50 protein-coding genes (2 of these 50 only partly in view) are annotated in these 56893 nt (G+C 73.1%); 25 read left to right on the forward strand and 25 right to left on the reverse strand.

Annotated features, from left to right (window positions below):
• On the reverse strand, positions 1–797 hold the 5' portion of the coding sequence (locus tag ACZ46W_RS22420) for a serine/threonine-protein kinase (RefSeq protein ID WP_468340134.1). The gene continues 1480 nt to the left of window position 1, outside the view; 797 of the gene's 2277 nt are visible here — the first part of the coding sequence; its start codon is at positions 795–797; its stop codon lies off the left edge, out of view.
• A gap of 224 nt (positions 798–1021) precedes the next feature.
• The gene (locus ACZ46W_RS22425; RefSeq protein WP_468340136.1) at positions 1022–2200 is read right to left on the reverse strand and encodes an acyl-CoA dehydrogenase family protein; all 1179 of its coding nucleotides are present in this window, start codon (positions 2198–2200) and stop codon (positions 1022–1024) included.
• Between the two features lie 139 nt (positions 2201–2339).
• On the opposite strand from ACZ46W_RS22425, the gene ACZ46W_RS22430 reads away from it, so the two are divergent.
• The gene (locus tag ACZ46W_RS22430; protein WP_468340138.1) at positions 2340–2531 is read left to right on the forward strand and encodes a hypothetical protein; all 192 of its coding nucleotides are present in this window, start codon (positions 2340–2342) and stop codon (positions 2529–2531) included.
• 223 nt (positions 2532–2754) lie between these two features.
• On the opposite strand, the gene ACZ46W_RS22435 is transcribed toward ACZ46W_RS22430, so the two are convergent.
• Genes ACZ46W_RS22435 through ACZ46W_RS22450 form a run of 4 tightly spaced genes read right to left on the reverse strand, consistent with a single transcriptional unit; the run spans position 2755 to position 4393 of the window.
• The gene (locus tag ACZ46W_RS22435; protein WP_468340140.1) at positions 2755–3171 is read right to left on the reverse strand and encodes a CBS domain-containing protein; all 417 of its coding nucleotides are present in this window, start codon (positions 3169–3171) and stop codon (positions 2755–2757) included.
• A 14-nt stretch (positions 3172–3185) separates the two neighbouring features.
• Positions 3186–3431: a DUF6480 family protein gene (locus ACZ46W_RS22440; protein WP_468340141.1), complete on the reverse strand. Its 246-nt coding sequence runs from the start codon at positions 3429–3431 to the stop codon at positions 3186–3188.
• A 28-nt stretch (positions 3432–3459) separates the two neighbouring features.
• Positions 3460–3753 (reverse strand): CDGSH iron-sulfur domain-containing protein, encoded by a 294-nt coding sequence (locus ACZ46W_RS22445; protein WP_468340143.1) that lies wholly within the window; start codon positions 3751–3753, stop codon positions 3460–3462.
• Positions 3737–4393 carry a HemK2/MTQ2 family protein methyltransferase gene (locus tag ACZ46W_RS22450; RefSeq protein ID WP_468340145.1) on the reverse strand — a complete coding sequence of 219 codons (657 nt, stop codon included), beginning with the start codon at positions 4391–4393 and terminating at the stop codon, positions 3737–3739. Before ACZ46W_RS22450 ends, ACZ46W_RS22445 begins: the two co-directional genes overlap by 17 nt.
• A 73-nt stretch (positions 4394–4466) precedes the next feature.
• Here ACZ46W_RS22450 and ACZ46W_RS22455 point away from each other — a divergent pair, with 73 nt between their 5' ends.
• Together ACZ46W_RS22455 and ACZ46W_RS22460 are read left to right on the forward strand one after the other, a co-directional pair.
• Complete coding sequence (locus ACZ46W_RS22455) at positions 4467–6038, forward strand: FAD-dependent oxidoreductase (RefSeq protein WP_468340147.1); 1572 nt, start codon at positions 4467–4469, stop codon at positions 6036–6038.
• A complete protein-coding gene (locus ACZ46W_RS22460) occupies positions 6035–7135 on the forward strand; it encodes an iron-containing redox enzyme family protein (RefSeq protein WP_468340149.1) in 1101 nt (366 codons plus the stop codon). Before ACZ46W_RS22455 ends, ACZ46W_RS22460 begins: the two co-directional genes overlap by 4 nt.
• Before the next feature lie 61 nt (positions 7136–7196).
• Here the strand turns inward: ACZ46W_RS22460 and ACZ46W_RS22465 are convergent, their stop codons facing one another.
• The 8 genes from ACZ46W_RS22465 to ACZ46W_RS22500 form a co-directional block, all read right to left on the reverse strand.
• Positions 7197–7397: a hypothetical protein gene (locus ACZ46W_RS22465; protein ID WP_189551108.1), complete on the reverse strand. Its 201-nt coding sequence runs from the start codon at positions 7395–7397 to the stop codon at positions 7197–7199.
• Between the two features lie 197 nt (positions 7398–7594).
• Complete coding sequence (locus tag ACZ46W_RS22470) at positions 7595–10864, reverse strand: ATP-binding protein (RefSeq protein ID WP_468340151.1); 3270 nt, start codon at positions 10862–10864, stop codon at positions 7595–7597.
• Positions 10865–10985: 121 nt separating this feature from the next.
• Positions 10986–12164, reverse strand: a complete 1179-nt coding sequence (locus tag ACZ46W_RS22475) for a serine hydrolase domain-containing protein (protein ID WP_468340153.1) — start codon at positions 12162–12164, stop codon at positions 10986–10988.
• A gap of 120 nt (positions 12165–12284) precedes the next feature.
• A complete protein-coding gene (locus ACZ46W_RS22480; protein WP_468340155.1) occupies positions 12285–13196 on the reverse strand; it encodes an arginase family protein in 912 nt (303 codons plus the stop codon).
• A gap of 66 nt (positions 13197–13262) precedes the next feature.
• Positions 13263–14117: a pectate lyase gene (locus ACZ46W_RS22485; protein WP_468340157.1), complete on the reverse strand. Its 855-nt coding sequence runs from the start codon at positions 14115–14117 to the stop codon at positions 13263–13265.
• A 492-nt stretch (positions 14118–14609) separates the two neighbouring features.
• Positions 14610–15146, reverse strand: a complete 537-nt coding sequence (locus ACZ46W_RS22490; protein ID WP_468340159.1) for a SigE family RNA polymerase sigma factor — start codon at positions 15144–15146, stop codon at positions 14610–14612.
• A gap of 146 nt (positions 15147–15292) precedes the next feature.
• The gene (locus ACZ46W_RS22495; protein WP_468340161.1) at positions 15293–16174 is read right to left on the reverse strand and encodes an SMP-30/gluconolactonase/LRE family protein; all 882 of its coding nucleotides are present in this window, start codon (positions 16172–16174) and stop codon (positions 15293–15295) included.
• 50 nt (positions 16175–16224) lie between these two features.
• A complete protein-coding gene (locus tag ACZ46W_RS22500; RefSeq protein WP_468340163.1) occupies positions 16225–16998 on the reverse strand; it encodes an IclR family transcriptional regulator in 774 nt (257 codons plus the stop codon).
• A 227-nt stretch (positions 16999–17225) separates the two neighbouring features.
• On the opposite strand from ACZ46W_RS22500, the gene ACZ46W_RS22505 reads away from it, so the two are divergent.
• The 7 genes from ACZ46W_RS22505 (at position 17226) to ACZ46W_RS22535 (ending at position 25901) form a co-directional block, all read left to right on the forward strand.
• Positions 17226–18380: a mandelate racemase/muconate lactonizing enzyme family protein gene (locus ACZ46W_RS22505; RefSeq protein ID WP_468340165.1), complete on the forward strand. Its 1155-nt coding sequence runs from the start codon at positions 17226–17228 to the stop codon at positions 18378–18380.
• Positions 18377–19402 (forward strand): zinc-dependent alcohol dehydrogenase, encoded by a 1026-nt coding sequence (locus ACZ46W_RS22510; protein WP_468340167.1) that lies wholly within the window; start codon positions 18377–18379, stop codon positions 19400–19402. Before ACZ46W_RS22505 ends, ACZ46W_RS22510 begins: the two co-directional genes overlap by 4 nt.
• A gap of 372 nt (positions 19403–19774) precedes the next feature.
• Positions 19775–20755: a hypothetical protein gene (locus ACZ46W_RS22515; RefSeq protein WP_468340168.1), complete on the forward strand. Its 981-nt coding sequence runs from the start codon at positions 19775–19777 to the stop codon at positions 20753–20755.
• Between the two features lie 2 nt (positions 20756–20757).
• Entirely contained in the window at positions 20758–21870 is a 1113-nt protein-coding gene (gene chvE / locus ACZ46W_RS22520; RefSeq protein ID WP_468341133.1) for a multiple monosaccharide ABC transporter substrate-binding protein, read from the forward strand.
• Positions 21871–21920: 50 nt separating this feature from the next.
• Positions 21921–23456 (forward strand): multiple monosaccharide ABC transporter ATP-binding protein, encoded by a 1536-nt coding sequence (gene mmsA, locus ACZ46W_RS22525; RefSeq protein ID WP_468341135.1) that lies wholly within the window; start codon positions 21921–21923, stop codon positions 23454–23456.
• A gap of 9 nt (positions 23457–23465) precedes the next feature.
• Positions 23466–24695: a multiple monosaccharide ABC transporter permease gene (gene mmsB, locus ACZ46W_RS22530; protein WP_468340170.1), complete on the forward strand. Its 1230-nt coding sequence runs from the start codon at positions 23466–23468 to the stop codon at positions 24693–24695.
• Positions 24696–24749: 54 nt separating this feature from the next.
• Positions 24750–25901, forward strand: a complete 1152-nt coding sequence (locus ACZ46W_RS22535; protein WP_468340172.1) for an aldose epimerase family protein — start codon at positions 24750–24752, stop codon at positions 25899–25901.
• 6 nt (positions 25902–25907) lie between these two features.
• Here the strand turns inward: ACZ46W_RS22535 and ACZ46W_RS22540 are convergent, their stop codons facing one another.
• Together ACZ46W_RS22540 and sigJ are read right to left on the reverse strand one after the other, a co-directional pair.
• Positions 25908–27989 (reverse strand): SpoIIE family protein phosphatase, encoded by a 2082-nt coding sequence (locus ACZ46W_RS22540; RefSeq protein WP_468341138.1) that lies wholly within the window; start codon positions 27987–27989, stop codon positions 25908–25910.
• A gap of 257 nt (positions 27990–28246) precedes the next feature.
• Entirely contained in the window at positions 28247–29182 is a 936-nt protein-coding gene (gene sigJ / locus ACZ46W_RS22545) for an RNA polymerase sigma factor SigJ (protein ID WP_468340174.1), read from the reverse strand.
• A gap of 208 nt (positions 29183–29390) precedes the next feature.
• Between sigJ and ACZ46W_RS22550 the strand changes: the two genes are divergently transcribed.
• Together ACZ46W_RS22550 and ACZ46W_RS22555 are read left to right on the forward strand one after the other, a co-directional pair.
• On the forward strand, positions 29391–29831 hold the full coding sequence (locus ACZ46W_RS22550) for a YybH family protein (RefSeq protein WP_468340176.1): 441 nt from the start codon (positions 29391–29393) through the stop codon (positions 29829–29831).
• Between the two features lie 33 nt (positions 29832–29864).
• Positions 29865–30353, forward strand: coding sequence for an allene oxide cyclase barrel-like domain-containing protein (locus ACZ46W_RS22555; protein WP_468340178.1), 489 nt, complete (start codon positions 29865–29867; stop codon positions 30351–30353).
• A gap of 93 nt (positions 30354–30446) precedes the next feature.
• On the opposite strand, the gene ACZ46W_RS22560 is transcribed toward ACZ46W_RS22555, so the two are convergent.
• The gene (locus tag ACZ46W_RS22560) at positions 30447–32987 is read right to left on the reverse strand and encodes an alpha-L-arabinofuranosidase C-terminal domain-containing protein (protein WP_468340180.1); all 2541 of its coding nucleotides are present in this window, start codon (positions 32985–32987) and stop codon (positions 30447–30449) included.
• Positions 32988–33174: 187 nt separating this feature from the next.
• On the opposite strand from ACZ46W_RS22560, the gene ACZ46W_RS22565 reads away from it, so the two are divergent.
• Both ACZ46W_RS22565 and ACZ46W_RS22570 read left to right on the forward strand, forming a co-directional pair.
• Positions 33175–35232 (forward strand): SpoIIE family protein phosphatase, encoded by a 2058-nt coding sequence (locus ACZ46W_RS22565; RefSeq protein WP_468340182.1) that lies wholly within the window; start codon positions 33175–33177, stop codon positions 35230–35232.
• Positions 35233–35246: 14 nt separating this feature from the next.
• Complete coding sequence (locus ACZ46W_RS22570; protein WP_468340184.1) at positions 35247–36269, forward strand: PHP domain-containing protein; 1023 nt, start codon at positions 35247–35249, stop codon at positions 36267–36269.
• 6 nt (positions 36270–36275) lie between these two features.
• Here ACZ46W_RS22570 and ACZ46W_RS22575 read toward each other — a convergent pair whose 3' ends face one another.
• Both ACZ46W_RS22575 and ACZ46W_RS22580 read right to left on the reverse strand, forming a co-directional pair.
• Positions 36276–36917 carry an LAETG motif-containing sortase-dependent surface protein gene (locus ACZ46W_RS22575; protein ID WP_468340186.1) on the reverse strand — a complete coding sequence of 214 codons (642 nt, stop codon included), beginning with the start codon at positions 36915–36917 and terminating at the stop codon, positions 36276–36278.
• A gap of 458 nt (positions 36918–37375) precedes the next feature.
• A complete protein-coding gene (locus ACZ46W_RS22580; RefSeq protein ID WP_468340188.1) occupies positions 37376–38422 on the reverse strand; it encodes a hypothetical protein in 1047 nt (348 codons plus the stop codon).
• A gap of 202 nt (positions 38423–38624) precedes the next feature.
• Here ACZ46W_RS22580 and ACZ46W_RS22585 point away from each other — a divergent pair, with 202 nt between their 5' ends.
• Together ACZ46W_RS22585 and ACZ46W_RS22590 are read left to right on the forward strand one after the other, a co-directional pair.
• Entirely contained in the window at positions 38625–39455 is an 831-nt protein-coding gene (locus ACZ46W_RS22585) for an MmyB family transcriptional regulator (protein WP_468340190.1), read from the forward strand.
• Between the two features lie 92 nt (positions 39456–39547).
• Positions 39548–40534, forward strand: a complete 987-nt coding sequence (locus ACZ46W_RS22590; RefSeq protein WP_468341141.1) for a glutathione S-transferase family protein — start codon at positions 39548–39550, stop codon at positions 40532–40534.
• 6 nt (positions 40535–40540) lie between these two features.
• On the opposite strand, the gene ACZ46W_RS22595 is transcribed toward ACZ46W_RS22590, so the two are convergent.
• The gene (locus tag ACZ46W_RS22595) at positions 40541–41935 is read right to left on the reverse strand and encodes an NADP-dependent succinic semialdehyde dehydrogenase (RefSeq protein WP_468340192.1); all 1395 of its coding nucleotides are present in this window, start codon (positions 41933–41935) and stop codon (positions 40541–40543) included.
• A gap of 79 nt (positions 41936–42014) precedes the next feature.
• Between ACZ46W_RS22595 and ACZ46W_RS22600 the strand changes: the two genes are divergently transcribed.
• Entirely contained in the window at positions 42015–43052 is a 1038-nt protein-coding gene (locus ACZ46W_RS22600) for a YihY/virulence factor BrkB family protein (protein ID WP_468340194.1), read from the forward strand.
• 15 nt (positions 43053–43067) lie between these two features.
• Here ACZ46W_RS22600 and ACZ46W_RS22605 read toward each other — a convergent pair whose 3' ends face one another.
• The 3 genes from ACZ46W_RS22605 to ACZ46W_RS22615 form a co-directional block, all read right to left on the reverse strand.
• Complete coding sequence (locus ACZ46W_RS22605; RefSeq protein WP_468340196.1) at positions 43068–44306, reverse strand: FUSC family protein; 1239 nt, start codon at positions 44304–44306, stop codon at positions 43068–43070.
• Positions 44303–45190, reverse strand: a complete 888-nt coding sequence (locus ACZ46W_RS22610; RefSeq protein WP_468340198.1) for an SDR family oxidoreductase — start codon at positions 45188–45190, stop codon at positions 44303–44305. The genes ACZ46W_RS22605 and ACZ46W_RS22610 overlap by 4 nt, the downstream gene beginning before the upstream one ends.
• Positions 45191–45294: 104 nt before the next feature.
• Positions 45295–45705: a nuclear transport factor 2 family protein gene (locus ACZ46W_RS22615; protein WP_468340200.1), complete on the reverse strand. Its 411-nt coding sequence runs from the start codon at positions 45703–45705 to the stop codon at positions 45295–45297.
• An 86-nt stretch (positions 45706–45791) separates the two neighbouring features.
• Between ACZ46W_RS22615 and ACZ46W_RS22620 the strand changes: the two genes are divergently transcribed.
• From ACZ46W_RS22620 to ACZ46W_RS22645, 6 genes are all read left to right on the forward strand, one after another.
• The gene (locus ACZ46W_RS22620; RefSeq protein WP_468340202.1) at positions 45792–46352 is read left to right on the forward strand and encodes a TetR/AcrR family transcriptional regulator; all 561 of its coding nucleotides are present in this window, start codon (positions 45792–45794) and stop codon (positions 46350–46352) included.
• Between the two features lie 11 nt (positions 46353–46363).
• A complete protein-coding gene (locus tag ACZ46W_RS22625; RefSeq protein ID WP_468340204.1) occupies positions 46364–47647 on the forward strand; it encodes a tyrosine-protein phosphatase in 1284 nt (427 codons plus the stop codon).
• 131 nt (positions 47648–47778) lie between these two features.
• Positions 47779–48723, forward strand: coding sequence for a zinc-dependent metalloprotease family protein (locus ACZ46W_RS22630; RefSeq protein WP_468340206.1), 945 nt, complete (start codon positions 47779–47781; stop codon positions 48721–48723).
• Positions 48724–48823: 100 nt separating this feature from the next.
• Positions 48824–51346 (forward strand): FHA domain-containing protein, encoded by a 2523-nt coding sequence (locus tag ACZ46W_RS22635; RefSeq protein ID WP_468340208.1) that lies wholly within the window; start codon positions 48824–48826, stop codon positions 51344–51346.
• A gap of 9 nt (positions 51347–51355) precedes the next feature.
• Positions 51356–52186, forward strand: a complete 831-nt coding sequence (locus ACZ46W_RS22640; RefSeq protein ID WP_468340210.1) for a hypothetical protein — start codon at positions 51356–51358, stop codon at positions 52184–52186.
• Positions 52183–53136 carry a serine/threonine-protein kinase gene (locus ACZ46W_RS22645; protein WP_468340212.1) on the forward strand — a complete coding sequence of 318 codons (954 nt, stop codon included), beginning with the start codon at positions 52183–52185 and terminating at the stop codon, positions 53134–53136. Before ACZ46W_RS22640 ends, ACZ46W_RS22645 begins: the two co-directional genes overlap by 4 nt.
• Before the next feature lie 100 nt (positions 53137–53236).
• Here ACZ46W_RS22645 and ACZ46W_RS22650 read toward each other — a convergent pair whose 3' ends face one another.
• The gene (locus ACZ46W_RS22650; protein WP_468340214.1) at positions 53237–54544 is read right to left on the reverse strand and encodes a streptophobe family protein; all 1308 of its coding nucleotides are present in this window, start codon (positions 54542–54544) and stop codon (positions 53237–53239) included.
• Positions 54545–54956: 412 nt separating this feature from the next.
• Between ACZ46W_RS22650 and ACZ46W_RS22655 the strand changes: the two genes are divergently transcribed.
• On the forward strand, positions 54957–55904 hold the full coding sequence (locus tag ACZ46W_RS22655) for a DUF6777 domain-containing protein (RefSeq protein WP_468340216.1): 948 nt from the start codon (positions 54957–54959) through the stop codon (positions 55902–55904).
• Between the two features lie 22 nt (positions 55905–55926).
• Here ACZ46W_RS22655 and ACZ46W_RS22660 read toward each other — a convergent pair whose 3' ends face one another.
• Entirely contained in the window at positions 55927–56727 is an 801-nt protein-coding gene (locus ACZ46W_RS22660) for an alpha/beta fold hydrolase (protein ID WP_468340218.1), read from the reverse strand.
• Between the two features lie 163 nt (positions 56728–56890).
• On the opposite strand from ACZ46W_RS22660, the gene ACZ46W_RS22665 reads away from it, so the two are divergent.
• Positions 56891–56893, forward strand: the 5' portion of a protein-coding gene (locus tag ACZ46W_RS22665) for an NAD(P)/FAD-dependent oxidoreductase (RefSeq protein WP_468340221.1). The gene runs 1185 nt beyond the window's last position; the window shows 3 of its 1188 coding nt (coding positions 1–3); its start codon is at positions 56891–56893; its stop codon lies beyond the right edge, outside the window.

Here is a 56893-nt window from a genome sequence, read left to right on the forward strand (position 1 = left end):
CCGTCGGGGGTCTTGGCGAGCAGGTCGAGGACGAGGCGCTCGAAGAACTCGGGGAGCTCCGCGCGGTGGTTGCGCGGCGGCTCGGGCGGGGTGTCGCGGTGGCCCACGAGGATTCCCCAGGCGTCGTCCAGGTCGAAGGGCGGGACGCCGGTGGCGATCTCGTACAGGACGCAGCCCAGTGAGTACAGGTCGCTGCGGTGGTCGACGTGGCCGCCGCTGATCTGCTCGGGCGACATGTAGTGCGGGGTGCCCATGGCGATGCCGGTGCCGGTGAGCCGGGAGGTGAATCCGATGTCGGCGCCGAGGCGGGCGATGCCGAAGTCGCAGATCTTCACGGTGCCGTCGCCGAGCCGCATGATGTTGGCGGGCTTGAGGTCCCGGTGGACGATGCCCTGCCGGTGGGTGTAGGCGAGCGCGTCGGCGATCTGCCCGGCGATGTCGATGACGTCGTGGACGGGCAGCGGGTGCTGCTTGTTGTCCTCCAGGAGCTGGCTGAGGTTGCGGCCTTCGAGGAACTCCATCACCAGGTGGAGCAGGCCGTCGGACTCGCCGAAGTCATGGACGACCGTGACGCCGCGGTGCTGGAGCGCCGCCGCGACGCGCGCCTCGCGGCGGAAGCGCTCGCGCAGCACCCGGATGAAGTTCGGGTCCTGCTGCGGTCCGAGCGGCTTGAGGCATTTGACCGCCACGCGGCGGCCGAGCGATTCGTCGGTGGCGCGCCACACCTCGCCCATGCCGCCGCGTCCGATCAACTCCTCCAGCCGGTAACGGCCCTGGAGCAGCCTGGTGTCCCCCATCGCGTGCCCTCGCCCCCGTCGAGTCCCCGTCGCTCCGCGCTCGCCGCGCGCGTCGCTCTGCCCGTCGCCCCCGCTACGCCCTCCCCGGCCCGTCCAGTATGGCTGCCCGTCTGCGGAGTTTGTACGGGGCAGGACGGGTGTCGGGCGACGGACCGATAACGGCTTCGAGGAGCGCTGGGACGGTAGTTACGGGCGGATACGGGAGGGGCAGCGGAGCGGTGGGTTCACCGCCGTACCCGGGGCATGCCGAGGCCGATCCAGGAGATGATCTCGCGCTGGATCTCGTTGTTGCCGCCGCCGAAGGTGAAGATCACCGCGGAGCGGTAGCCGCGCTCCAGTTCGCCGTGGAGGACCGCGCCGGCCGAGCCCTCCTTGAGCGGGGCGGCCGAGCCGACGACCTCCATCAGCCAGGCGTAGGCGTCGCGGCGGGCCTCGGAGCCGTACACCTTGACGGCGGAGGCGTCCTGGGGGGTCAGGGTGCCGTGCTGGAGCGCGGTGACCATCTGCCAGTTGAGCAGCTTCATCGCGTCGAGCTTCGTATGGGTCTGCGCGAGGCGTTTCCTGACCCAGCCGAGGTCGATGACGCGGCGGCCGTCGGCGAGTTTCGTCCCGGCGGCCCAGCGCTGCACGTCGTGCAGGGCCCTGATGGCCATCGTGCCGTGTGCGGCGAGCGTGACGCGTTCGTGGTTGAGCTGGTTGGTGATCAGCCGCCAGCCCTTGTTCTCCTCGCCGATCCGGTGCGAGACGGGGACGCGGACGTTCTCGTAGTAGCTCGCGGTGGTGTCGTGGCCGGCGAGCGTGTTGATGAGGGTGCAGGAGTAGCCGGGGTCGGAGGTCGGGACCAGGAGCATGGTGATGCCCTTGTGGGGCGGGGCGTCGGGGTCCGTGCGGACGGCGAGCCACACCCAGTCGGCGGTGTCCCCGTTGGTGGTCCAGATCTTCTGGCCGTTGACGACGTACTCGTCGCCCTCCCGGACCGCCTTCGTCCGCAGCGCGGCGAGGTCGGTGCCGGCGTCGGGTTCGCTGTAGCCGATGGCGAAGTCGATCTCGCCGGAGAGGATGCGGGGCAGGAAGTACGCCTTTTGCTCGTCGGTGCCGAACCGCATGATCGTGGGGCCGACGGTGTTGAGCGCCATGAGCGGCAGCGGTACGCCCGCCTGGGCGGCCTCGTCGAAGAAGATGAACTGCTCCATGGGCGTCAGCCCGCGCCCGCCGTACTCCTTGGGCCACCCCACGCCCAGCCAGCGGTCGGCGCCGAGGCGGCGGATGGTGGCGCGGTAGAACCGCTTGCGGGCGGTCGGGTCGGCGTCGCCCGGGTGGGCGCCTTCGGGTACGAGCTCGGCGAAGTAGGCGCGCAGTTCGGCGCGCAGCCGGTGCTGCTCCGGTGTGTATTCGAGGTGCACGGCCCCTCCAGGCGTCGCGGTGTCGCGGCCAGTCCCTGCGGCGGGCACAGAGTAGAACCTGTTCCAGTAATCCGGAAGGCCCGCGACGTGGTTCCCGGCGGGCGCGGTGGGTACCCGGTCACGCCGGAGGTGATCGCACATGCCCGAGCCAGGCAGCAAGAAGTACGACGTCCGGCGCGCTCGCACCCGCAAGGACGAGGAGAACCGGGGCGTGTCCGACCAGGACGCGAACAGGGAGGCCAACGCGACGCTCCAGGAGGACGAGGGCCTCCGCTCCAAGGGGCCCAGGACCGAACGCGGCCGCGGCCCGAAGGGCGAACGCGGCACGTGACCCGGCGGCGCGCGGAGGCGCCGTACCGGCGCGCACAGCCCCGCCACCGACACAGCCCCGCCACGGTGGCGGGGCTGTGTCATGAGCGCTGCCTCATAAGCGCTGCCTCTGAGCGCCATGAGCGCTGCCCGTTAAGCGCCGTCCCATGAGCTGAGCGCGCACGCACCGCCCCCGCCCCGCGTGGTGCGCGGGGCGGGGGCGAAGGCGCTCCGGTGGCGGGAGGTCAGTCGGTGGAGAGGGCTTCCAGGAGGTCGCCGACCTGGGGGTCGGGGAGCGCTCGGGCGACATCTGCCTGGGCGATCATGCCGACCAGGCGGTGGTTGTCGATCACCGGAAGCCTGCGCACCTTGTGCTCCGACATCTTGCGCAGCACCATCTGAGCGTCGTCGTCCGCGTCCACGTACACGACCTGGCCCTGCGCGAGCTCGCCCGCCGTCGTGGTCTCCGGGTCCTTGCCGGCGCCCAGCGCCTTCACCACGATGTCGCGGTCGGTCAGCATGCCCTTGAGCTTGTCGTCCGAGCCGCAGATCGGCATCGCCCCCACCCCGAGCTGCTTCATCATCTCGGCGGCCTGGAGGACGGTGTCGTTCTCGCCGACGCAGTCGACGCCCTTGGTCATGAGCTGACGTGCGGTTGTCATGCTTCGAGCTCCCTTCAGAGTGCGATCACGATGGCCATCGCGACGAACAGCGCCGCCACGAGGGCGACGACCAGCAGGATCAGCACCATCGGTGCCTTCGCCCAGCCGGTCGGCGGGTTGTGCGTCTCCCTCGGCCCGGCCCCGGACATGCTCGATTCCGCGGGCGGCGTGTCGCCCGGCGGGACGCCGCCACCGGCGTCGAGACCCGGGGTGCGCTCCGGATCAGGATCCGGGTCGGGGTTCGGGTTCGGGTGGGTCATGCCGTACGAGTGCGCAGGCAGGCGCCTTTCAATCCTCCGCCGGGTCCTCGTCCCGGTGCCCGGCCCGGTTCTCGGCCAGACCGTCCGCCCGGCCGTCCGCCCGGCCGTCCGGCGGGCCGTCCGGGCGGGTGCGGCGCCGGTGGCTGGTGTCGCACCACGGGTAGCGGCGGCTGCGGCGGCAGGTGCACACCGCGACCATGAAGCGCTCCGAGTACGCCGTCGTGCCGTCCGGCAGCCGGATCTCGACGGGCCCCTCCAGCAGCATCGGCCCCTCCGGGTCGATCACCACCCGTTCGGCGGTGCGTTCAGACTCGCTGCGCACGGATCACCACCAGGTCTTCCTTGCGCTCGTCGGGCGCGATCAGCCCGCGCTCCTCCAGCCACTTCGCGTGCCGCGCCATCACCGGCCCGAAAGGGATCGTGCTGCGCAGCTCGACGCGCGCCGAAAGGCCCCGGTCCCGCAGTGTGTCCAGCGTGGCGTCCACACCGCACAGCGCCGACTGCACCAGCAACAGGACCCCCGAGTCCCGCAGCAGGTCCGGCGCCCGCGCGCAGATCCGGTCGAGGATCCGGCGCCCGTCCGCGCCCGCGTTCCAGGTCCGCTCCGTCCCGCGGGCGGGTCTTGGGGACAGCACGTACGGCGGGTTCGACAGGATCAGGTCGAAACGGTCGCCCTCGACGGGCTCCGTCAGGTCGCCGTGCCGGACGACGACCGGCAGGCCGAGGCGCCAGGCGTTGTACCGGGCGGCGAGCACGGCGCGCCAGGAGATGTCGACGGCGGTCACGCGGGCCGCTCCGCACTCCGCCGCCAACAGCGCCAGCGCGCCGGTTCCGGTTCCCACGTCGAGCACCTCGACGCGGGGCTGGGAGCGGAGGGTGCGCAGCTCATCGCGGGCGGCCTGGGCGAGCAGTTCCGTGTCCTCCTGGGGCGCGTACACGCCGCGCGGTCTGAGTAGACGCATGGCCAGCGGGTACCTCGGACTTTCCCCGGCGAAACGCCGGTGTTCGGTGTGTGAGGTGTGTGAGGAGTGAGCGATGAGCTTTGAGTCCGGTTCCGGTTCTCTGTGGATGGAGTACGCCCCGGGGCCCGCCCGGCCGGCCGTGGACGGTCCGGTGGAGACCGAGGTGGCCGTGGTGGGCGGCGGCATCGCCGGGCTCTGTACGGCGTGGGAGGTGGCCCGCGCCGGGCATCCGGTGGTGCTGCTGGAGGCGGACCGCGTCGCGTCGGGCGTGACCGGCCACACCACGGCGAAGCTGTCGGCGCTGCACGGCCTGGTGTACGCGGACGTCGCCCGCATCCACGGCGCCCGGGCCGCCCGGCTGTACGCCCATTCACAGCAGATCGCCATCGACCACGTGGCGGAGGTGAGCGAGGAGCTGGGCATCGACTGCGACCTGGAACGGCTGCCCGCCTACACGTACACGGAGGATCCGGCGAAGGCGGACCAACTGCGCGCGGAGGCGGAGGCGGCCAGGGCGGCGGGGCTGGAGGCCTCGTACGAGACCGACGTGCCGCTGCCGTTCCCGGTGGTGGGCGCGGTCAGGGTGGAGAACCAGGCGCAGTTCCATCCGCGCAAGTACCTGCTGGGGCTCGCGGCCGACCTGGAGGTGCTGGGCGGGCGGATCTTCGAGCGGACCCGGGTGACGCGTCTCCAGGAGGGCTCGCCGTGCGAGCTGACCACGAGCACCGGGCACACGATCAAGGCGCGTGACGTCGTCATCGCCACCCATTACCCCGTCTTCGACCGGGCGCTGCTGTTCACCCGGCTGGAACCGAAGCGGGAACTGGTCGTGGCCGGGCCGATTCCGGACGCGCAGGACCCGGGCGGGATGTTCCTGACGTGGGAGGACAACACGCGGTCGGTGCGGACGGCGCCGTACGGCGAGGAGGGGCGGCGGATGCTCATCGTCACGGGTGAGAAGTTCACGCCCGGCACGGTCGACGAGGGCGAGGTCGGGAGGCACTACGAGAAGCTCTCCTCCTGGGCGCGGGAGCGCTTCGAGGGCGTCGAGCTCACCCACCGCTGGGCGACGCAGGACAACGTCACGACCGACCGGGTGCCGTACGTGGGGCGGCTGCACGCCGGGTCCCGGCACGCGTACGTGGCGACCGGTTTCGCCGGGTGGGGCATGAGCAACGGGGTGATGGCGGGCGATCTGATCGCGTCCCGGATCCGGGGCCGCGAGCCCGCCTGGACGAGCCTGTACGACCCGGTGCGGCTGCATCCGGTGCGCGAGGCGCCCGCGATGCTGCGGCTCCAGGCGCAGGTGGGCAAGCACTTCATCGGCGACCGGCTGCCGGGCGCGCACGCCGACTCGACGGCCGACATCCCCCGGGGCGGCGGAGCGGTCGTCCGGGTCGGGGGGCGGCGGCTCGCGGTGCACCGGGACGCGGCGGGCTCACTGCACGCGGTGTCGGCGCGCTGTACGCACCTGGGGTGCATCGTCCACTTCAACGACGAGGAGTGCGCGTGGGAGTGCCCGTGCCACGGCTCGCGGTTCGACGTGGACGGCAAGGTGGTCCAGGGTCCGGCGCTGCGGCCGCTGGAGCAGATGGACGTGGATCGGATGGACGAGGAGCACATCGACGAGGAGGAGTACGAATGACGTCGGCCGCTGCCCCGCGCCCGGCTCCCCTGGGCACGACTTCCGGGCGCCCGGATGCCCCGCGCGCGGGTGCCCAGGGCCCGGTTTCCCCGCGTCCGGGTCCCCTGCCGGAGGAACGGGGCCCGCTGTCGGCGGCGGTGCTGCGCGTGCTGCGGGGCGGACTGGCCCCGGAGGTGACCGTGGCCGGCGCCGACCCGCTGGGCGAGGACCTCCAGCTCGCGCTGTACCTGTCGTACGAGCCCCACTACCGGGACCTGGAGGGCGTCGCCGCCGAGCGGGAGTGGGACGCCGGTCTGCTGGGGCTGCGCCGCCCGATGGAGGAGGCGTTCCTGGGCGCCCTGCGCGAGGCGGTGCCCGGTGGTGACGACGTCGCGGCGGCACTCGCCCCGCTGCTCGTCGAGCCCGTCGACGGTCACGGGGTGTCGCACCGGCTGATGGACCACGGGACCTGGGAGCTGATGCGGGAGTACCTGGTGCACCGCTCGCTGTACCAGCTCAAGGAGTCCGATCCGCAGGCGTGGCTGATCCCGCGCCTGGAGGGGCAGGCCAAGGCGTCACTGGTGGCGGTGGCGTACGACGAGTTCGGCGCCGGGCGGGGTGAACGGGTGCACGCGCGGCTGTTCGCGGACCTGATGGACGGGGCCGGGCTGGACCCCTCGTACGGCCGCTATCTGGATCTCGCCCCGGCCACCACGCTGGCCACGGTGAACGTGATGTCGCTGTTCGGGCTGCACCGCTCCCTGCGGGGCGCGGCGGCGGGGAACTTCGCGGTGCTGGAGATCACCTCGCCGCCGGGTGCCCGGCGGATGGCGAAGGCGCTGGAGCGGCTGGGGGCCGAGGAGCGGTGTGTCCGGTTCTTCACGGAGCACATCGAGGCGGACGCGGTCCACGAGCAGGTGATGCGCCGCGACGTCCTGGGCGACCTGCTGGACCGGGAGCCGGACCTGGCCGCCGACGTGGCGTTCGGCATCCGGGCCACGGTCTGGCTGGACGAGCTCTGGGAGAACCGGGTGCTCACGGCCTGGGACGCCGGCCGCTCGTCACTGCGCGGCCCGCTGCCGGCGGTGGGGGCGGGCCGGGCACGGCGGCGGGGGTGAAGCGGCAGGCGCCAGGGCCACGCGGCACGGTGGTGGTCGCGTGGCCCGTGCGCTGAGTGGGTCAGGGGAGGAGTTCGTCGAGGGCGGCCTTGCCCTTCTCGGCCAGCCTGCGTTCAGCCCAGGCCAGGTTCTTGGGGTTGACGTCACGTCCTGAAGCGAGCACCAGGTCTTCCGCGTTGAATTCGCCTTCGGCGCCGCTGTGCAGAAGCCTGTCGGGCGTGACGCCCTCTCGCTTGGAGGTCGAATCGGGCTCAGCGTTCATGCCGCCTCCTTGCTTGTCCTGAAGTCATTGTCGTCGCCGGGTACCCGGATCGCATCCCCTACACCATTCGGGTGGGTGCGGCGGCGGGGGCACGGCCGCGCATCACCCTCCGCATGGGGCTCGTCGCGCACAGCGAGGGGGCGGTCGCCAGCTTCGCCTGGCCCGCGAGGCGGCCCGCCCGCCGCCCGCGCGGGGCGTCAGCGTACGAGCGCGGCGGCGGCCCGGAGCGGGAGGGCGCTTCCCTCGGCGTGGGCGCGGGTGTAGGCCCGGTCGTCCAGGACCGCGCGCAGTTCGGCCTCGGCGCGGGTTCTGATCTCGGCCTCCGCGTCGGCTGACAACTGGCGGAAGCCCGTACCGGCGGGACCGTCGGTGTGCCGGTCGTACGCGCCGAGCAGCCGCGCCCCGTCGTGCGGGTCGCCCTGGTGGGCCATGGCCCAAGCGGCGGTGGGGAACTGGGTGAGGATCAGGTGCGGGGCGACCAGGTACGCCAGGCCCTCCAGGCTGCGGACGGCCGCCGCCAGACGTTCCCGGGCGCGCCCGTGGTCGCCGTCGAGGCAGTCCAGCCAGCCGTGCAGGCCGAGCAGCATCCCGGTGAACATCTCGGCCGTACCGGGCGTCAACTCCTCGTGAGCCGTCGCCAGTTGGCGTCGGGCGAGGTCGACCCGCCCGGTCCGGCCGTAGTGCTGGGTGAGCAGCAGCCGGGCGGTACTGACCGCCTCCACGCCGAAGCGCGCCGCGTCCTCGGCCGCCTCCAGCAGCAGGCGCTCGGCCCCGTCGCGCTCCGCCGGGCCGGTCACGGTACGCAGCCGGACGGACGCCAGCCGGGCCCGGAAGACCGCCACCTGGCCGCGCGCCCCGATCCGTTCGGCGCCCTCCATGGCCCGCTCGAAATCCCGGGCGGCCTCGGCGTACCTGCCCGCCCGGTCGTGCGCCTCGCCCCGGGCCGACAGCGCCTCGGCGACACCCCAGGAATCACCGGCCTTCTCGAACCGTTCCAGCGCCTCGGTGGCGTCGCCTTCAGCGTCCGGCACCAGCCTGGCCCGCATCAGCAGGGCGAACCCGAGATCAGCGTCGTCGCCGTACTCCCGGGAGCACGTCACGTACGCGTCCATCGTCCGGCCGAGGCCGTCGAACTCGCCGAGCATCAGCCGGACGAAGAACCACATGGCGCCCGGCTGGCGGCCGTTCTGCGGCATACCGGGGCGGTACGCGTCGGCGACCGCCTCCAGATACGGGCGGCCGGCGCCCTGGCTGCCGTCGGCGGCCAGCCCCATCAGCCGGACGCCGCGCCGCGCCTCCCACACCCGTTCCTCGGGCCACGGCGGCGGCGTGTCGGTGCACCCTCCGGGCAGCGGCACGGCGGGGCGCACGGCGTGGCCCTCGGGCGGCACGAACGGGTCGGGGCCGAGCGCGGCGACGGCCGACGGCCAGGTGCGGGCGTCGCCGAGGTGGCCGCGCAACTGCCAGAACCAGCTCATGGACAGGGCCAGGCACAGTCCTTCCTGCTCCTCCCCCAGGTCGACGGCGGTGCGCAGGGCGGCGCGGATGTTGTCGTGCTCGGTGTCGAGCGTCTCCAGCCAGGCGGTCTGGCGCGGGCCGCGCAGTTCACGGTCGGCGGTTCGGACCAGCTCGCGGACGGCGGCCAGGTGGCGGCGGGCCGTGCGCTCGTGCTCCCCCGCCTCGGCGAGCCGCTCGGCCGCGTAGTCGGCGACGGTCTCCAGGAGCCGGTAACGCATCCCGTCCCCGGCCGGTGAGGGGGTGGCGACGACGAGCGACTTGTCGACCAGCGAGGTGAGGCGGCCGAGCGTGTCCGGTTCGGCGCAGACCTCCTCGGCCTGCGCCAGGGAGCAGCCGCCGGAGAAGACCGACAGTTTCCCGAGGACCGCGCGCTCGGGCTCATCGAGCAGGTCCCAGGACCAGTCGACGACCGCGCGGAGGGTCTGCTGGCGGGGCAGCGCGGTGCGGCTGCCCCGGTCGAGGAGGCGGAAGCGGTCGTCAAGCCGGCCGGCGATCTGGCGGGGGGTGAGGGCGCGCAGCCGGGCGGCGGCCAGTTCGATGGCGAGCGGCAGCCCGTCGAGACGGCGGCAGATCTCGGCGCACGCCTCCGGGTCGTCGTCGGTGCGGAAGCCGGGGCGGGCGGACGCGCCCCGGTCGGCGAGCAACTGGAGCGCCGCGTCCCGGGGCAGGGGCTCGACGGGGTGAACGCTTTCGCCGGGGGCGCCGAGCGGTTCGCGGCTGGTGGCGAGGACGGTGACGCCGGGGCAGTCGGCGAGCAGCGTCTCGGCGAGGGCGGCCGCCGCGCCGGCGAGGTGCTCGCAGTTGTCGAGGACGATCAGGAGGCGGCGCCGGGCGCAGTGGTCCACGAGGTGGCCGACCGGGTCGCGGGCCGGGGTCTCGGCGCCCCAGCGCAGCGGTTCGCGGGCCCGGAGGGCGTTCAGCACGGCCTCGGGGACGCCGGCCTCGTCGCGTACGGGACCGAGTTCGGCGACCCAGGTGCCGTCGGGCCAGGCGTCCGCCACGGCCTCGGCCGCCTCCAGCGCCAGGCGGGTCTTGCCGACGCCCCCGGGCCCGAGCAGGGTGACCAGCCGCCGTTCGCGGACCGCCGCCGTGAGGGCGGCCAGGTCATCGGCGCGCCCGACGAAGGAGGTGAGCCGGGCCCGGAGGTTACCGGGGGTGGGGCGGGCGGCCCGGGGGCGTTCGGGTGCCGTGTCCGGCGCGAGCAGTTCGGCGTGCAGCGCCTTGAGCTCCGGCCCCGGGTCGGTGCCGAGCCGGGTGGCGAGGCGGGTCCGCACCTCCTCGTACGCGGCCAGTGCCTCGGCGGGGCGGCCGGCCGATCGCAGCGCCCGGATGCGCAGCGCGGCCAGCGGCTCGTCGAGCGGCTGCTCGGCGGCCAGTTCGGCGAGGCCCGGCAGGGCGCCCTCGGCGCGGCCGAGCGCGACCTCGGCGGCGAGCCGGTCCCGGCGCGCCTCGGTGCGGCGGCGCTCGGCCCGTACGGCGAGGGGGTCGCCGTCCCGCCCGGGCAGGTCGGCAAGGGCGGGCCCGCGCCACAGGTCCAGCGCCTCGTCCAGCAGCCGGGCCGCGGTCGCCGGGTCGCCGCCCCGGAGCGCGGCGGCACCGTCGGCGGCGAGCCGCTCGAAGCGGAACAGGTCGACGTCCTCGGGCCGGACGTCCAGCCGGTACCCGCCCGGTACGGAGGCGAGCGCACCGGGCCCCAGCGCCCGGCGCAGCCGTCCGACGAGGGCCTGCAAGGCGGCCGTCTCGTCGGCGGGCGGGGTGACGGTCCACATCTGCGCGGCCAGGTGCCCCACCGGCACGGCCCGCCCGCCGGCCGCCGCCAGCGCGGTGAGCAGCGCCCGCAACCGCGCCCCGGCGACCGGGACCTCCGTCCCGTCGGGGCGCAGCACCCGCGTCGACCCGAGCACCCGGTAGCGGGACGTCACCGAACCCCCCACCGTGGAACTCCCCACCGCGGAACTCCCCACCGGGGGGCTGTCCGCCGCCGCCGCGCCCTCCGCCTCCGGCCCTTCCGTCATCCAACCGCCCGCCGCCGAACCGACTCTCCCGGAACCCTTCGTCACCGGCTCATTGTCACCCTCCGGAACGGTCGGCGCCGCCGCGCAGGGCGCACAGCGCGTGGTCGACCGCCGCCTCGGCCCGGGCGTCCTGTTGTTCCGTGAGCGTGCTCGACGAGATCACCACACTGACCCTGCCGTCGGCGGTGACACCGTTGTTGGTGATGTACCCGGGTGTTCCGCCGGAGTGCGCGTAGTACCAGCCGCCGCACGTGAGGCGGTGCCGGAAGATACCGAGCCCTGCCTCCTCCCCGGGCCGGTCCGTCGGGACGGTGGTCAGCATGGTCCGGAGCTGGGCGGGCGGGAGGAGGCGGTGGCCGAGCAGGGCCCGCCAGAAGGTGGTGAGGTCTTCGGTGGTCGATATGATCTCGCCGGCCGACTCGGCCCAACTGGGGTTCTGTTCGGTGCTGTTGAACAGCCGGCCGGTGGCCTTCTCGCGCGTGTACCCCTCGGCATGGGGTGACGGCAGCGAGGCGGAGACGCCCGGGGTGAAGGTGTGGCGCATGCCCAGGGGTGCGATGATCCGGCGATGGACCTGGCCGCGCCAGGACTCCCCGGTGACCCTCTCCACGATCATGCCGGCGAGCAGGAAATTGGTGTTGGAGTAGGAGTGCCCGGTGCCGGGCGGGAAGAGCGGCTGGTGGCGCAGCGCGAGGGCGACGAGCCCGGCCGGCGTGTACGTCCTGTGCCGCTGCCGGAGAAACTCCCGCTCGTCCAGGAAGTCCTTCGCCATGCCGTCGGTGTAGTTGGGCAGGCCGCTGGTGTGCTGGAGCAACTGGCGTACGGTGATCCTCCGTCCGTCGTTTCCGTTGCCGCGCACCACTCCCGGCAGCCACCGGTCCACCGGGTCCTCCAGTGACAGCCGCTTCTCGGCCGCCAGTTGCAGGATGACCGTGGCGATGAACGTCTTGGTGTTGCTGCCGATCCGGAAGTGGCCCCCGTACGGCACCGGGCGCGAGGTGCCGAGCACGGCTGTTCCGCTGCGGGCGTGGATCCGCCGGTGGTCGGTGGTGACCTGGGCCTGAACACCGACCACTCCGGTCTCCCGGATGGCGTCCAGGTCCCTTCGCAACTCCGCCCGGCCATACCCGGGCGCGCCGGATGCCGGGGTGACCGCCGTGGATAACGCGAGGGCGGACGTCGCGACCACCAGCGCGACTTTGCGGACGAGCGGGGACAGGGCGGCGTCGAACATGTGTGATCCCTCCGGATTGGTGATCACACGCTAAAGAACGCCACTGCCTCCGGGCCATGGTGCACACACCCGCCCCTCCGGTGGTGCTGCCCCCACCGCGGCCCACCCGCTGACCACCAGTCACGTGTGTGCGGCGGTGCCGGCCGCAAGTCCCCGGGCGAGGCACTCGGTCAGGCGGGCGGCGATGCGGCCGTCGGGATCGAGGCGGGGGTTGAAGATGGTGACGCCGAGCCCCCGGGCCCGTTCGTCGGCGAGCGCCGTCCGCAGCACGGTTTCGAGTTCCGCCCAGCTCAGCCCGCCGGGCAGCCGGTAGTCGACGGCGGGCATGACCGCGTCGTCCAGGACGTCGGCGTCGAGGTGGACCCAGTAGCCGTCGTTGCCGCCTCCGGCGAGCCGGTCGACCGCCCGGCGTGCCGCCGCGGCGGCGCCCATCGCCCGTACGCCGTCGAGGTCGATGGCGCACAGCCCGGGCGGGAGGGGCTGCATCCCGGCCGCGGCGGATTCCTCCGCGTCCCGGAAGCCGAGGGCGACGACGTCCTCGTCCCGCAGCAGCGGCCCACGGCCTTCGAGGTCGGTGAGGGACCGCGGCCCCCGGCCGGTGGCGAGGGCGAGTTCCATCGACGCCGCCTCGCCGGCCGGTTCCGCCGCCGGCTGGTAGAAGTCGGTGTGACCGTCCAGGAAGAGCAGTCCGGGCCGGCCGCGGCGGCGCAGCGCGAGGAGGTTGCCGAGCAGGACGGTGCAGTCGCCGCCGAGCACGACGGGGAAGCGGCCGGAGTCGAGGGCGCCGCCGACCGCGTCTGCCAGGGCGGCGGAGTACCGCGCGATGCCGTCCGGGTTGAGCACCCCGGTGTCGCCGTCGCGCCTCGGGTCGTACGGGGGCGGTTCGACGCGTCCCGCCCGTACCGCTCCGAGGCGGTCGGCGAGGCCGGCGCCGAGAAGCGCCGCCGGCAGGTCCTGAACGCCGGAGGGCCGCAGGCCCAGCACCGAGGGCGCCTCGATGATCACCGGTTGCCGCACATCCGAATCCGCCATGAACCGGGACATTACCGTCGGAGCCCCTGCCGGGCCGGGCGGCACCGGCCGGCAGGGGCCGCGCCGTCACTCGTAGGTGATGTCCGACGCCGTGTAGCGGCAGTACGTACCGTCGGGGCCACTGCCCGTCTGGACCGGCTCGGCACCGGTGTTGTTGCCGGTGAAGCGTACGCACGGCTTGATCTTCTTGCTGCTGTCGCCGTGGATGCGGATGTTGCGGAGGGTGGCGGTGTCGCCGTAGTTGGTGTTGATCCCGGCGATGCTGCCACCGGGTGCGGTCACGTCGACGTTGTCGACGACGATGGTGCGCTTGTACTGGGTGGAGCAGTTGCCGCAGGAACGGACCAGCTTGCCGAAGTCGGAGGCCTGGAAGCCCGTGATGGTCAGCTTGCCCGCGCCGTTGAACTGGAAGACCTTGTCGGACGCCTTCCTCGCGCCGCCGCCGGTGACCGTGTAGGTGGCGCCGGCCGACTTGGACCTGAACGTGGCGGCGTCCTCGCCGACGTCCTCCCACCAGACGTTCTGGAGCGTGCAGCTACCCATGCAGTGGACGCCGTCGGCGGCCGGGGAGCCGAGGACGACGTTCTTCAGGACGGCGCCGTCCGCGAGCTTGAACAGCGGGGCCTGGCCCTCGTCCTGTCCGCCGTCGCCGAGGTCTCCGGTGCCGTAGTGCCGCTTCATGCCACCGTCGTACGGGGTTCCGGCGGGCACCGAGATGGTCGCCGGGACGGGCTTGCTGCCGTTGGGGGCCGGCCAGGCGGCCGCGGCACCGGCGGTGGGGAGGGTGACGCCGGCGGTGATGGCGGCTCCGGTCAGGGCGACCGCGCCGGTGAGCGCGGCGATGACGCGGCGGCCGGTACGCCGGGTGGAGCGGTGGGCCCGTCCAGGGCGTGCGGGCCGTGCGGCGGCTCGTTGACTCATGTGTCCCGTTTCCTTCGTGTGGGGGTGAGACCTTGCACCTGCTGGTCGTCGCCGCCACCGGAAGGGTTGCCGCCGGCCGATGCCTTCTTGGACGCGGATGGCGCGGCCAGGGGGCGAAGTCGCCGCGCAGCGAGGTCCGTTCACCTCCGCTGCCGGTCGCGGTGACGGTGTAGTGGTCCCGGTCGGCGGCGCGGGCGCCCTCGGCGTGGTTGTACCGGCCCGCGAAGACGTGGCGGCCCGCCGGTGCGGTGCGGCCCGGTTCGAGCGTCCAGGCGGCCGGGAGGCCGCCAGGGTGCTGTTGCTCTGGGCCCAGAAGCGGTTGCTGTGCGGGTCGGCAGCCCCCTCGGCACGGAGGGGGACGGCGGGCTGTGCGGTGACGCTCTGGTCCCTCCCAGGCGGGAGACCGGGTGGCCGCCATGCCGCGCTCCACGCGCGCGTGGATGCGGGCGCGGTCCGGGTGATGCGCCCCGGCCACTGCCCCCAGGCGGCGCTTCAACTCGTCCATGTCTCGCCCACGAGGTGCGTCGCGGCCCGGTTGCCGAGGAGCCGTTCGAGCTGGGCCACACCCTTGGACGTCTGGCTCTTCACCGTACCGACCGAGATCCCGAGGGAGAGGGCGGTGTCCCGTTCGGACAGGTCGAAGGCGTGGCGCAGCACGACGCAGGCGCGTTTGCGGAACGGCAGGGTACGCAGGGCGCCCTGGACGTCCACGACGGACGGTATGTCCGGGCCATCGGTGTGCGGGGAGTGCTGGGACCAGAACAGGGCGATGCGGCGGCGTTCGCGGACGGCGCTGCGGACGCGGCTGCGGGCGAGGTTGGCGACGACGCCCCGGGCGTAGGCGGCGGGGTGCTGGGCGGCCCGGACGCGGTCCCAGCGGTGCCAGAGGGCGAGCAGGGCGTCGGCGGCGAGGTCGTCGGCGGCGTCGGCCTCACCGGTCAGCAGGTGGGCGAGGCGGGCCAGTTCGGCGTAGTGACGCTCGAAGAAGTCGCGGAACTCCGTGGCTTCGTCGGCGGAGGGTGTCCCCACGGCGGCCTCTCCCTGCGCGTCGTCGCGCCCTGCGTCGGTGATGTCGTCTGCTCGGCCGGGCCCCCGCGGGCGACGCCTTCCCGTGCGGGCCCGTCGCCCTCGTGGGAGCGCGAGGCGCGATCGTAGCAAGCGCTTGCCGTCGCGTGTCAGCCCCCGAACGCGGTGGCCTCCAGGCCCTGTCCCGCGTCCGGCAGCACCAGGAGCGAACCGGCGAGCGGCTCGGGGCGGGCCAGCCCCGTGCGGGCGGTGGTGACGTAGAGGTCCCGCAGCCCCGGGCCGCCGAAGGCGCACGCGGTGGGACGGCGCACGGGCAGTTCGACGACCCTGTCCAGGGTGCCGTCCGGGGTGTAGCGGCGGATCGCGGCGCCGTCCCAGAGGGCGACCCAGACGCAGCCGTCGGCGTCGACGGTGAGGCCGTCGGGGAAGCCGGCGCCGCGCTCGACGGTGGCCAACGGCCGCCGACCGGTGACCCGTTCGCCGCCGTCGGTCACGCGGCACACGTCGATACGGCGGGTGGGGCTGTCGATGTAGTACATCAGGGTGCCGTCGGGGCTCCAGCCCGTACCGTTGCTGACGGCGACGGCGGGGAAGACGGTGGCGGCGGTCCCGTCGGGGGCGATCCGGGTGAGGGTGCCGCCGCCGGCCGCCTCGTCGTAGCGCATCGTGCCCGCCCACAGCGCCCCGTCGGGGGCGACGGCAGCGTCGTTGCCGCGCCGCCCGGGGACGGGGTCGTGGACCAGCCAGCGGAAGGCCGCGCCGCCCACGCCCGCGCCCCCGTCGCCACGCCCGTCGTCGCCCCCGCCGTAGAGCCCCACGCCGTCCCGGAGGTTGACCACCAGTCCGCCGCCCGCCCGCGGCTTGGCCGCGCCGACGTGCTGCTCGGTGGCCGTGACGGTACGGCGGCCGCTCTCCGGAGCGTAGGTGTGGACGCGGGAGCCCAGGATGTCGACCCAGATCAGCCGCCGCGCGGCCGCGTCCCAGGTGGGCCCCTCGCCCAGCTCGGCGCACTCCCGTACGGCGACCTCCACGCGCCCCACCGGACCACGGCCCACCGAACCGCGCCCCACCGGACCGCGCGTCACCGGACTCCGCCCCGGTGGCCGAGGCTCACGGAGAGGTCGTCGGCGCCCTTGGCGGCGAGCTCGGCGAGCTCGGCCTCGCGCTTCTCGCTCCACCGGATCATGGGGACGGAGATGGACAGGGCGGCGACGACCCGGCCGGCGCCGTCGCGCACGGGGGCGGCGACACAGCTCACGTCCGGGTTGGACTCCTGGTGCTCGGAGGCGATGCCGCGCTCGCGGATCGCGGCCAGTTCGGCCCGCAGCTCCTCGGGGTCGGTGATGCTGTTGGCCGTCATCCCTGCCAGCTCGCGCCCCTCGATCCGGGCGTCCAGCTCGGCCGGCGGCAGGGAGGCGAGGAGCATCTTGCCGACGGAGGTGCAGTGGGCCGGGAGCCGGCGGCCGGCGGCCGAGACCATGCGGACCGCGTGGGTGGAGTCGACCTTGGCGATGTAGATGACGTCGGTGTCCTCCAGGATGGCGACATGGACGGTCTCGTCGCACGTCTCGGCGACCTCCCGGGCGACCCGCTGGCCCTCGGCGGCGAGGTCGAGTTGCTCGGCGTACCGGCTGCCGAGCTGGTAGGTGCGTACGCCGAGGCGGTAGCGGCCGGGCTGCTCGGGGAGCGGGACCAGGTAGGAGCGGGCGGCGAGGGTGGTGAGCAGTTCGTGCACGGTGGTGCGGGGCAACTGGAGCTTGCGGGTGACCTCCGGTGCCGAGAGGGTGCCGTCGCCCTCCAGGAACAGCTCCAGGATGTCGAGCGCCCTGGTCACAGCGGGAACGAGACGTCCCATACCGTCCACCCACCCCTTCGTTCGAGATTCCGGCCGTTGGCCGGTATGACGAACACAGGCTAACCGCAGCCCACTTCGCCGGCAATGGCCATACGGGCGGCACACGAGCCCCGGTCGGCGAACAGACCCTGCACCAACCATTGACAGCCACCGAGGGGCTGATTACGGTCACGCCAAGATTTCGAACGTGTGACGAAATATCGAACGAGCTCGAGAGGGCAACTGCGGTGCGCATCACGGGAATCAGCACTCATGTCGTCGGGACCCCCTGGCGCAATCTCACCTATGTGCTCGTCCACACCGACGAAGGGCTCACCGGTGTCGGCGAGACGCGCATGCTGGGCCATACGGACGCGTTGGCCGGTTACCTCAAGGAGGCCGAGGCCAACCACATCGCCGGGTCCGACCCCTTCGCGGTCGAGGATCTCGTACGCCGGATGAAGTACGGCGACTACGGCCGGGCGGGTGAGATCGTGATGTCGGGCATCGCGGTCGTCGAGATGGCCTGCTGGGACATCAAGGGCAAGGCGCTGGGGGTGCCGGTCTGGCAGTTGCTGGGCGGCAAGGTGACCGACAAGGTCAAGGCGTACGCGAACGGCTGGTACACCACCGAGCGGACCCCCGAGGCGTACCACCAGGCGGCGAAGGAGGTCATGGCGCGCGGTTACCGGGCGCTGAAGATCGACCCGTTCGGTACCGGCCATCTGGAGCTGGACGCGGAGCAAACCCGGTACGCGGTGTCGCTGATCGAGGCGGTGCGGGACGCGATCGGGCCGGACGCCGAGCTGATGCTGGAGATGCACGGGCGGTTCAGCCCGGCCACGGCCGTGCGGCTGGCGAAGGAACTGGCGCCGTTCGCCCCGGCCTGGCTGGAGGAGCCGGTGCCGCCGGAGAACCTCAAGGCGCTGGCGAAGGTCGCCGAGAAGGTGGACCTGCCGGTGGCGACCGGCGAGCGGATCCACGACCGGATCGAGTTCCGGGAGCTGTTCGAGTCGCAGGCGGCCGACATCATCCAGCCGGACCTGGGGCACATCGGCGGCATCCTGGAGACGCGCAAGCTGGCCGCGACCGCCGAAACGCACTACATGCTGGTCGCCCCGCACAACGTGGGCGGCTCCGTGCTCACCGCCGCCTCCCTCCAACTGGCCGCCTGCACCCCGAACTTCAAGATCCTGGAGCACTTCAACGACTTCGCGGACGCGGAGATCAAGAAGGTCGTCAAGGGCGCGCCCCAGGTCGACCCGGCCACCGGCTGCTTCGAGGTGTCGCACGCCCCGGGTCTCGGCGTCGAGCTGGACGTGGACGCGGCGGCCGAGTTCCCGCAGCAGCGGGCCCGGTTCGACCTGTGGGCCGAGGGCTGGGAGAAGAGGGCGCCGAAGTGAGCGGCGCGCCACGCAGCCGGGCGCTGGTCGTCGACCGGCCGGGCACGCACCGGCTGGTCGAGCGGGACGTACCCGAGCCGGGGCCCGGCGAGGTCCTGGTGCGGGTCGCCGCGGCCGGGATCTGCATGAGCGACCGCGAGGTGTACGACGGCCACCGGGACGCCGCGTACGTCCGGTACCCGGTGGTCCCGGGCCATGAGTGGGCCGGGACGGTCGAGGCGGTGGGCGCGGGCGTCGCCCCGGCGCTGGTCGGCCGCAAGACGGTCGCGGAGGGGTTCCGGGCGTGCGGGGTGTGCGAGCGGTGCCGGTGCGGGGAGACGAGCCTGTGCGCCGGGGGCTACGCGGAGACCGGGTTCACCGAGCCGGGGGCCTTCGCCGACCACGTCACCCTGCCGGCGCGACTGCTGCACCCCCTGCACGACGACGCCGACCTGCGGGCCGCGGCGCTGCTGGAGCCGGCCGCCGTGGTCGCGGCGGCGGTACGGGCTGGGCGCCCGCGCCCGGGTGAGCGGGTCGCCGTGGTGGGCGCCGGCACCCTGGGGCTGCTGGCCGTGCAACTGCTGGGCGCCTCCTCCCCCGCCGAGCTGACGGTGATCGATCCGCGGGCGGCGCGGGGCGAGCAGGCGCTGCGGTTCGGCGCCGGCGAGTCGGTGGGCCCGGCCGAGGCGGAGGCGCTGCGGGGACGGTTCGACCTGGTGGTCGAGACGGCGGGGGCACCGACCACGGCGGCCTCGTCCTGCCTGCTGGCGCGGCGGGGCGGCCGGGTGGTGCTGACCGGGATGTTCACGCCCGGCGCAGCCGGGATCGACCCCGTCCACCTGTCGCTGAGCCAACTGGAGATCCGCAGCGTCTTCGGCGCCCCGTCGTCGGCCTGGTCGGACGCGGTACGGGCCTTCGGGCTCGGGCTGCTCGACCCGGCGCCGCTGATCACGCACGAGTTCCCGCTGGAGCGGTTCGCGGACGCCGTCGCGCTCGTCGGCGGCGGCGACCCCAAGACCGGCAAGGTGCTGCTGCGGCCGTAGGCCGTCGCCGTAGCCACCCGCCGTATCGCCCTGCCGTAACCACCCGCCGCAAGCCGTTCCCCGAAGCCCCCCCGACGCAAGCCCCCCGGAAACCCCAAGTCCCGCAGACCTCAGTCCCGCAAACCCCCAAGCCCCGCACACCCCAGTCCTCACACCCCAAGTCCCGCAGACCGCACGCCCCCAGACCGCGAGCGCCCGCAAGCCCCTCCCCCAGACCGCAAGCCGCGCCGCGACTCCCCCGCCCCGGGCCGCCGACGCGCGTAACGGCGGCTCCCCATGCCGTACGGCGGTACGGGGCGCCCTGCCCGCATCCCGTACCGCCGTACACCCACTCCCGCGAACCACGTCCGAGATACCGAACATAGGAGCCCTGTGACCGCCCCGTCAGTACCCCGCCGTCCCGGCGCCGACGCCCTGGCCGCCATCGGCCATCCGGCACCCGTCGCCGACCCGGCCGACGCCTCGCCGCACACGTTCCCCGACGGGGGCACCTGGCGCACCGAGATTCCGTCCGTGGAGGGCCCGGAGGCCCTGGCCGTCGTCCTCAAGGAGAGCTCCCGGCTCGACGTCCCCGTCCACCGGATCAGCCAGGGCAGCGGTGTCTGGATGCTCACCGACACCGAGATCACCGAGATGGTGGAGTCCTGCGCGGAACGCGACATCGAGCTGTGCCTGTTCACCGGCCCCCGCGGCACCTGGGACATCGGGGCGGGCACCCGCACCGACTCGGGCGGCGCCGGGCTGCGGGCCCGCGGCCACGACGCGCTCGCCGGCTGCGTGGAGGACGCCTGCCGCGCCACCTCGCTCGGCGTGCGCTGCCTGCTCGTCGCCGACGAGGGCGTGCTGTGGACGCTGCACCGGCTGCGCGTGGCGGGGCACCTTCCCGCCGACACCACGTTCAAGCTGTCCGCGCTCACCGGACCGGTCAACCCGGCCTCGTACGCCGTGTACGAGCGGCTCGGCGCGGACTCCATCAACGTGCCCTCCGACCTGACCCTGGACCACCTCACCGAGATCCGGCTGGCCGCCCGGGCGCCGATGGACATGTACGTCGAGGCACCCGACGACCTCGGCGGCTACATCCGGATGTACGAGGCTGCCGAGCTGATCCGGCGCGGCGCCCCGCTGTACCTGAAGTTCGGACTGAGCCGCTCCCCCGGCATCTACCCCTACGGCGCCCAACTGCGCGACACCGCGCTCGCCACCGCCCGCGAACGGGTGCGCCGGGGGCGGCTCGTCCTCGACCTGCTGGCCCGGCACGGCGCGGACGGCGGGATGTCCCCGCTCGGCTCGCGGCTGCCGGGCGAACTCCACCGTTTCCCCGTCCCGGTCACCGTCCCGGAAGGCGAATGACCATGCGCATCTCCCGCAGAACCGCCGTGGCGGCGTCGCTCGCCGCGCTGCTCACCCTCTCGCTCACCGCCTGCGGCCAGGAGGCCAGGGGCGGCAGCCGCTACAAGCCCGCCGGCGGCAAGGGCGGCACCATCGGGCTCGCCATGCCCACCAAGGCATCGGAGCGGTGGATAGCCGACGGCGAGAACATGGCGGAGCAGTTCCGGAAGGCCGGGTACGAGACCGACCTCCAGTACGGCGACGACAAGGTCGAGAACCAGATCGCCCAGATCGAGAACATGATCACCAAGGGGCGCAAGCTCCTGGTGGTGGCCGCGATCGACGGCTCCGCCCTCACCGAGGTGCTCCAGCGGGCGGAGGACGCGGGCATCCCGGTCATCGCGTACGACCGGCTCATCATGGGCAGCGAGCACGTCGACTACTACGCGTCGTTCGACAACGAGCGGGTCGGCGAGCTGGAGGCGAAGTACATCGTCGACGCGCTGAGGCTCGGCCCGCCGACCGCCGGCGGGAAGTCGTACAACATCGAGCTGTTCGCGGGCTCTCCGGACGACAACAACACCAAGTACTTCTGGAACGGCGCCATGAAGGTGCTCCAGCCGTACATCGCCGGCGGCCGGCTCGTGGTGCGCAGCAAGCAGACCCGGATGAACCAGGCGACCACACTGCGCTGGGACGGCGGCACCGCGCAGAAGCGGATGGACGACCTGATCAGCAAGAACTACGGCGAGCAGCGCGTCGACGCGGTCCTCTCCCCGTACGACGGCATCTCCATCGGCATCATCTCGGCCCTCAAGAGCGCCGGTTACGGCACCAAGAGCCGGCCGCTGCCGGTGGTGACCGGGCAGGACGCGGAGCTGGCCTCGGTGAAGTCGATCATCCGGGGCGAGCAGACGCAGACCGTGTTCAAGGACACGCGCAAGCTCGCCGCGCAGGCGGTGAAGATGGGCGACGCCGTCCTCAACGGCCGCGAGGTCGAGGTGAACAACACCACCGACTACAACAACGGCAAGAAGACCGTGCCCTCGTTCCTGCTGGACCCGGTCAGCATCGACAAGTCGAACACGAGGCTCCTCGTCGACGAGGGCTACTTCACCGCCGGGCAGCTCCAGTGACGCGGCCCGCCGAAGTGACGCGGCCCGCGGCGGGGACGCCCGTCCTGGAGATGCGCGGGATCACCAAGACGTTCCCCGGCGTCACGGCGCTCTCCGGGGTGAACCTGACGGTGCGAGCCGGGGAGATCCACGCGATCTGCGGCGAGAACGGCGCGGGCAAGTCGACGCTGATGAAGGTGCTCAGCGGGGTCCATCCGCACGGTTCGTACGAGGGCGAGATCCGGTTCGAGGGCGAGCCGGTGGCCTTCAGGGACATCCGGGCCAGTGAGCGGCACGGCATCGTCATCATCCACCAGGAGCTGGCGCTCGTCCCCCACCTGTCGATCGCCGAGAACATCTTCCTCGGCAACGAGCAGGCCACCCGTGGGGTCATCGACTGGAACGGGACGCTGCGCCGGGCGAGCGCGCTGATGAAGCGCGTGGGGCTGCGCGAGAAGCCGCAGACGCCGGTCGCCGGCATCGGTGTGGGCAAGCAGCAGTTGGTGGAGATCGCCAAGGCGCTGGCCAAGGAGGTGAAACTGCTCATCCTGGACGAGCCGACGGCCGCGCTCAACGACGAGGACAGCGCGAAGCTCCTCGATCTGATCCTGGAGCTGCGTGACCAGGGCATCGCGAGCATCATCATCTCGCACAAGCTGAACGAGATCCGGCGGATCACCGACGCGGTGACGATCCTGCGCGACGGGCGGACCATCGAGACCCTGACGGTGCGTCAGGCACCGGACGACGAGCCGGTGCTGTCGGAGGACCGGATCATCCGGGGCATGGTCGGCCGCGACCTCGACCAGCGCTTCCCCGACCGCACGCCGTACGAGGGCGAGGACGCGGGACAGGTCGCGCTGGCCGTGCGCGGGTGGACGGTCCGGCACCCGGTCGACCACCAGCGCACGGTCGTCGACGACGTGTCGCTGACCGTCCGGCGCGGCGAGATCGTCGGCATCGCGGGGCTGATGGGCGCGGGCCGCACGGAGCTCGCCATGTCCCTCTTCGGGCGCTCCTACGGCCAGTACGTGGCCGGGACGGTCGAGGTGGGCGGGCGCGAGGTGGTGACGAAGACCGTGCCGGCGGCGATCGGGGCGGGTCTCGCGTACGTCACCGAGGACCGCAAGGCGTACGGCCTGAACCTCATCGACAACATCAACCGCAACATCTCGCTGGCCTCGCTGTCCGGGATGCGGCGGCGCGGCGTCGTCGACGAGCACCACGAGCGCAGGGTCGCCGAGCGGTACCGCACCACCATGAACATCAAGGCGCCGACCGTCTTCGAGCAGGTGGGACGGTTGTCGGGCGGCAACCAGCAGAAGGTCGTCCTCAGCAGGTGGATCCACGCCGACCCCGAGGTGCTGATCCTCGACGAGCCGACGCGCGGGATCGACGTGGGCGCCAAGTACGAGATCTACACCGTCATCGACCGGCTCGCGGCGCAGGGCAAGGCCGTGCTGTTCATCTCCTCCGAACTGCCGGAGCTGCTCGGGATGTGCGACCGGATCTACACGATGGCCGAGGGCCGGCTGACCGGTGAGGTCGCCCGCGCCGAGGCCACCCAGGAAGTCCTGATGCGCCAGATGACCATGAACAGAAGCTGAGGCCCCGTCATGACCACCACGACCACTTCCCCGCGCCCCCAGCCGAAGGACGCGCCACCACAACCGTCGGCCGCGTCACTGCTCCTGAACGGGGTGCGCGGCAACATGCGGCAGTACGGCATGCTGATCGCCCTGGCGTTCATCGTCGTGCTGTTCCAGATCTGGACCGACGGCACCCTGCTGCTGCCGAACAACGTCTCCAACCTGATCCAGCAGAACGGCTACATCCTCATCCTGGCCATGGGCATGATGATCGTCATCATCGCCGGCCACATCGACCTGTCCGTCGGGTCGGTCGTCGCCTTCGTCGGCGCCATGTCGGCGGTGATGATGGTCAAGCACGACATGCCGTGGGTACTGGCCCTGGTGCTGTCGCTGCTGATCGGCGGGGTCGCGGGCGCCTGGCAGGGCTTCTTCATCGCGTACGTCGGCATCCCGTCGTTCATCGTGACGCTGGCCGGCATGCTGCTCTTCCGGGGGCTCACGCAGATCGTCCTGGAGGGCCAGTCGATCGCCCCGTTCCCCGAGGGCTTCCAGAACATCGCCAAGGGTTTCATCCCCGAGATGGGCCCCTACACCCAGTACCACAACCCCACCCTGCTGCTCGGCCTCGTCGCGGTCGTCTTCCTGCTGCTGCGCGAGTGGCGCGACCGGCGGCGGCAGCTCGCCCACGAGCTGGACGTGCTGCCGTTCGGCCTGTGGGCGCTGAAGTGCACGGCCATCACAGCCGCGGTGGTGGCGTTCACGCTGACGCTGGCCAGCTTCCACGGCGTACCGGTGGTGATGCTCATCATGTGCGCGCTGCTGATCGGGCTGGGCTATGTGATGCGCAACGCGGTGATCGGGCGCCATGTGTACGCGCTGGGCGGCAACAAGGCGGCGGCGCAACTGTCGGGCGTCAAGGACAAGCGGGTCACCTTCCTCGTCTTCGTCAACATGGGCGTGCTGGCGGCGCTGGCGGGCTGCGTGTACGCGGCGCGACTGAACGCGGGCACCCCGCAGGCGGGGCTCAACTTCGAACTGGAGGCCATCGCCGCGTCGTTCATCGGAGGTGCCTCCATGAGCGGCGGCGTCGGCACCGTGATGGGCGCCGTGATCGGCGGCCTGGTGCTGGGCGTGCTGAACAACGGGATGTCGCTGGTCGGCATCGGCACGGACTACCAGCAGGTCATCAAGGGCCTGGTGCTGCTGGCGGCGGTCGGGTTCGACGTCTGGAACAAGCGCAAGGCCGGCAAGTAGCCCTCACCCTTCGCAAATTCGGGAATTCGGAAGTTCAGGACTTCGGGAGTTCGCATGGAAACGAGCAGACGGACGGTACTGGCGGCGGCGGCCGCGACGGGACTCACGGCGGCGGGCTCCCCGTCGTACGCCTCGGACAGCGGGCCGGGGAAGCCGGTGAAGGAGCTCTTCGGGACGCTCGCCGACGGCACGAAGGTGCACCGCTGGACGCTGCACAACGGCGGCACACGGCTGAAGGTGCTGTCGTACGGCGGCATCGTGCAGTCCCTGGAGACACCGGACCGGCACGGCCGGTACGCCAACGTGTCGCTGGGCTTCGACGACCTGGACGCCTACGTGTCGTCGTCGCCGTACTTCGGCGCGCTGATCGGCCGGTACGGCAACCGCATCGCGGGCGGCCGCTTCACCCTGGACGGCAGGGAGTACCGGCTGTCCGTCAACGACGGGCCGAACAGCCTGCACGGCGGGGCCCAGGGCTTCGACAAGCGCGTGTGGGACGTGGAGCCGTTCACCGGCGCCGCGGGGGTCGGGCTGGTGCTGCGGTACGTGAGCGCGGACGGCGAGATGGGCTACCCGGGCACGCTGCGGGTGAGGGTGACGTACACCCTCACTCCGCGCGGGGACTGGCGGATCGACTACGCGGCGACCACCGACCGGGCCACGGTGGTGAACTTGACGAACCACACGTACTACAACCTCGCCGGCGAGGGCAGTGGCGACATCCTCGGCCATGAGCTGCGGCTCGCCGCCTCCCGCTACACGCCCGCCGACGCCACCCTGATCCCGACCGGTGAGCTGGCGCGGGTGGCGGGCACGCCGTTCGACTTCCGGCACGGGAAGAGGATCGGCGAGGACATCCGCACGGCGCACCCGCAGGTGGTCCTCGCCAAGGGGTACGACCACAACTGGGTGCTGGACAAGGGCGTCACGGACCGTCCGCAGCCCGTCGCGACGCTGCGCGACCCGGGCTCGGGGCGCACGATGACGATCGCGACGACGGAGCCGGGCGTGCAGTTCTACTCGGGGAACTTCCTGGACGGCACGCTGGCCGGGCCGTCGGGGCGCACCTACCGGCAGGGCGACGGGCTGTGCCTGGAGACACAGGCCTTCCCCGACTCGCCGAACCAGCCGTCCTTCCCCTCGACGGTGCTGCGGCCGGGCCAGACGTACCGGTCGGTGACGGTGCACGGCTTCTCGGCGCGCTGACGGTTCCTACGCCGGCGCGACCGTACGGACGAGGAGCAGGGCGATGTCGTCGTCGCGGGGTGCCGAGCCGTGGGCGTGGCCGATGAGCGTGTCGGCGAGGTCGTCCAGGCTCCGGGCCCCCGCCTCGGCGAGTCTCCCGGCGAGTTCGGCGGTCGCGTCGTCGATGTCGACTCCGGGCGCCTCGACGAGGCCGTCGGTGTAGAGGGCCAGTACGGTGCCGATGGGCAGGGTGACTCCGGCCGTGGGGTAGTCGGCGGCCGGGTCGATGCCGAGGAGGAGGCCGGGAGGCAGGTCGAGCGCCTCGGTGTGCCCGTCCGGGTGGCGCACCAGGGGCGGCGGGTGCCCGGCGGTGGCGAGCAGCGCCCGGTGGTGCTTGAGGTCGATGTGCGCGTACAGGCAGCTCGTGAACAGGCCGGGGTCGAGGTCGGTGAGCAGCCGGTTGGTGCGGGCGAGGACTTCGCCGGGCGGCGCGCCGGCGCTGGCGTGGACGGCCGCCCGTACCTGGCCCATGAGGGCGGCCGCCTCGGTGTTGTGGCCCTGGACGTCGCCGATGGTCGCGGCGGCGCTCGTGCCGCCGAGCCGGATCAGGTCGTAGAAGTCGCCGCCGATGCCCGTGCCGTGTCCGGCGGGGAGGTAGCGGGCGGCGACCTCCAGGCCGGGGACGTGGGGCAGGGTGTGCGGGAGGAGGCCGGCCTGGAGGCGGTGGGCGAGCTCCTGCTTGCTGTCGTAGAGCCGGGCGCGGTCCAGGGCCTGGGCGATCAGTCCGGCGAGGGAGGTGAGGATGGCGCGCTCGCCGGGGTGGAAGGTGCGCGGCCGGTCGTAGGCGAGGACCAGCGAGCCGACCGGACGGCCGGAGGCGATCAGCGGCAGGAAGGCCCAGGCGGCGTCCGCGGTGTCCAGGACGATGGCGGAGGGGTAGGCGCTCTCCAGTTCGGCGCGGCTGCCGAAGAAGAGCGGGGTCGCGGTGGTCAGGACGCGTGCGGCGGGGGTGTCGGAGGCCAGCGGCGCGTGGTCGAAGCGGGCCATGGTCCCGGCGGTGTAGCCGCGGTGGCCGACCACCCGCAGCCGGCCCTCCTCGGCGGTGAGCAGGGCGAGGGAGCGGGCGCCGAGGGCGGGGGTGATCTGGTTGGCGGCCTGGTCGACCACGTCCTGGACGCCGGCGGCCTCGGTGAGCGTGGCGGCCAGGTGCATCAGGTGGTACAGGGCGGTGGCCCGGCTGGGCAGCGGGGAGTGCGCGGTGTGCTCCGGGTCGGGGACGGCCGCGCCGGGTTCCTGTCCCGGCTCCGGCCCGGGCGGGGCCGGTGTGACGCGAACGCTGATGCCGGAGGCGTCCGGGTACAGCTCGAAGCACAGCCAGTGGCCGGGCGGGCGCAGGACGGTGAACGACGTGGTCCGGCGGCTGATGACCGCGGCCCGGTACCGGTCCTCCACGGCGGGGTCGTCCATCCAGGGCAGTGCCTCCCACGGGAGCGCCCCGGTCAGTTCGCCGGCCTCGGCGCCCAGGAGGTCGGCGGCCGCGTCGGTGAGGTAGGTGATGCGCCCGTTGAGGTCGAGCGCGCAGCTCCCGCCGGGCAGGCGGTCGATGAACTCCACCGCCGCCGTCGCCTCGATGGGGCCGGGGGTGCGCCGGCCGGGCCGTACCAGCCGGGGCTGCGGGTCCGGCAGTACGGGGGTGCCGCGGCCGGCGGCCCGTTCCAGCACCAGCGCCATCCGGTCGCAGACGTCCCGGACGGCGTCCTCCTCGTGCCCGGCGAGCCGCGGCGGATGGTCCCCGGGCCACAGGAGCACCAGCCCGCCCCGGACGCCCCCGTCGCCGTCGCCGGGGATCGGGGCGGCGGCCAGCGAGAACGGGTACGGCAGGACCAGCCCGGGCCGGGGGTAGCGGCGGGCCATCTCCTCCCGGTCGCCGATCCACACCAGACGCCGCTCGGCCACCGCGTCCGCCACCGGCACGGGGTCGCGGGGCCCGACCCGCGTCCACGGGGCGGCGAACTCCAGGGAGACGCCGCTCAGCAGCGCCAGGCGCAGGGCGCTGTCCCCCGGCGGCAGCAGGTAGACCATGCCGATGGAGGCGCCCGTCCGGCGCATCACGTCGGACAGCGCGGCGCCCAGCGACCGCAGGCCCGAGCCCGCCTCCTCGGGATTCTTCACGCTTCAAGCGTGCCCCGCCGGGCCGCCGGGCGCAGGTCGGGTCGCGTGCGCCCGGCGGTTGAAGGCGATCGACGCCGGCCGTACGGTGCCGGTCAGCCCGACGCGCATGTCGTTCACGCCCGCGCTTCGACACACCCTTCCGGGCCCCGCCAGGGTGGTGAACGTGCCGGCCGACACGTCGGCAAGGAGGGGCGTCAGGCCGTTTTCCAGGGCCGGAGCTTCTCGGGGTTGAGCACGGCCCAGATCCGGCGGATCCTGCCGTCCGCGATGTCGAACGCGTACACCGACACAACGGTGCCGTCCAGGTGGGCCGCCAGACCGGGCTGACCGTTGACCGTGCACTCGCGGATCGCCAGCCGGCCGGGGCGGGTGCGGCCGGCGAAGAACCGGGCGATGTGCTCGGCGCCCTCGATCGGGTGGGGCCGGGCCGTGACGAGTCCGCCACCGTCCCCGACGGCGGTGGCGTCGGCGTCGAGCAGGCCGATGAGGGCGTTGATGTCCTTGGCCTCCCACGCCCGCTTGAACTCCCTGACGACACGGGCCCGCTGGACCGTCGGGGACACGGGGGCGCGCGCGGCCTCGACGCGGCGGCGGGCCGAGGACGCCAACTGGCGGCAGGCTGCCGGGGTGCGGCCGACGATGTCGGCCACTTCGGAGAACGGGTAGCGGAAGACGTCGTGGAGGACGAACGCCACGCGTTCCGCCGGGGTCATCGCTTCCAGCACGACGAGGAAGGCCATACTGACCGACTCGTCGAGCGTGATGCGGTCGGCGGGATCGGCCGTGCTGTCGTCCATCGCGGTGGCGGACCACTCGGTGCGCGCGGGCAGCGGCTCGGGAAGCCACTCCCCCACGTAACGCTCTCGCCGGGCCCGTGCCGAGCGGAGCACGTCGAGGCAGATCCGGCCGGCGACCTTGGTCAGCCAGCCGCCGGGGGACACCACCGCCGCCTGCTGCCGCGGGGACATCGCGTACCAGCGGGCGTACGTCTCCTGGACGGCGTCCTCGGCTTCGGCCACGGAGCCCAGCATCCGGTAGGCGAGGTCGATCAGCCTGCGGCGTTCACCGGTGACCGCGCTCGGCATCGGGTCGAGTCGGTCGTCCTGCGGCGCGGTCGGACTGGTCGTCATGGTCTCGCGGCTCCCTCGGTCGGATCTTCCTTCACCTCTATGACGGAACAGCGCCCCGGAATGTGAGATCGGCGCCCGGCCTCACATTTCGCCGGGCCGTCTCGTCGTACTGACAGCGGCACGGGACGGAAGCGAACGGAGGTGCGCCGGCAAAGCCCGTGAACGTCGCAGTCGTCCATTGCCCACACCACATCCGAAGGAGTACGCGATGACCACCCATGAGTCCGAGATCCGGGCGCTCCTGGCGAACCGCGCCGAGGCCCAGCAGACGAAGGACATCGACCGGCTCATGTCCTTCTACGCCACCGACGCCGTCTACTACGACGTCGTCCCCCCTCTGCGGTTCACGGGAACCGACGAGATCCGCCGCAACTTCCTGCGCTGGTTCAACGGATACGTCGGCCCCATCAGCCTGGAGACCCACGACCTCACCCTCGCGACCAGCGGGGACACCGCGTTCGCGCACATGCTCCACCTGGACTCGGGAGAGCGCAAGGGCGGGCTCCAGGCGTCGATCTGGGTACGGGAGAGCGTCTGCCTCCGGCGAGCGGACGGAACGTGGTCGATCACACACGAGCACGTCTCGATCCCGATCGACCCGGCGACCATGACGGTCTGGCTCCCGTCCGACAAGGACCAGCCCGCCTGACCCCCAGCCGGATCACAGTGAGGAGCATCCACCATGGTCACCATCAGACGAGCCACCCTCATGAGGTTCGCCGCCGCCTCGCTCGCCACGGTCACGGTCGGGGTTCTGGCCGTTGGCAGCGCAAAGGCCGATCCCCCGAAGAAGGGGCGTGTCGAAATCCTCGAACTCAAGGTTCGCAACGATCAGTACACGGCTGTCGATCTCGGCCCCGCCGGGCCGAGCCTGGGCGACATGGACGTCTACTCCGGCACCGCCATAAAGGATGGGCAGGGTGTCGGACGCGGAGGCGGAACCTGTCAGGTCGTTCATGTGAAGGGCACGGAACTCACGTCGCAGTGCGTGATCACGATGGAGGTCGCGCAGGGCTCTGTGACGATCCAGTCGTTGTGGACGAAGGGCGTGGCTTCCCTCGACATGGCGATCACCGGCGGTACCGGCGTTTACCGCAACGCGCGGGGCATCGCCCGCTTCTGGGACATCGCCACGCCGAACGAGAGGGCGCGGCTCGAAATCCTGCGCTGAGAGCGCGCCGTCAGGCATGAGCGGTGATCCCCTTTCGCGACAGGGCCCAGGCCCGGCCGCGAAAGGGGATCTCGTTCGTTGGTGATCACGTCCTCACGTCGACCGGCCCGCCTTGATCCGCATGAAGGTGACGGAGTGCGCCGGGAAGGTGTACGTGAACTCCTCGCCGACCCCGCGCAGAGTCGTCTCCCGGGGCTGGACGGGCCGCGCCTCGGCGGTGTTCACGGCGTCCGGCGCGCCCTGGAGGGTGGTGAGCCGGGCGGTCGGGGCGACCTTCGCCGTACCGAGGTCGATCCGGGTCCGGGCGGGTGCGGCCTGGGCGTTGACGACCTTGACGACGAGGTCGCCGCCGTCCCGGGTCACCACCTGGCGGAACGGTTCGGCCGCCTTGTCGTCGGTGAAGCTCCCCCACTTCTTCCCGTCGAGGTAGAGCGTGACCTGACGGCCGCGCACCTGGACGTGGACGTCGTACGTGCGGCCCGTCTCGATGGTCGTGCCGTTCTCGGTCAGCGTCTCCTTGCCGCCGTCCACGGCCTTCTCGACGGCGGAACGGGTGTTGTTCCAGCCACCCAGGTTCCACCAGTAGTGGTTGCCGGTGTCCCGTACGCCGAAGGCGATGAGGAAGCCCTCCCGGCCGGACTTCTTGGTGGCCTTCAGCCGGAGGTCGTAGTCGTGCCAGCCGGTGTCGCCGGCCGTCACCAGGGTGTTCTCGGCGGTGGCGTCGGTCTGGACGAACGCGCCGTCCCGGACTGTCCAGTCACCGCGTCCGGCCGCCCGGGTCCAGTGCCCGTCACCGGCCGAGAAGTCGTCCTTCAGGAGCGTGGTGCCGTCCGCCGCGGTGACCTCCACGTCGTCGTACGCGGCGCTCGTCGCCCAGGTGGACAGGCCGACCGCGCCCGTGATGGGGCCGGAGACGGCGGGCGTGGTGGAGGCCCGGCTGGGGACGACCCGGTCGCCGGTGTTGTTCATGAACAGCTTCTGCACCTCGTAGCTGGTCGAGCCCCAGGAGCGGTGGTTGTCGAACCAGATCATGTCGGGCCGCCACTGGTTCTGGTGCACGTCGGCGAGGAGCGGTGCGTAGGAGGCGAGCTTGACGACGTCGGCGTTGCGCTCCAGGCCGGTCATGTAGGCGGCTTCCGACAGCGCGTTGAAGAACCGGTTGTCGCGTGAGGCGTACTCGCCGAGGAAGACCTTGGGACCCTCGCGGTCGTAGGAGTCGTAGCGGTCGTTGTTCTCCAGGAACCACCGCGGGCTGTTGTAGTAGTGCTCGTCGACCATGTCGACGCCCGCCTCGCGGTTGAGCTGCCAGGCGCGGTCGAAGACGCTTCCGGCGTCGTCGGGTCCGGAGTTGCTGATGACGGTGATGTCCGGGTACTTCGCCTCGATGGCCTCGCGGAACTCGGTGAAGCGGGCGAAGAACTGGTCGGGCAGGTTCTCCTCGTTGCCCACGCCCAGGTGGGTCAGGCCGAAGGGCTTGGGGTGTCCCATGGCGGCCCGCTTGCGGCCCCACTCGGAGGTGACGGGGCCGTTGGCGAACTCGATCAGGTCGAGGGTGTCCTGGATGTGCCGCTTCAGCAGCGCCGGGTCGTCGGTGGCCTTGTTCTCGCCGCAGCCGGTGACGAGGGCGGGGACGACGGGCAGCGGCATCGCGCCGATGTCCTCGGCGAACTGGAAGTACTCGTAGTAGCCGAGCCCGTAACTCTGGTGGTAGCCCCAGAAGTTGGCGTTGACCGCCCGCTGCTCGACGGGGCCGATCGTGTCCTTCCACTGGTAGGAGCGGCGGCGCTCCCAGGTGGGGGCCTCGTACGCCTGGTGGCTGCCGGTGTTGACCAGGCAGCCGCCGGGGAAGCGGAGGAAGCCGGGCTTGAGGGCGGCGATCTTCTCGGCGAGGTCCTTGCGCAGCCCGTTCGGGCGCCCCTTGTAGGTGTCGCGGGGGAAGAGCGAGACCATGTCGAGGCGCAGGGTGCCGCTGCCGGCCGCGGTGACGGCGAGGCGGCCGGCGGTGGTGGACACCTTGGGGATCAGCGTGCCCGTGTACGTGGTCCAGCGGTCGCCGCGCACGGTGATGCCGAGCGGCGCGGACAGGACGGTGCCGTCGGCGGCGCGCAGCTCGGCGGTGAGGCGGGTGCCCGCGCCGTTGTCGGTGCGGGCCCAGACGGAGAAGTCGTACCGCGCGCCTTCCCGGAGGGCCATGCCGGCTCCGTAGCCGCTGTTGACGACCCCGAAGCGGGCGCCGGTGCCGCCGGTTCCGGCGAGGCCGAGGCGGAGGTGGCCGCGGTTGCGCTCGTTCAGCCGCTCGGCGTCGTCCACCACCTGGACGGTGCCGGTGGCGCCGCCGGTGGCGGTCTGCTGCCAGGCGGTGAGCGGCGTGTAGGCCCGGTTGTCGGCGGGGCCGAATTCGAAGGAGCGGTTCTGGACGAGCTCGGCGTACAGGCCGCCGTCGGCGGCGTTGTTGATGTCCTCGAAGAAGACGCCGTACATGGTCGGGTCGATCGCCGGGCCGGGCCGGTCGGGGCTGACGTCGAGCGAGTAGTCGGCCGGGGGCGGTGCATCGGCTCGGGTGGGGGCGGCCATGGCCGTGCCCACCATCAGGGCCGCCAGCGCGAGGACGAGCCTCGGCCGTATGGGTGCCATGTGTGTGCTCCTGGATCTCTTCAGTTGTTCGCGACGATTGTTCGAGATACCGGACGTTGACCAGGACTTCGAACAGGAAGATAGGGAGGAGCGGTTGAGGCGTCAACCCACCGACGCCGCCCGCCCGGCTCACCGGCACGTGCCGATGCCTTGGCGTTCCCACCTGACGGGCTCGACAATGAGGGGGATGACGGACAACCGGGCACACAGCGGCGAGATCGGGCCCACCGAGCGGCTCGCCATGAACCGCACGGGCAGCTTCGACTGGGATCTCGACGCGGGCACCATCGACATCGACGAGGCGGGACTCCTCGTGTTCGGCCTCGCGCCCGGCACGTTCGACTCCCGGCCCGCCTCGCTGGTGCACCGGCTCGAACCGGACGAGCGCACCCGTCTGGACGCCGTGATCAAGGAGGCGCTGGTCAGCGGCCGGTCCTCGTACGCCGCGCGCTTCCAGATCCCGCTCGACGACGGGTCGGTCCAGTGGACGCACGTCCAGGCCCGCATCCTGCGCGACCGGGACGGACGGGCCCACCGGATCGTCGGGATCGTCCGGGACGCCACCTCCGAGATCACCCACTCCACGTTCGTGATGGAGCTGGAGAAGCGCCGGCAGCGGCAGACGAACATGGTCGAACGCACCACGCAGGCGCTCTCCCGCGCGGTGACGGTCGACGACGTCACCGCCGCGCTGACCGGCCCAGGGGGCCTGGCCCGGCTCGGCGCGGACGGCTTCGCGCTCGGTCTGGTGGAGAACGGCTCGCTCAACATCATCGCGCTCAGCGGCGAGTCCCTGGACGTCCTGGAACATTTGCGGATGCGACGCCTGGAGCCGGGGATGCCGCTGGCGGAGACGGTGCTCAGCGGGCGCCCGCTGTTCAGCAGCTCGTTCCAGGAGCTGATCAAGGACTACCCGGAGCTCGCCCCGTTCGCCGGGCGGCTGCGGTTCCGGGCGGCCGCCTATCTGCCGCTGGTGGCCCAGGCCCGCACGCTGGGCGGGATGGCGCTGTTCTACAAGGGGCGCACCGCCTTCAGCGCCGACGAGCGCAACCTCTCGCTCGGCCTCGCCGCCATCGTGGCCCAGTCGCTCCAGCGCGCCATCCTCTTCGACGAGGAGCGCGAGCTGGCCACCGGCCTCCAGGCCACGATGCTCCCCCGCCGCATCCCGGCCGTCGACGGCGGCGAGATCGCCGTGCGCTACCACTCGGCGTGGAGCGGCCGGCAGGTCGGCGGCGACTGGTACGACGTGATCCCGCTGCCCCGCGGGCGGGTCGGGGTCGTGGTCGGCGACGTGCAGGGCCACGACACGCACGCCGCCGCCATCATGGGCCAGCTCCGGATCGCGCTGCGGGCGTACGCCGGCGAGGGCCACGCCCCCTCGACGGTGCTGGCCCGGGCGTCCCGGTTCCTCGCCGAGCTGGACACGGAGCGGTTCGCCACCTGTACGTACGCGCAGGTGGACCTGGACTCGGGCACGGTACGGGCGGTGCGGGCGGGCCACCTGGGGCTGCTGATCCGGCACACGGACGGACGCGTGGGGCAGCCCAAGCTGCCGGGCGGGCTGCCGCTGGGCCTGGCGTCGGTCTTCGGGGACGAGGAGTTCCCCGAGACGCGGCTGGACCTGGTGCCCGGCGAGACGCTGGTGATGTGCACGGACGGGCTGGTCGAGCAGCCGGGGGTGGACATCGGGGAGGGCATGGCGGCGCTGGAGGCGGCGGTGAGCAGCGGGCCGCCGGGCGCGGAGGCGCTGGCCGACCACCTCTCGCAGCGGTTCTGGGAGCGGTGGGGGCCGGGCGACGACGTGGCGCTGCTGGTGCTGCGGCGCAGCCCGGACCCGGGTACGCCACGGGCGCCGCGCATTCACCAGTACATCCACCAGGCGGACCCGCAGGGGCTGTCCGAGGCGCGGGCGGTGGTGCGGCGGGCGCTTCGGGACTGGGACATGCGCGGCTTCGCCGACGACGCCGAGCTGGTGACCGGCGAGCTGCTGGGCAATGTGCTCCTGCACACGGAGGGCGGCGCCGTGCTGACCCTGGAGGTGCTGCCGGAACCGGTCCGGCGGGTGCGGCTGACGGTGCAGGACCGTTCCAGCGCGTGGCCCCGGCGCCGTACGCCGGGCGAGGCGGCCACGTCGGGCCGGGGGCTGCTGTTGCTGGACGCGCTGGCGCTGCGCTGGGGTGTGGAGCCGCGCGGCGAGGGCAAGGCGGTGTGGTGCGAGATCGGCCCGTCGTCACGGCCCGGGTAGCCGAGGAGGAACGTATGGACCCCGTCGAGGCACTGGACCGGATCGCCTTCCTGCTGGAGCGGTCGCAGGCGCCGACGTACCGGGTGAAGGCGTTCCGCACCGCCTCGGCGGCGCTCGCGGCACTCGGGGAGGGCGAGGCGGCGAAGCGGGCGGCGGGCGGCACCCTGGAGCAGCTCAAGGGGGTCGGGCCGAAGACCGCGCAGGTGGTGCGGGAGGCGCTGGCCGGGGACGTACCGGCCTACCTGAAGCGGCTGGAGAGCGAGGTGGGCGACGCCCCGCAGCGGGGTGCCGCGCTGCGGGCGGCGCTGCGTGGCGACTGCCACCTGCACTCGGACTGGTCGGACGGCGGCAGCCCGATCGACGCCATGGGGCGGGCGGCGGCGGCGCTGGGCCACGAGTGGGCGGTGCTGACCGACCATTCGCCCCGGCTGACGGTGGCCCGCGGCCTGTCGGCGGAGCGGCTGCGGGAGCAGCTCGACGTGGTGGCCGAGCTGAACGAGACGTGGGCGCCGTTCCGGCTGCTGACCGGCATCGAGTGCGACATCCTGCTGGACGGCTCGCTCGACCAGGACGAGGAGCTGCTGGACCGGCTGGACCTGGTGGTCGCCTCGGTCCACTCCAAGCTGCGGATGGACGCGCCCGCCATGACGCGGCGGATGGTGCGGGCGGTGACGAACCCGCTGGTGGACGTGCTCGGCCACTGCACGGGCCGGCTGGTGGGCGGGAAGCGGCCGGAGTCGGAGTTCGACGCGGAACGGGTCTTCGCCGCGTGCGCCGAGTCGGGCACGGCGGTGGAGATCAACAGCCGCCCGGAGCGGCTGGACCCGCCCCGGCGGCTGCTGCGGCAGGCCGTGGCGGCGGGCGTGTTCTTCGCGGTGGACACCGACGCGCACGCGCCCGGCCAGCTCGACTGGCAGATCCTGGGCTGCGCGCGGGCCGAGGAGTGCGGCGTACCGGCCGACCGGGTGATCAACACCTGGCCGGCCGAGGAGCTGCTCACCTGGACCCGCACGCGTGAGGCGCCGAAGAGCGCCTGAGAGCGGCTAGCTGCCGGTGGCGCGGCGCTTGCGGACGGCCCAGAGGATGCCGCCGCCGGCCAGGACGACGGCCACCGCCGCGCCGCCGATCACGGGCGTTGCGCTGGACGAGCCGGTCTCGGCGAGGTCGCCGCCGCCGGGGGCGGGCGCGGACGGCGCCGGGGCGGACGGCGCCGGGGCGGACGGCGCGGGTGACGTCTCGGTGGGGGGCGTTTCGCTCGGTGTGGCGGTGGGCGTGGCGGGCGGGCTGGTGGGCGGCGTGGTGCTGGGGGTGGGCGTGGGGGTGGAGTCCTCGCACACCGGGGCGGTCTTGGTCTCGTCGCGCGAGAACTGGTCGCCGTCGGAGGCCTTGACGACCAGGCGGACCGTCAGCTCCTTGTCGTGGTCGGGCAGCGGCAGTCGCTTGTGGAACTCCCGGCCGAACCTCTCGGTGGGCAGCAGGTCCTTGCCGTCCACGGTGACGGTGACCTCGTTGGGTGCCCGGTCCTGGTAGCCCGTGAGATCGACCTGGACCTCGGAGCAGGTCACGGACCAGGAGGGGGTGTGGGCCCAGGCGGGAGCGGCGGCGAACACCGTGCCGGCCGCGCCGAGGAGCGCGGCGGTCACGACGGCGGCGGCGTTCCGCCTCGGTCCGGTGGACAGGGGCATGGGGGGTTCCTCCGTACGGTTACGGGTGCCGGTACGTGGTCGTACGCCGCCACGACGTGCGGCGTGCCGCGCACAGTACTGCTCCCGCCGCCGGCCGCCGCACCCGGCCCCCGCCAACTCGCGTTGCCGTGGGGTCAGTTGGGTATGCCGCAAGGGCCCGCCCTATCACGGGGGACGTACCGATGATCCGGTGTGGCGGCCCGGAAGGCCCTGGCTCGACCTTGCGGTATCCACGCGATGCCCGGCAGGACACGCTGCCCGTGCCCTGCGTTGCCCGTTTCTGGCATGAGGCGCGGACAACGCCCCCCGTAATAGCGGTTTCGCGGACCGCCAGCGCCCGTAAGGCGTGCCGATCAACTCGTCCAGGATGCAGGATTCCTCCGGGGATTTCTTCTGATGCTTCTTCGGTGAAAAAGCTTCAGCCACCACGTGTCCACCGGAGGCCGGATCGTGCCCCCTCACTCCTCCAAAGCGGCCGCGTCCTCCGTCATCCGCCGCCGTTCGGCGGACAGGGCCCACTGGTAGGAGAGCGCCGCCAGGGTGGGGGCGCCCCAGCGGGCGCGCAGCACCCCGAGCTCCTTGGTCAGGGTGCGCAGCCCGATGCTCAGGCGCCGGGCGGTGATGCGCTGGTCGACGCCGGCCGCCGTGTCGATGAGGATCTCGCGCTGACGGTGCGTCAGCCCTGCACCGCCGTCGGGAACGGCCCGCCGGGGGTCGCCGTGCCAGATGTCGGCGCGGCGCCAGGCGTCCTCGAACCCTTCGGCGATGAACGCCACCAGGGCGCGGTCCATCACGTGCCAGGCGGCGTGCGTGGGACTGGAGTTGACCACGTGGTCGGGGATGAACGCCTGGCGCCGGTCGACGACGACGCAGCTCTGGAACGGGGCGGCGAGCGTACGGAACTGGGCGCCCCGCGCGGTCAGCCGGGTCACCCGGTCGCGAGTCGCCGGATCGTCCCGTTCCCCGTCGCGGTACAGGGTGCGCACGCTCACCCCACGGGCCAGGGCGCGGGCGTCGCGGGCGAGGGCGGCCTCCATGGCGTCGTCGCCGCGCGGGCCGAGCGGCTGGGCGGTCAGCAGCTCGGTCTCGGCCTGACCGACGGCCTCGCCGATCCGGGCGCCGACCTGCTCGGGCTCGGCGAGGAACTCGCTGCCCGCGCCGGAGCGCCACTTGGCGCGCTCGAAGTGCAGGGCGAGCTCGTCGGCGACGTCGGGCACCGCCGCCATCCGGGCCGCCCGGGCGGCCAGTTCGCGCAGCCCGTCGTCGAGCCGGCGGCGGCCCGCCTCCTGCGGGTCCAGGGCGATCGGCGCCTCGGGCCGGTCGGGGTCGACGGCGACCAGGCGCCACTCCAGCAGCTCCCGCAGCGCCGCGCCGTCCGCCGGGCCGAGCGGCTCGCCCCTGGTAATCCCGGCGTACAGGGCCCTGGCGGCCGCCGACAGATCGTCGTGCCCGCCCGCGGCGGCGGGCGGCACGGAATCACCGCGCGCGGAATTGTCCTGGTCCATTGCCCTTGCCCCCGTATTACGCCTGCGTGTGTGCGCCGTGCGCATGTACGCACCACGCGAATGCTTGATCGTCGGCGTACAACGGGCCAGCGTACCGGTGTGGCCCTTCCGGGCACCTGTCCCGGATGTTCCCGGAACGGCCCACGGCACACCACGGCGGCCACGGCACAACCGGCGGCCGCCCCCTCGGGGAAGAAACGTCATGGACAAGGTTGCACTGCGTCTGCTGCTGAGCGAGCGCCGGGCGTCGATCACGCCGGAGAGCCACGGCCTGTCGCGCCCCACGCGGCAGGGCAGGCGGGCCCGGGGGCTCTCCCAGGCACAGATCGACCAGATCCTGCACCGCGCCCCGGACACGTACGGCCGCCTGGAATCCGGCCGCTACCCCAACCCGCCGGTCGATCTCCTCCAGGACGTGGCGAAGCTGTTCCGCATGAACGAGCAGGAGTGGATCGCGCTGTGGCGGTACGCCCTGGGCCAGGACCCGCCCCGCCCGCTGGACTCCCGCTCGGGCGAGGAGCTCCCGGGCGTGTGGCAGGAGATCCTCGACGGCATCTCCCACCCGGCGTACATCAACGACCGCTCCTGGAACCTGCTCGCCCACAACGCGCCCTTCGAGGCGCTCTTCCCCAACCGCCGCGTCCCCGCCAACACCATGCGGTGGATGGCGGTCGAGCCGGAGGCCCGTACCGTCCTGACGGACTGGGAGACGGCGTGGGCGCCCCTGGTGCTCCCCCAGTTGCGTGTCGCGCTCGCCGCCGACCCGTCCGACAAGACCCTGTGCGCGATCGAACAGGACGTCCTGGCCGACCCGGTGGCGGAACCCCTCTACGAGTCGGCGAGCGCGTACAGCCCCCTGGACGGCGACGAGCGGCCGCTCTCCCACCCCGAGCTCGGCCAGGGGTGGGTGACGATGTGCGCGGCCCAGCCGCTGGCGGCCCCCGGGTCGCGGCTGATCATGCTGGCCTTCCGCCCCGGACCGCGCCGCCGCCGCGGCCGTCCCCCATCTCTGCGCGCCCGCGAGGCGCAGTGACGCCCCGCTGAGGCACCGGTCGCGTGTGACGCCCCGCCGGGGACGGGTACCCGGGCGCCGTAAGTCCGTCCTCGTCGCCGGAAGGGGCAGGCATCGTGCGCGACTCCGCCGAGTTCACTCGGTCCGCGAGCCATTTCACGGACCGGATCACCGCCGACGGCCGAGACGGCTGGCCGGTCGAGGCCGGGCGGTACCGGCTCGTGGTCAGCCGGGCCTGCCCGTGGGCGAGCCGCTCACTGGTGGTGCGGCGGCTGCTGGGCCTGGAGGGGGCCCTGTCCGTGGCCGTGGCCGACCCGGTCCAGGACGAGCGGAGCTGGCGCTTCACCCTCGACCCGGACGGCCGGGACCCGGTGCTCGGCATCCGGTTCCTGAGCGAGGCGTACCACGCCAGGGAGAAGGGGTACGACGGCGGCATCAGCGTCCCGGCGGTCGTCGACGTACCGAGCGGCCGGCTGGTGACCAACGACTACCAGCGCATCACCCTGGACCTGGACACCGAGTGGCGGGCCCTGCACCGCGAGGGCGCGCCCGACCTCTACCCGCAAGCGCTGCGGGACGAGATCGACGAGCGGATGGAGGGCGTCTACCAGGACATCAACAACGGGGTGTACAAGGCCGGCTTCGCCAAGAGCCAGGAGGCCTACGACGCGGCGTACGCGCGGCTGTTCGCCCGGCTGGACCAGGTGTCGGAGCACCTGGCCGGGCAGCGCTACCTGGTGGGCGACACGATCACGGAGGCGGACGTCCGGCTGTTCACCACGCTGGTCCGGTTCGACGCCGTCTACCACGGTCACTTCAAGTGCAACCGCAACAAGCTCACCGAGGACCCGGTGCTGTGGGCGTACGCGCGGGACCTGTTCCAGACGCCCGGCTTCGGCGACACGGTGGACTTCGACCACATCAAGCGGCACTACTACATGGTCCACGAGGACATCAATCCGACGCGGATCGTGCCGCGCGGCCCGGACCTGCGCGGCTGGCGGACCCCGCACCACCGGGAGGAGCTGGGCGGGCGCCCGTTCGGTGACGGTACGCCGCCGCCCCCTCCCCCGTCCGGCGAGGTCGTCCAGCCCTTGTAGCGGTGGTCAGGTCGCCTGCCAGACGGTGGTGGCGTTGCAGAACTCCTTGATGCCGTGCCCGGACAGCTCGCGCCCGTACCCGGAGCGCTTCACGCCGCCGAACGGCAGCGCGGGATGGGAGGCGGTCATCCCGTTGACGTACACGCCACCCGCCTCCAGGTCGCGCACGAAGCGCTGCACGTCGGCGTCGTCGCGGGTCCAGACATTGGAGCTGAGCCCGAAGTAGGTGTCGTTGGCGACCTTCACCGCCTCGTCGATGCCGGCCACCCGGTAGAGCGTGGCGACCGGCCCGAAGGTCTCCTCCTGGTGGATCCGCATGGCGGGCGTGATGCCGGCCAGGACGGTCGGCTCGTAGAACCAGCCGCGCTCCTCGCGGCCCTCGGGGCGGCGGCCGCCGCACAGCACGGTCGCGCCCTGGCGTACGGCGTCGTCGACGAGCTCCGCCAGGCCGTCCCGGCCGGCCTCGCTGGCGAGCGGCCCGACGTCGGTGGACTCGTCCATCGGGTCACCGACCGTGAGCGCCGCCATGCCGGCCGTGAAGCGTTCGGCGAAGGCGTCATACACGTCCGCGTGGACGATGAACCGCTTGGCGGCGATGCAGGACTGGCCGTTGTTCTGGGCACGGGCGGTGACGGCGACGTGGGCGGCCTTCTGGACGTCCGCCGACGGCATCACCACGAACGGGTCGCTGCCGCCGAGCTCCAGAACGGTCTTCTTGATTTCGTCGCCCGCGATGGCGGCGACCGAGCGCCCCGCCGGTTCGCTGCCGGTCAGGGTCGCGGCGGCCACCCGGTCGTCGCGCAGGATGCCCTCGACGGCACGGGAGCCGACCAGCAGGGTCTGGAAGACGCCCTCGGGGTAGCCCGCCCGGCGGAAGAGGTCCTCCAGGTAGAGCGCGGTCTGCGGGACGTTCGACGCGTGCTTGAGCAGCCCGACGTTGCCCGCCATGAGCGCGGGCGCGGCGAACCGGACGACCTGCCAGAGCGGGAAGTTCCACGGCATGACCGCCAGCACGGGGCCGAGCGGGCGGTAGTGCACGCGCGCGTGCGCCGCGCCGGCGTCCCGCACCTCGGCCTCGGGCGGGTGTTCGTCGGCGAGGAGCCGCTCGGCGTTGGCGGCGTACCAGCGCATGGCCTTCACGCACTTGGCCGCCTCCGCGCGGGCGGCGTTCAGGGGCTTGCCCATCTCGGTGGTCATCGTGCGGGCGATGTCCTCCTGGTCCGCCTCCAGCAGGTCGGCCGCGCGTTCGAGCAGGCGGGCCCGGTCGGCGAACGTGGTGGTGCGGTAGCGGCGGAAGGCCGCGTCGGCGGCGGCCAGGCACCGCTCGATCCCGTCGGGCGTGAGCTCCTCGAAGGTCTTGAGCGTCTCGCCGGTGGCGGGGTTGACGGTCGCGATGGGCATGGGCGGATCCTCCTCGCAGTCGCTGTCCCGACCCTACGGCGGCGGGTTGAGCCGGGCCTCCCGGGTAACCCGTGCCGGTATGGCACACACAGGTGACGACAAGGAAAACGCGGCGGGGGTGAAGGGCACGGGGGCGCCGGACGAGCCCACCGACCTGTCCGCCGGCTCCTGGCGGGCGGTCCTGAGGCGGACCGGCAAGGAGTTCATGGACGACGAGCTCCCCGACCGCGCCGCCGCTCTGACCTATTACGGCGTCCTGTCGATCTTCCCGGCACTGCTGGTCATGGTGTCGGTGCTGGGCATGATCGGCGACTCGGCGACGCGCGCCGTCCTGGACAACCTCCAGCAGCTCGCGCCCGGCTCCGTACGGGACATCCTCGGGGACGCGGTGCGCCAGCTCCAGGACAGCCCGGGGGCGAGCGGCGTGGTCGCGGCGGTCAGCCTGGTGGCGGCGATCTGGTCGGCGTCCGGGTACGTGGGGGGTTTCATCCGTACGGCCAACGCCGTGTACGACCTCCCCGAGGGCCGTCCCGTGTGGAAGCTGACCCCGCTGAGGGTCGGGCTGACCCTGGTGCTGATGGTGCTGCTCCTGGTGAGCGCGGTGATCGTGGTGTTCACCGGCCCGCTGGCGCAGCGCGCGGGCCAGGCCATCGGCCTCGGCGACGAGGCGGTCACCGTCTGGAACATCGCCAAGTGGCCGGTGCTGATCGTCCTGGTGATCCTGATGATCGCGCTGCTGTTCTGGCGGGCGCCCAACGTCCACGGCCAGGGCTTCCGCTGGCTGAGCCCGGGCAGCGTGCTGGCGGTGCTGCTGTGGCTGCTGGCCTCCGGCGGTTTCGCGCTGTACGTGGCGAACTTCGGCTCGTACAACAAGACCTACGGCACCCTGGCCGGTGTCATCACCTTCCTGATCTGGCTGTGGCTGTCGAACCTGGCCATCCTGCTCGGGCTGGAACTCGACGCAGAGCTGGCGCGCCAGCGGGCCATCAGCGGCGGCATGCCGGAGTCGGAGGAGCCCTACGTCGAGCCCCGCGACACCCGCACATGGCCCCCGGAGATGACCCGCCGCCACGAGGAGCGCTCCGACCAGGAACGCTCCGACGAAGGCCCCGGGTGACGGCCGTCCGCACGCTCAGCCGTCCCGGGGGGTGACCCGGGCCTCCTCCAGGTCGTGCAGGAGCTGCTGGAGCTCGGCCGCCAGGCCCCCGACCGACGTGGCGGTCTCGCCGTCCTGGTCGGCGAGCCGGGCCTTCAGGCGCCGCTGGGCCTCCCAGGCCCGCCCCAGGGCCTCGTCGCGTACACCGCCGTCGCCGCCGACACGGCCGTCGCCGTGAGCGCCGCCGTCCCGGTCGACGCCCCGGCCTCCGGGGCCCATGCCCGGGCTCGCGTCGACCGGTGCGCCCAGCGCCGCGCAGTCCGCCTCGCACACGTCCGCGAGGGCGTGCAACAACGGCGGCACGTCCCCGAGGACCGTGTCCGGCGGCGGCCTGAGCCGGGGCCGGTCCCCCGCCGCCTCCGCGAGCATGCGGGTGAGCGCCGTGAGGTGGTCGGCGGCGCTCTCCCAGGCCGCGTCCCACTGCGTGGAGGGCAGCTCGGGAACCGGGCGGCGGATACGGCGCCCGGCCGGGTTGAGGCGGAGGCTCTCGCGGGTCCACAGCCGCGCCCTGCGGAGGTCGGCGAGCAGTTGCGGCAGCCGCCGGGCGCGCGCGTGCCACTCCTGAGCCTTCGACCGGTCGTAGCCGCGCTCCATCTCGGCGGCCATCGCCCGCAGCAGCTCCGCGCCGTCCCTGGGCAGCCGGCACAGCGACTCGTGGGCGTGGCGCAGGTGCACGGGCGGCAGGATCAGCGCGTTGACACCGATCCCGATGACCGCGCCGAGGAGCGTCTCCAGCAGCCGGTGCACGATGTCGAAGCCGCTGAACGAGCCGTACACCAGGACGAACAGCGCCGTGGTGGAGGCGTAGACGCCCTGGTCCTCGAAGCGGGACCAGTTGCCGAGCAGGGCGGTCACGGGCAGCACGATCGCCATCGCCGCCATGGTGTTGCCGGTCAGCCCGGCGGCCGCGGCGGCCAGGACGGTACCGGTGGCGATGAGGACGACCTGCTGGACGCCGGTGCGCACCGAGCGGTAGACGGTGCTCTGTACGAGGGCGACCGCCGTCCAGGGCGCCATCAGCGCCAGCGGGGCCTTCCACCACCAGCCGGCCACCGCCCAGGCCAGGATGGCGGCGCCGGCGGCCTTGATGGACTGGACGGCCAGGTCCCGTTCCGGGCCGGGGCCGGTCAGGGCGCGCCGTACGGACCGGCCGACCGCCGCCGCCTCCCAGCCTGCCCGGTGCCACAGCTCGCGCGCGTGGGCAGCCGGGCTCACGGCAGCGGGGTGCCGCCGGTGGCGTTGACGATCTCTCCGGTGATGTAACTCGCGCCGGGCGAGGCGAGGAAGACGTACGCCGGCGCCATCTCCGCCGGCTGGGCGGGGCGTCCGAGCGGCGACTGCTTCCCGAACTCGGCCGTCTCGGGCATGGTCGCCGGGATCAGCGGCGTCCAGACCGGTCCGGGGGCCACCGCGTTCACCCGGATGCCGCGCTCGGCGACCATCTGGGCCAGGCTGTGCGTGAAGTTGACGATGGCCGCCTTCGTCATGGCGTAGTCGAGCAGCGGGGGGCTGGGCTTGTATGCCTGTACGGAGGTGGTGTTGATGACGCAGCCGCCCCGGGGAATGTGCGGCAGCGCCATCCTGGTCAGCCAGAACATGCCGTACAGGTTGGTCTTCATCACCCGGTCGAACTGTTCGGTCGTGATCGCCTCGATGCCGTCCGGCTGGGCCATCTGGTAGGCGGCGTTGTTCACCAGGACGTCGATCCGGCCGAACTCGTCGGTGACCCGCCGGATCAGGGCGCGGCACTGCTCCTCGTCCCGGTTGTCGGCCGCCATGGCGATGGCCTTGCGGCCGGCCTCCTCGACGAGGCGCGAGGTCTCGCGCGCCTCGCCCTCCTCCTCCGGGAGGTGGGTGAAGACGATGTCGGCGCCTTCGCGCGCGAACGCCAGGCACACCGCGCGCCCGATGCCGGAGTCGCCGCCGGTGATGACGGCGACGCGGTCGGCGAGCTGTCCGGTGCCCCGGTAGGACTCCTCGCCGTGGTCGGGCGGCGGGTCCATCGGGCCGGTCCATCCCGGGTGCGGCTGCTCCTGTTCGGGGAAGTCCGGCTGCGGGTGCCGGGTGACGGGGTCCTGGGGCTCGCGGGGGTCGGTCATGGTCCGCCTCTCTGCTGGTCACGGGTCGACTTCTCGCGTTCCCAAGACTTGACGACCGATGCGTTCACCGCGAATCAGACAGCGCCCGGACAGCGGTCGGACGGTCAGACCTCGATCCGCTCCGAGGGGCCGGTGATCGGGACGTCGTTGATGCTCGCGTAGCGCTTGCGCATCAGGCCGCGCTCGTCGAACTCCCAGTTCTCGTTGCCGTACGCGCGGAACCACCGCCCGTCGGCGTCGTGGTACTCGTACGCGAAGCGCACGGCGATGCGGTCACCGGTGAAGGCCCACAGCTCCTTGCGGAGCCGGTAGTCGAGCTCGCGCCGCCACTTGGCGGTGAGGAAGGCGACGATCTCGTCCCGGCCGCGCAGGAACACATCGCGGTTGCGCCACTCGGAGTCCTCGGTGTAGGCGAGGGCGACCTTCTCGGGGTCGCGGGTGTTCCAGGCCTCCTCGGCGAGCCGGACCTTCAGGCGGGCGGTCTCCTCGGTGAACGGGGGCAGGGGCGGGCGCACGGGGTCTCCTCTCGGATGAGAACGCTCGTTCTCACCTGATCGAGTACCGTACGAGAACGATGGTTCTCACGCAAGGGAGTGGCGACATGGACACCGAGGCGGCCAGGACCCGGGTGCTCGACGCGGCCGAGGAGCTGTTCTACGGCCGGGGCATCCAGGCCGTGGGCATGGACGCCGTCCGGTCGGCGTCCGGGGTCACCCTGCGGCGCCTGTACCAGCTCTTCCCCTCCAAGGGCGCGCTGGTCGAGGCGTACCTGCTGCGCCGCGACGCCCGCTGGCGCGGCAGCCTGGCCGCGTACGTGGACTCCCTGGACGCCCCGCCGCGCGAGCGGGTGCTCGCGGTCTTCGACTGGCTGCGGAGCTGGTTCGAGGAACCCGGCTTCCGCGGCTGCGCGTTCATCAACTCCTTCGGGGAACTCGGCGCCACCTCGCCGGAGGTCTCGGAGGCCGCACGCCGGCACAAGGAGGAGTTCCGGCGGTACGTCACCGACCTGGTGACCGAGGCGGGCGCCCCCGCCTCGGCCGGAGCCCATGTCGCGCTGCTCGCGGAGGGCGCCATGACCACCGCCGCCATCACCGGCTCGTCCGCGGCCGCGCGGGAGGCGCGGGAGGCGGCGGCCCTGCTGCTGCGTCAAGTCCCCGCATAGAGTGCCCGGTTGTGAACAGACACGTGAATTTCGAGCGGCTGCACAACTTCCGGGACCTCGGCGGGTACGCCACCGGGGACGGCCGGCGCGTGCGGTGGGGGGCGCTGTTCCGCTCCGACTCCCTGTCGAAGCTGACGGACGGGGACAGGGACGGGGACGGGGGCGAGGACTGGCACCGCTTCCTCGCGCTGGGCGTCCGTACCGTCATCGACCTGCGCTACCCCTGGGAGATCGACGCCAAGGGCCGTGTCCCCGACCACCCTTCGCTGGCCTACCACAACCTCAGCGTCGAGCACCGGCCCTACGACCAGACCGCCCTCGGCCCGGAGGTCGAGCCCGGCCCGTACCTCGCCGAGCGCTACCTTGAGGTGGCCCACGACGGCGTCAAGGAACTGCGCCGGGCCCTGGAGGTGATCGCCGGGGCCGGGGACGGCCCGGTCGTCTTCCACTGCGCGTCCGGCAAGGACCGCACCGGCCTGCTGGCCGCGCTCGTCCTGGCCCTGCTGGGTGTGGACGAGACCGACATCGTCGAGGACTTCGCGCTCACCGAGCTCGCCACCGACCGGCTGGTCGCCGACTGGCGGGCCGCCCATTCCGGCCGCCTCCCCGAGTGGCCCGGCTACGGCCGCGCGCCCGCCGACGTGATGCGCCTGTTCCTCGCCGCCCTGGCCGAACGGCACGGTTCGGTACGGGACTACGCCACGGGCCTGCTGGGCGTCGACGACGAGCTGGTCGCCGCCCTGCACGCCCGCCTGCTCGAACCGGCCGGGGAGCCGCCGCTGGACTTCCGGCGCGCGGACGAACGCGACCTGGCCGAGCTGGTCCGGCTGCGTGACGAGGCGGCGCGCCGGCTGCTCGCCCGGGGCATCGACCAGTGGAAGCCCGGGCAGCTCGGCGAGGACCACTTCCGGGCGCGCCTGGCCGACGGCGAGGTCTGGATCGCCACGCTCGGCCCCGGCGGGCCGGTGGCCGGGGCCTGGGAGCTGTGGTGGGACGACCCGGCCGCCTGGGGGCCGCAGCCCCCGACGGCCGGTTACGTCCACCGGCTGATGACGGACCACCGCACCGGCCCGCCCGGCACCGGGCGCCGGATGCTCGCCGAGGCGGAACGGCGCCTCGCCGCCGCCGGGCGGAGCCTGTGCCGGCTCGACTGCCTGGCCGGCAACGCGCGGCTGCGCGCCTACTACGAGGCGGCGGGGTACGTGGTCGTGGGTGAGCAGCCGGCCAAGGACGGCGGCCAGGGCCGCACGTACGCGGTCACGCTCCTGGAGAAGCGGCTCGGGAAGCCGGCCTGACCCGGCCCGAAGCGGCTCCCGCGGCCCTTCCCTCCCCGGGGCCGAACCGGTGAATCGGCGCCGGGCCGCGCATGCGGCACCACCCTTCTCGCAAGGACACCTTGAGGGTTCCGCTCTGCGAAAGGATGGAGATGCGCCTTGCCCATTCCTCACTGGGGGCCGCCGCGCTGGCCCTGGTGCTGAGCACCACCGGCTGCTCGCCCGCCCAGGAGCGGCCGTCCGCCTCGTCGGCCTCCTCCGCCCCGCCCGTGGCCGCGCCCGCGCCCGAGGCGGAGGGGGCAGCCGGGACGTGCCGCGCCCCGGCGAAGAAGAAACGTCACTGCATGCGGGTGCCCCGCCCCCACCAGGCGCAACGCATCGTCACCATCGACGTCCTGGCCGGCTTCACCGCCCGGGCGGCCCGCGAGGCGGGCGGCGAGCGCACCGTGCGCGCCCGGATCCGGCAGGCCGTCACCTCCGCCTCCCAGGCGTTCGCCGCCGGCGCCGTCCACGCCCGCCTCCGCCTCCTCGGCATCGTGCGGGCCCCGGTGCCCACCCGGCTGGACCGTTCCGGGGCCGCCCTGCTGAAGGCGGTCGCTCGGCGCGGCGACGGCGTGGCCGACCACCTGCCCCGCCTCCGGGACAGCGTGGGGGCCGACCTGGTCACGGTGGTGACCGGCAGCAGGGGCGCCGCGGGGCTCGCCAACCGGCCCCGGCGCGTGACGTCCCGGACCAGCGGCCACGGCTACAGCGTCGTCGCGCAGAAGGCCCTCGCGCACCACTCCCTCGCCCACGAGATCGCCCACAACCTGGGCGCCATGCACGACTACGTGACCGCGCCCCGCGGGGCGAACAGCGCGCGCGGCTACTTCCCGCCCTCGGGCAGGTGGTCGACGCTGGAGGCGTACGAGTCGAGCTGCCGCAGGGCGACCGGCGGCCCCTGCCGGCGCATCAACCGCTACTCCAACCCCCGCCAGACCTACCGGGGTGAACGGCTCGGTACCCCCGTGGGGCAGCCGAGGCCCGCCGACAGCGTGCGTACCTTCAACGCCGTGGTCCGCATCGTGGCCGACTACCGCCGCCGGCCGGGCCGGTGAGCGGGGGCCGGAGGCGGTGAGAGAGGGGCCGGAGGCCGCGGCAGGCCCGGAATTTCGCACTTCCCAGGCGTATGTCGGGCCGGAAAGATAAAATTCCCCTATGGGAGAGCGGCCACAAGTGCCCACCGCGCCCGAGCTGGTCCTCGACATCGACGGGGACTCCACCGTGATGAGTCCGAGTCGGGAGTACCGCATCGGGCGTGACCCAGCGAGCGACATCGTGCTGGTCGACGCCCGGATCTCCTGGCACCACGCGGTGCTGCGCCCCGAGGGCGGACGGTGGACCGTACGGGACGAGGGCAGTACCAACGGCACCTTCGCCGAGGGCAGACGCGTCCAGGCCTGGGGTGTGGGCCCCGGCAGCGTCATCCACTTCGGGCATCCCGCCGACGGGCCGCGCGCCCTGCTCTCGGCGCCCGAAGAGGCCGCGCCACCCGCCCCGCCCCCGGAGCCCGAACCCCAGGCGCCGGCCTGGGAGCAGGGCCCGCCCCCGGAGCCCGCCCCTTCGCCGTCCTGGTCGCAGGCGCCGCCCGCCCCGCCCCCGGAGCCCGAGCCCCAGGCGCCGGCCTGGGAGCAGGCCCCGCCCGCGTCGCCCGCCCCGCCCCCCGCGCCGCGGCCGTCCTCGGTGTCGATGCCCGCCGCGACCGGAACGTTCCGGCAGCCCACCTCCGTGCGGCCGCTGCCGGCCCGGACCGTGCGCATCGGGCGCGGCCCCGACAACGACCTGGTCGTCAACGACCTCACGGTCTCGCGCCGGCACGCCGAGCTGCTGGCCCAGCCGGACGGGACGTACTGGATCCACGACCTCGGCAGCCACAACGGCACCTTCCTCAACGGCCAGCCGGTGACCCGCGCCCGGGTGACGCCGGACGACATCGTCGGCATCGGCCACTCGGCGTTCTGCCTGGTCGGGGCCCAGCTCGTGGAGTTCACCGACACCGGCGAGGTGTCGCTGGACGTACAGGACCTGGCGGTCACGGTGGACCGGGGCCGCAAGACCCTCATCGACGAGGTGACCTTCCCCGTCGGGGAGAAGTGCCTGCTCGGCGTCGTCGGGCCCAGCGGTTCGGGCAAGTCCACGCTGCTCAACGCGCTCACCGGGCTGCGCCCCGCCGACCGGGGCACCGTCCTGTACGACGGGCGTGACCTGTACCGGGACTACGCCGAGCTGCGCCGCCGTATCGGCCTCGTACCGCAGGACGACATCCTGCACCTCCAGCTCACCGTCCGGCGCGCCCTCGCGTACGCCGCCGAGCTGCGCTTCCCCGAGGACACCGTCCGCGCCGAGCGGCAGGCCCGGGTGGACGAGGTCATCGAGGAGCTGGGCCTCGGGCAGCGCGCCGACCAGCCGATCCACAGCCTGTCCGGCGGGCAGCGCAAGCGGGTCAGCGTGGCGCTGGAGCTGCTGACGAAGCCGTCGCTGCTGTTCCTGGACGAGCCCACCTCGGGGCTCGACCCGGGGATGGACCGGTCGGTGATGCACATGCTGCGCGGGCTCGCCGACGACGGCCGTACGGTCATCGTCGTCACCCACAGCGTGCTCAGCCTGGACGTCTGCGACCGGCTGCTGGTGCTCGCGCCGGGCGGCCGGATCGCGTACTACGGGCCGCCCGAGGACGCCCTGGGGTTCTTCGGCTTCGCGCAGTGGCCGGAGGCGTTCGAGGCGTTCGAGAACGACCGGGACCGCGACTGGGCGGGCGGCTACCGCGCCTCGCGGCTCCACCAGCAGTACATCGCGGGCGCCATGCAGCGGCCGCCGCTGCCGGACGGCCAGGCGGCCGCCGCGCCGCCGGCCCCGCCGCCGAAGGCCCAGAGCTGGGGCGCCCAGTTGCGGACGCTCGTACGGCGGTACGCGTCCGCGCTGAGCGCCGACCGGACGTTCATCGCCATCATGATCGCGCTGCCGTTCGTGATGGGTGCGATGGCCCGGGCGCTGTCCGAGGGCCGGTTCGGCCGCGAGTCGACGATGAACGTGCTGCTCATCCTGTGCGTCGGCGGCGTGCTGACGGGTGCCGCCAACGCGGTGCGGGAGCTGGTGAAGGAACGCACGATCTACCGCCGGGAGAGAGCCGTCGGCCTGTCCAGATCGGCGTACCTGATGTCCAAGGTGGTGGTGCTCGGCCTGATCACGGTCGTGCAGGCCGTCGTCCTGACGCTGGTCGCGCTGATCGGCGTCCCGCTGAACGCCCCGGGCGGCAAGGGCGTGCTGATGCCGCCGCTCATCGAGATCACGCTCGCGGTCGCCCTGCTGTCCTTCACGGCGATGATGCTCGGCCTGTTCGTGTCCGCGCTGGTGCGCAAGGAGGAGGTCACCATGCCGCTCCTGGTGCTCCTCGCGATCGTCCAGGTGGTGTTCTGCGGCGGCCTGCTGAAGATCCACGGGGCGCTCGTCCTCGAACAGTTGGCGTGGCTCATCCCGTCCCGGTGGGCGTTCGGGGCGATGGGCTCGACGGTCGACATCCGGCGGCTGTCGCCGACCGACAAGACGGCCGACCCGCTGTTCGAGCACACGACGGCGACCTGGCTGCTGGACATGGGGATGCTCGTGGTGCTGTCCGTCGTCCTCGGGTTCGTGGTCGCGAGGCTGCTGCGCCGGCACGAGCCGGTGATCATGCGAAAGTAGGCACCGTTCATGGTCTTCCCCGGCTCCTCCTCGGGTGCTGCCCGCTCTCCGGGCGGCTTCCGGCCCAGCCATGTCGTACCCGCCGAGGGCCTGCCGGCCTGGGAGGCGCCCGATCCGGGCCTCCCGACCGTGCCGCTGGACCCGTTCCTGCCCGTGCAGTTGCTGGACCGGGTCGGCGACTGGGGCCAGGTGCTGTGCTCCAACGGCTGGTCCGCCTGGGTGGACGGGCGGCTGCTGGTCTCCGTACCGCCGGACCCCCCGGCCGCTGGGCAGCCGATGGGTACGGCGGCCGATCCCCGGCCGCTGCTCTCCCGGGCCGAGGAGGCGGTGGGCCACTACCGGCGGGCGGCGGAAGAGCTGGCGGCCGGGCGTCTGGACGGCGAGACGTTCCAGCGGCGGACGCGGGGGCTGCGGATCGGTCTGGTCGTGGACGGCGAGGCGCTGTGGATGTACGACGCGCGGCGCGAGCGGTGGCTGTACTGCGACGGCGCGCGGCTGAGTACGTACGCCACGTCGGCCGGCCCGTCGGCGGCCGCCCCGGCCGACCGCGCGGCCGACCGCTCGGCGGGCCCGGAGGCCGTACCGGAAGCCGTACCGGACGCCCTCCCGGCGGCCGGTGCGACGGCCGTCGTCCCCGGGTCCGGTGCGCCGCCGGCCGTCGCGGCGGGCCCCGGCGCCGCCGAGGAGCCGCCCGTGGCCTCCGGCCCGCCCGCCGGGTACGAACCGACGCAGGTGGTCGACCACGCGGCGGTGCCCGACGCGGGCGCGGAGCCGACCCGGCTGGTGGAAACGGACGAGGACGAGGCCGGTCCGCCGGACCGGACGGGTGACGGCCGATGACCGACCGCGTCACACGCGACGACCTGCCCGCCGGGCGGCCGTCCGGGCTGGTCGGCAAGCGGATCGCGGACTACCGGGTGGAGAGCGAGATCGGGCGCGGCGGCATGGCCGTGGTGTACCGGGCGCGGGACCTGCGGCTGGACCGGACGGTGGCGCTGAAGCTGCTGGCCCCCGAGCTGGCGCGCAACGACACCTTCCGCAAGCGGTTCGCGCACGAGTCGCGGGTAGCGGCCGCCATCGACCACCCGCACATCGTGCCGGTGTTCGACGCGGGCGAGACCGAGGGCGTGCTGTACATCGCCATGCGGTACGTCTCCGGGCAGGACCTGCGGGCGCTGCTGGACCGGGAGGGTCCCCTGCCGCCCGACAAGGCGGGGCGGATCGCCGCGCAGGTGGCCTCGGCGCTGGACGCGGCGCACGCGCACGAACTGGTGCACCGGGACGTCAAGCCCGGCAACATCCTGGTGGCGCCGGGTACCGACAGCGAGCATCCGGAGCACGTCTACCTCACGGACTTCGGCCTGACGAAGAAGTCCCTGTCGCTGACCGGGTTCACCAGTGTGGGCCAGTTCGTCGGGACTCTCGACTACGTGGCACCGGAGCAGATCTCGGGGCGGCCGGTGGACGGCCGGTGCGACGTGTACAGCCTGGGCTGCGTGGTGTTCGAGACGCTGGCGGGGGCGCCGCCGTTCCGGCGGGACGACGACATGGCACTGCTGTGGGCGCACCAGTACGATCCTCCGCCGTCGCTGACCGGGGAGCGGCCGGAGCTGCCGGCCGGCGTGGACGCCATCATGGCGAAGGCGCTGGCGAAGACTCCGGAGGAGCGGTACGACACGTGCCTTCAGTTCGTGGCCGAGCTGCGGGCGGCGCTGGTGGGCGACGGCGGCCCGCAGCAACCGCCCCCCGCCCCGCCCGCCTGGGCGCTGCCGGTGTTCCGGGAGCTGTGAAGCTCAAGGCGAGGATGAGGGTTACGCCCGTCAAGAGTGCCCACGGGTCACGCCGGTCCCAGAGCGCCCACGGGTCACGCCCGTCAAGAGCCCGTCCGGATTACGGCCCTGACGGCGTGTCCGGCGCCGCGGGGACCTTGCCGGGGCGGCGTACCCGCGCGGCGAGCAGGCCGCCCAGGCCCCCGGCGACCAGCCCCCAGAGCAGGGCGAGGCCGACCGCGGTCCACACATGGGGCCGCAGCGCCACCTGGCCTCCGAGGTCGTCGACCTCCACGATGCCGAGGATCGACAGGCCCAGCCGGGCGATGACGCGGGTGACGGGCGTGACGACGAGCATGGTGAGCGCGAAGGCGACGCCCAGGTGGAGGGCGTACTGCCACAGCCTGGTGCCGGCCGGTGAGCGGACCGCCATGGCGACCGCGGCGGCCAGCAGCAGCACGGCGGCGGCGGGGATGAGCCACCAGGCCCGCCCGTCGTGCTGGGCGAGGGTGGTGACGTCCAGTGTGGTGTCCTTCGAGCCGCGCAGCGCCTGGTCGAGGACGTGCGGCATCGGCAGCCCGAACGGGCCCTCGACCCTGCCCTCCCAGGAGGCGCCGATGCCGAGGCCCAGGGCGAGCCAGACGACGTTCGGCAGGCCCAGCAGGATCACGGCGAACGTCTCGGCGGCGTGGCCGCGGGTCGCCGCCACGATCAGGCCCACGACCAGGCCGACGGCGACGTAGGCGAGGAGCAGGAGCAGCATCGCGAAGGCGGCGGGGCGGACGGGTTCCTGATAGCGCAGCAGCCGGGCGGGGAGCGGGGCCTTGCGGGAGACGAGCAGGGCCATGGCGAGGACGCCGAGCAGCCAGATCAGGCCGAACAGGAGGGTGAGCCCGACGTCGGCGCGGAAGCCGACGGTGGGCGTCGCGTCCAGCAGGCCGCCGATGATGTCGACGGGCGAGCCGGGCGGCGCGATGGAGAAGGTGTGCCGGGCCAGGGCGGTGAGTGCGGCGAGCGCGGCCAGCCACAGGACGGCTGTTCGGGCGACGCGGGCGAGGAGTTCGCCGGTGGAGGCGACGGCGCGGTGCCGCAGCGGCCGGAGGAAGAGGGTCCCGGCGACGAGCGCCCCGGTGAGGGTCACGGACAGCGGCATCAGGGTGAGTTCCGCGTCCGTTCCGGCGAGGCCCCCGGCGGTGCCGGAGACGTCCACGTCGCCGCCGGCGGCGATCACGACGACGGCCGCGACCACGCGCGGGAACGCGCCGTCGGGCAGGTCGGCGGCGCCCGCCGCCCACAGGCCGAGTGCGGCCACGACGGCCATGGCGGCCAGTGCGGCGAGCACGGTGACGAGGGCGTCGCCCCAGTCGTGCACGGCGCCGCGCGCTCCGCTCGGCGCCTGACTCTGTGTGCTGGGTCCGTGACGGCTCACGGTGCCCACGGTAAGCGCGCGGGCGGAGGCCCGCCTGCGGAGGGTGGCGGTGTGTCACTGGGCGGGTGCGGTGCGTTTGCCATCCGGGCGCCTACGGGACACACAATGGGCGCGGATACGGAAGAAAGGGAAAAACGTGACTTCCCAACCGCCCTCCGATCGCCCCAGCGGTCCTCCCCCGGGGCCCATCTCGGGCCACTCCACCCACCCTCAGGGTGGTCCCCCGACGCGCCCGGGAGCCGAGGGCCCGAGCGGCCCGGTCGGTCCGGGCGAGCCCGGTGGCCCCGGTGGCCCCGGTGGCCCCGGTGGCCCGGGTGGCAGCACCGGTGGCGGCCCGGGTGGCCCGGGTGGCGGGGGCCGCCCGTGGTGGCGGTCCGTTCCCCGTATCGCCCTCGCCACGGCGGCCGTCGTCGTGGCCGTGGTGGTCGCCGTCGTCCTGACCCGCCCCGGCGGTGACGGGGACGGCGGGGGCGGCGGCGGAGGCGGCACGATCTCCCTCCAGAACGCCGCGGCCACCGGCCCCGACCCGTTCACCGACTCCACGGCGCGCGACCCCGCCGACTCGCCGTCCCCCACGGTCCAGGTGCCCACGACCCAGCCGCCGCCCGGCGACAACGCCGTGCGGCAGTACGACGGTTCACGGCGCGGCCTCTACGGCGGCACCAAGAACGTGGCGAGCTGCGACGTCGAGCGCCAGATCGAGTACCTGGCGGCCGAGCCGGCCAAGAACCGCGCCTTCGCCACCGCCCTGCGCATCCAGCCGCCCACGGTGCCCGACTACCTGCGGTCACTGACCCCGCTGCGGCTGCGCGCCGACACGTGGGTCACCAACCACGGCTACCGGGACGGAAAGCCGCGGGCGTACCAGGCGGTCCTCCAGGCCGGCACGGCCGTGCTCGTCGACGACCGGGGTGCGCCGCGCGTGCGGTGCGCCTGCGGCAACCCGCTGGGCGACCCGGTCGTCACGAGGACCGCGCCGCGCCCCGTGGGCGACCGCTGGCCCGGCTACAGCATGTCGAACACGGTCGTCGTCAAACCGGCCACCCAGGTCGTGAAGGTCTTCGTCATCGTCGACGTCCGCACCGGCGAATGGGTGACCCGCCACCCGGGCGACTCCAACGCCGACCGGGACCGGGAGACCGAGCCGCCGACGATCAGCCCCACCGACACCGCGACCTCCCCGACCCCGTCGTCCCCCGTGCCCAAGCCGCCGTCCTCCCCCGGCCCGGAGACCCCCGAGTCCCCGGTGAGCCCGGAGACGGAGGAGACGGCGACCACGGAGCCTCCGCCGGGCGAGACCACCACCGAGCAGTCGCCCAACTACGGCTCGCCGTCCGCCCCTTCCCCGCCCGCCAACTGACCGCCGACCGGGCCGGGACGCCTCACAGGGTGTCGAGGAACCGCAGCAGCTCGGCGTTGAACCGCTCGGGGCGCTCCACACCCGGCAGGTGACCGGCACCCTCGATGACGGCGAGCGTGGAGTGCGGGATCAGCGCGTGCAGGGCCTCGGCGCCGGCGACCGGTGTGTAGACGTCGTCGGCGCCGACCAGGACGAGCGCGGGAACGGCGGCGGACGCCAGGCTCGCGTGGTAGTCGGGGCGTTCGGCCCGGCCGCGGAGGGCCGCCGCGGCGCCCTCCGGGGCGGTCGCGCGCATCATGCCCGTCACATGGGCGGCCACGTCCGGCTGCCCGACGACGTTGTACGGGGCGATCATCTTGTCGATCACCTCGGCCGTGTACCCGTCCATGCCCTCGGCGAGCAGCCGGTCGGCCAGGCCGTTGCGGGCCGCCTTGCCCTCCTCGGTCTCGGCGGCCGGGGAGGTGTCGGACAGCACCAGGGCCCGTACGCGCTCGGGCCGGCCGAGGTGGAACTCCATGGCGATCTGTCCGCCCATCGACACCCCGCCGATCACGGCGCGCTCCACGCCCACGTGGTCGAGCAGGGCGGCGATGTCGTCGGCGAAGCGGGACAGCGGGGTCACGCCGGGGACGACGTCGCTTTCCCCGTAACCACGCAGGTCCGGGGCGATGACGCGGTGCCCGGCCGCCACCAGCGCCTTGGTCTGCGGTCCCCACAGGGTGCGGTTGAAGGGGTGCCCGTGTACGAGGACGACGGGCAGCCCGTCCTCCGGCCCCGAGTCGTCGTAACGGATGGTCACGCCGTCCAGCGATATGGAGTTCATGCGGATCACTCTATGACCCGTACCAGGAGCGGGAGTTGGACGGGGTGGGGGCACGCGGGACACTCGGGCGGCCACCGCTTCCCGCAGCGCCGGCAGCGGGACGATGGGCCTCGCCTCACATCGACCGGTGTCACATTTCGGCGGCCCGCGGTGTCTTGAGGGCATG

It is taken from the genome of Streptomyces sp. NPDC031064 (genome assembly GCF_055570965.1).

Bases quoted from the DNA above. Each gene is read 5' to 3' on its own strand.
- ACZ46W_RS22430 (WP_468340138.1), top strand. From the start codon at position 2,340: ATGCCCGAGCCAGGCAGCAAGAAGTACGACGTCCGGCGCGCTCGCACC.
- ACZ46W_RS22435 (WP_468340140.1), bottom strand. From the start codon at position 3,171: ATGACAACCGCACGTCAGCTCATGACCAAGGGCGTCGACTGCGTCGGC.
- ACZ46W_RS22440 (WP_468340141.1), bottom strand. From the start codon at position 3,431: ATGACCCACCCGAACCCGAACCCCGACCCGGATCCTGATCCGGAGCGC.
- ACZ46W_RS22450 (WP_468340145.1), bottom strand. From the start codon at position 4,393: ATGCGTCTACTCAGACCGCGCGGCGTGTACGCGCCCCAGGAGGACACG.
- ACZ46W_RS22455 (WP_468340147.1), top strand. From the start codon at position 4,467: ATGAGCTTTGAGTCCGGTTCCGGTTCTCTGTGGATGGAGTACGCCCCG.
- ACZ46W_RS22460 (WP_468340149.1), top strand. From the start codon at position 6,035: ATGACGTCGGCCGCTGCCCCGCGCCCGGCTCCCCTGGGCACGACTTCC.
- ACZ46W_RS22465 (WP_189551108.1), bottom strand. From the start codon at position 7,397: ATGAACGCTGAGCCCGATTCGACCTCCAAGCGAGAGGGCGTCACGCCC.
- ACZ46W_RS22475 (WP_468340153.1), bottom strand. From the start codon at position 12,164: ATGTTCGACGCCGCCCTGTCCCCGCTCGTCCGCAAAGTCGCGCTGGTG.
- ACZ46W_RS22480 (WP_468340155.1), bottom strand. From the start codon at position 13,196: ATGGCGGATTCGGATGTGCGGCAACCGGTGATCATCGAGGCGCCCTCG.
- ACZ46W_RS22485 (WP_468340157.1), bottom strand. From the start codon at position 14,117: ATGAGTCAACGAGCCGCCGCACGGCCCGCACGCCCTGGACGGGCCCAC.
- ACZ46W_RS22500 (WP_468340163.1), bottom strand. From the start codon at position 16,998: ATGGGACGTCTCGTTCCCGCTGTGACCAGGGCGCTCGACATCCTGGAG.
- chvE (WP_468341133.1), top strand. From the start codon at position 20,758: ATGCGCATCTCCCGCAGAACCGCCGTGGCGGCGTCGCTCGCCGCGCTG.
- mmsA (WP_468341135.1), top strand. From the start codon at position 21,921: ATGCGCGGGATCACCAAGACGTTCCCCGGCGTCACGGCGCTCTCCGGG.
- mmsB (WP_468340170.1), top strand. From the start codon at position 23,466: ATGACCACCACGACCACTTCCCCGCGCCCCCAGCCGAAGGACGCGCCA.
- ACZ46W_RS22535 (WP_468340172.1), top strand. From the start codon at position 24,750: ATGGAAACGAGCAGACGGACGGTACTGGCGGCGGCGGCCGCGACGGGA.
- ACZ46W_RS22540 (WP_468341138.1), bottom strand. From the start codon at position 27,989: ATGCGCCGGACGGGCGCCTCCATCGGCATGGTCTACCTGCTGCCGCCG.
- sigJ (WP_468340174.1), bottom strand. From the start codon at position 29,182: ATGACGACCAGTCCGACCGCGCCGCAGGACGACCGACTCGACCCGATG.
- ACZ46W_RS22550 (WP_468340176.1), top strand. From the start codon at position 29,391: ATGACCACCCATGAGTCCGAGATCCGGGCGCTCCTGGCGAACCGCGCC.
- ACZ46W_RS22555 (WP_468340178.1), top strand. From the start codon at position 29,865: ATGGTCACCATCAGACGAGCCACCCTCATGAGGTTCGCCGCCGCCTCG.
- ACZ46W_RS22560 (WP_468340180.1), bottom strand. From the start codon at position 32,987: ATGGCACCCATACGGCCGAGGCTCGTCCTCGCGCTGGCGGCCCTGATG.
- ACZ46W_RS22565 (WP_468340182.1), top strand. From the start codon at position 33,175: ATGACGGACAACCGGGCACACAGCGGCGAGATCGGGCCCACCGAGCGG.
- ACZ46W_RS22570 (WP_468340184.1), top strand. From the start codon at position 35,247: ATGGACCCCGTCGAGGCACTGGACCGGATCGCCTTCCTGCTGGAGCGG.
- ACZ46W_RS22575 (WP_468340186.1), bottom strand. From the start codon at position 36,917: ATGCCCCTGTCCACCGGACCGAGGCGGAACGCCGCCGCCGTCGTGACC.
- ACZ46W_RS22580 (WP_468340188.1), bottom strand. From the start codon at position 38,422: ATGGACCAGGACAATTCCGCGCGCGGTGATTCCGTGCCGCCCGCCGCC.
- ACZ46W_RS22585 (WP_468340190.1), top strand. From the start codon at position 38,625: ATGGACAAGGTTGCACTGCGTCTGCTGCTGAGCGAGCGCCGGGCGTCG.
- ACZ46W_RS22595 (WP_468340192.1), bottom strand. From the start codon at position 41,935: ATGCCCATCGCGACCGTCAACCCCGCCACCGGCGAGACGCTCAAGACC.
- ACZ46W_RS22600 (WP_468340194.1), top strand. From the start codon at position 42,015: ATGGCACACACAGGTGACGACAAGGAAAACGCGGCGGGGGTGAAGGGC.
- ACZ46W_RS22610 (WP_468340198.1), bottom strand. From the start codon at position 45,190: ATGACCGACCCCCGCGAGCCCCAGGACCCCGTCACCCGGCACCCGCAG.
- ACZ46W_RS22620 (WP_468340202.1), top strand. From the start codon at position 45,792: ATGGACACCGAGGCGGCCAGGACCCGGGTGCTCGACGCGGCCGAGGAG.
- ACZ46W_RS22630 (WP_468340206.1), top strand. From the start codon at position 47,779: ATGCGCCTTGCCCATTCCTCACTGGGGGCCGCCGCGCTGGCCCTGGTG.
- ACZ46W_RS22635 (WP_468340208.1), top strand. From the start codon at position 48,824: ATGGGAGAGCGGCCACAAGTGCCCACCGCGCCCGAGCTGGTCCTCGAC.
- ACZ46W_RS22640 (WP_468340210.1), top strand. From the start codon at position 51,356: ATGGTCTTCCCCGGCTCCTCCTCGGGTGCTGCCCGCTCTCCGGGCGGC.
- ACZ46W_RS22645 (WP_468340212.1), top strand. From the start codon at position 52,183: ATGACCGACCGCGTCACACGCGACGACCTGCCCGCCGGGCGGCCGTCC.
- ACZ46W_RS22660 (WP_468340218.1), bottom strand. From the start codon at position 56,727: ATGAACTCCATATCGCTGGACGGCGTGACCATCCGTTACGACGACTCG.